45 protein-coding genes and 1 other RNA gene (2 of these 46 only partly in view) are annotated in these 56,502 nt (G+C 73.8%); 21 read left to right on the top strand and 25 right to left on the bottom strand.

The window, feature by feature from the left end:
- Nucleotides 1-427 carry the 5' portion of a helix-turn-helix domain-containing protein gene (locus WMF24_RS39550; RefSeq protein WP_437732634.1) on the bottom strand. 353 nt of this gene lie to the left of the window's left edge, so the window shows 427 of its 780 coding nt (coding positions 1-427); the start codon lies at nt 425-427; the stop codon falls past the left edge of the window.
- A 430-nt stretch (nt 428-857) separates the two neighbouring features.
- Between WMF24_RS39550 and WMF24_RS39545 the strand changes: the two genes are divergently transcribed.
- The 4 genes from WMF24_RS39545 (at nt 858) to WMF24_RS39530 (ending at nt 5,482) form a co-directional block, all read left to right on the top strand.
- Entirely contained in the window at nt 858-1,898 is a 1,041-nt protein-coding gene (locus WMF24_RS39545) for a hypothetical protein (RefSeq protein ID WP_437732633.1), read from the top strand.
- A 75-nt stretch (nt 1,899-1,973) separates the two neighbouring features.
- Complete coding sequence (locus tag WMF24_RS39540) at nt 1,974-2,177, top strand: CopZ family metallochaperone (protein WP_437732632.1); 204 nt, start codon at nt 1,974-1,976, stop codon at nt 2,175-2,177.
- A 47-nt stretch (nt 2,178-2,224) separates the two neighbouring features.
- Nucleotides 2,225-3,604 (top strand): GH1 family beta-glucosidase, encoded by a 1,380-nt coding sequence (locus tag WMF24_RS39535; protein WP_437732631.1) that lies wholly within the window; start codon nt 2,225-2,227, stop codon nt 3,602-3,604.
- 213 nt (nt 3,605-3,817) lie between these two features.
- Nucleotides 3,818-5,482: a hypothetical protein gene (locus WMF24_RS39530; protein ID WP_437732630.1), complete on the top strand. Its 1,665-nt coding sequence runs from the start codon at nt 3,818-3,820 to the stop codon at nt 5,480-5,482.
- A gap of 52 nt (nt 5,483-5,534) precedes the next feature.
- On the opposite strand, the gene WMF24_RS39525 is transcribed toward WMF24_RS39530, so the two are convergent.
- Entirely contained in the window at nt 5,535-5,840 is a 306-nt protein-coding gene (locus WMF24_RS39525) for a hypothetical protein (RefSeq protein ID WP_437732629.1), read from the bottom strand.
- Between the two features lie 196 nt (nt 5,841-6,036).
- Nucleotides 6,037-8,250: a protein kinase domain-containing protein gene (locus tag WMF24_RS39520; protein WP_437732628.1), complete on the bottom strand. Its 2,214-nt coding sequence runs from the start codon at nt 8,248-8,250 to the stop codon at nt 6,037-6,039.
- Between the two features lie 229 nt (nt 8,251-8,479).
- Here WMF24_RS39520 and argS point away from each other — a divergent pair, with 229 nt between their 5' ends.
- Together argS and WMF24_RS39510 are read left to right on the top strand one after the other, a co-directional pair.
- Nucleotides 8,480-10,213: an arginine--tRNA ligase gene (gene argS, locus WMF24_RS39515; protein ID WP_437732627.1), complete on the top strand. Its 1,734-nt coding sequence runs from the start codon at nt 8,480-8,482 to the stop codon at nt 10,211-10,213.
- Nucleotides 10,214-10,279: 66 nt separating this feature from the next.
- Nucleotides 10,280-11,509, top strand: coding sequence for a choice-of-anchor L domain-containing protein (locus WMF24_RS39510; RefSeq protein WP_437732626.1), 1,230 nt, complete (start codon nt 10,280-10,282; stop codon nt 11,507-11,509).
- A gap of 159 nt (nt 11,510-11,668) precedes the next feature.
- Here WMF24_RS39510 and WMF24_RS39505 read toward each other — a convergent pair whose 3' ends face one another.
- A complete protein-coding gene (locus WMF24_RS39505) occupies nt 11,669-12,106 on the bottom strand; it encodes a hypothetical protein (RefSeq protein ID WP_437732625.1) in 438 nt (145 codons plus the stop codon).
- 536 nt (nt 12,107-12,642) lie between these two features.
- The gene (locus WMF24_RS39500; protein WP_437732624.1) at nt 12,643-13,020 is read right to left on the bottom strand and encodes a hypothetical protein; all 378 of its coding nucleotides are present in this window, start codon (nt 13,018-13,020) and stop codon (nt 12,643-12,645) included.
- Nucleotides 13,021-13,226: 206 nt separating this feature from the next.
- On the opposite strand from WMF24_RS39500, the gene WMF24_RS39495 reads away from it, so the two are divergent.
- From WMF24_RS39495 to WMF24_RS39485, 3 genes are all read left to right on the top strand, one after another.
- Complete coding sequence (locus WMF24_RS39495; protein ID WP_437732623.1) at nt 13,227-15,134, top strand: ABC transporter ATP-binding protein; 1,908 nt, start codon at nt 13,227-13,229, stop codon at nt 15,132-15,134.
- 34 nt (nt 15,135-15,168) lie between these two features.
- Entirely contained in the window at nt 15,169-15,624 is a 456-nt protein-coding gene (locus tag WMF24_RS39490; protein WP_437732622.1) for a helix-turn-helix domain-containing protein, read from the top strand.
- 351 nt (nt 15,625-15,975) lie between these two features.
- Nucleotides 15,976-17,247: a serine/threonine protein kinase gene (locus WMF24_RS39485; protein WP_437732621.1), complete on the top strand. Its 1,272-nt coding sequence runs from the start codon at nt 15,976-15,978 to the stop codon at nt 17,245-17,247.
- 263 nt (nt 17,248-17,510) lie between these two features.
- On the opposite strand, the gene orn is transcribed toward WMF24_RS39485, so the two are convergent.
- Nucleotides 17,511-18,077, bottom strand: a complete 567-nt coding sequence (gene orn / locus WMF24_RS39480) for an oligoribonuclease (protein WP_437732620.1) — start codon at nt 18,075-18,077, stop codon at nt 17,511-17,513.
- 123 nt (nt 18,078-18,200) lie between these two features.
- Between orn and WMF24_RS39475 the strand changes: the two genes are divergently transcribed.
- Both WMF24_RS39475 and WMF24_RS39470 read left to right on the top strand, forming a co-directional pair.
- Nucleotides 18,201-19,433, top strand: coding sequence for an acetyl-CoA C-acetyltransferase (locus WMF24_RS39475; RefSeq protein WP_437732619.1), 1,233 nt, complete (start codon nt 18,201-18,203; stop codon nt 19,431-19,433).
- On the top strand, nt 19,430-20,557 hold the full coding sequence (locus tag WMF24_RS39470; protein ID WP_437732618.1) for a cation diffusion facilitator family transporter: 1,128 nt from the start codon (nt 19,430-19,432) through the stop codon (nt 20,555-20,557). The genes WMF24_RS39475 and WMF24_RS39470 overlap by 4 nt, the downstream gene beginning before the upstream one ends.
- Nucleotides 20,558-20,575: 18 nt before the next feature.
- Here WMF24_RS39470 and WMF24_RS39465 read toward each other — a convergent pair whose 3' ends face one another.
- The 4 genes from WMF24_RS39465 to WMF24_RS39450 all read right to left on the bottom strand — a co-directional run bounded on the left by WMF24_RS39465 (nt 20,576) and on the right by WMF24_RS39450 (nt 26,386).
- Nucleotides 20,576-22,141, bottom strand: a complete 1,566-nt coding sequence (locus WMF24_RS39465; protein WP_437732617.1) for a hypothetical protein — start codon at nt 22,139-22,141, stop codon at nt 20,576-20,578.
- Nucleotides 22,138-22,521 (bottom strand): hypothetical protein, encoded by a 384-nt coding sequence (locus WMF24_RS39460; protein ID WP_437732616.1) that lies wholly within the window; start codon nt 22,519-22,521, stop codon nt 22,138-22,140. The genes WMF24_RS39465 and WMF24_RS39460 overlap by 4 nt, the downstream gene beginning before the upstream one ends.
- On the bottom strand, nt 22,521-24,986 hold the full coding sequence (locus WMF24_RS39455; protein WP_437732615.1) for an Hsp70 family protein: 2,466 nt from the start codon (nt 24,984-24,986) through the stop codon (nt 22,521-22,523). Before WMF24_RS39455 ends, WMF24_RS39460 begins: the two co-directional genes overlap by 1 nt.
- 242 nt (nt 24,987-25,228) lie before the next feature.
- Nucleotides 25,229-26,386, bottom strand: coding sequence for a CAP domain-containing protein (locus WMF24_RS39450; RefSeq protein ID WP_437732614.1), 1,158 nt, complete (start codon nt 26,384-26,386; stop codon nt 25,229-25,231).
- 162 nt (nt 26,387-26,548) lie between these two features.
- Here WMF24_RS39450 and WMF24_RS39445 point away from each other — a divergent pair, with 162 nt between their 5' ends.
- The 6 genes from WMF24_RS39445 to WMF24_RS39420 all read left to right on the top strand — a co-directional run bounded on the left by WMF24_RS39445 (nt 26,549) and on the right by WMF24_RS39420 (nt 33,399).
- Nucleotides 26,549-28,021: an MlaD family protein gene (locus WMF24_RS39445; RefSeq protein WP_437732613.1), complete on the top strand. Its 1,473-nt coding sequence runs from the start codon at nt 26,549-26,551 to the stop codon at nt 28,019-28,021.
- A gap of 55 nt (nt 28,022-28,076) precedes the next feature.
- On the top strand, nt 28,077-29,747 hold the full coding sequence (locus WMF24_RS39440) for a multiheme c-type cytochrome (RefSeq protein ID WP_437732612.1): 1,671 nt from the start codon (nt 28,077-28,079) through the stop codon (nt 29,745-29,747).
- A gap of 106 nt (nt 29,748-29,853) precedes the next feature.
- Nucleotides 29,854-30,765 carry an alpha/beta fold hydrolase gene (locus WMF24_RS39435; protein ID WP_437732611.1) on the top strand — a complete coding sequence of 304 codons (912 nt, stop codon included), beginning with the start codon at nt 29,854-29,856 and terminating at the stop codon, nt 30,763-30,765.
- Between the two features lie 100 nt (nt 30,766-30,865).
- Nucleotides 30,866-31,456, top strand: coding sequence for an RNA polymerase sigma factor (locus WMF24_RS39430; RefSeq protein WP_437732610.1), 591 nt, complete (start codon nt 30,866-30,868; stop codon nt 31,454-31,456).
- A 3-nt stretch (nt 31,457-31,459) separates the two neighbouring features.
- Nucleotides 31,460-31,990 (top strand): hypothetical protein, encoded by a 531-nt coding sequence (locus WMF24_RS39425; RefSeq protein WP_437732609.1) that lies wholly within the window; start codon nt 31,460-31,462, stop codon nt 31,988-31,990.
- The gene (locus WMF24_RS39420; protein ID WP_437732608.1) at nt 31,990-33,399 is read left to right on the top strand and encodes a hypothetical protein; all 1,410 of its coding nucleotides are present in this window, start codon (nt 31,990-31,992) and stop codon (nt 33,397-33,399) included. The genes WMF24_RS39425 and WMF24_RS39420 overlap by 1 nt, the downstream gene beginning before the upstream one ends.
- 91 nt (nt 33,400-33,490) lie before the next feature.
- On the opposite strand, the gene WMF24_RS39415 is transcribed toward WMF24_RS39420, so the two are convergent.
- The 3 genes from WMF24_RS39415 to WMF24_RS39405 form a co-directional block, all read right to left on the bottom strand.
- The gene (locus WMF24_RS39415) at nt 33,491-35,416 is read right to left on the bottom strand and encodes a hypothetical protein (protein WP_437732607.1); all 1,926 of its coding nucleotides are present in this window, start codon (nt 35,414-35,416) and stop codon (nt 33,491-33,493) included.
- A gap of 105 nt (nt 35,417-35,521) precedes the next feature.
- Complete coding sequence (locus WMF24_RS39410; RefSeq protein WP_437732606.1) at nt 35,522-36,139, bottom strand: hypothetical protein; 618 nt, start codon at nt 36,137-36,139, stop codon at nt 35,522-35,524.
- Nucleotides 36,140-36,183: 44 nt separating this feature from the next.
- Nucleotides 36,184-37,797, bottom strand: coding sequence for an AMP-binding protein (locus tag WMF24_RS39405; RefSeq protein WP_437732605.1), 1,614 nt, complete (start codon nt 37,795-37,797; stop codon nt 36,184-36,186).
- A 62-nt stretch (nt 37,798-37,859) separates the two neighbouring features.
- Between WMF24_RS39405 and WMF24_RS39400 the strand changes: the two genes are divergently transcribed.
- Nucleotides 37,860-38,636 (top strand): biopolymer transporter ExbD, encoded by a 777-nt coding sequence (locus tag WMF24_RS39400; RefSeq protein ID WP_437732604.1) that lies wholly within the window; start codon nt 37,860-37,862, stop codon nt 38,634-38,636.
- Nucleotides 38,637-38,951: 315 nt separating this feature from the next.
- Nucleotides 38,952-40,424: a hypothetical protein gene (locus WMF24_RS39395; RefSeq protein ID WP_437732603.1), complete on the top strand. Its 1,473-nt coding sequence runs from the start codon at nt 38,952-38,954 to the stop codon at nt 40,422-40,424.
- A 3-nt stretch (nt 40,425-40,427) separates the two neighbouring features.
- Here the strand turns inward: WMF24_RS39395 and WMF24_RS39390 are convergent, their stop codons facing one another.
- From WMF24_RS39390 to WMF24_RS39345, 10 genes are all read right to left on the bottom strand, one after another.
- Nucleotides 40,428-40,922, bottom strand: a complete 495-nt coding sequence (locus tag WMF24_RS39390; protein ID WP_437732602.1) for a DUF2085 domain-containing protein — start codon at nt 40,920-40,922, stop codon at nt 40,428-40,430.
- Between the two features lie 55 nt (nt 40,923-40,977).
- Nucleotides 40,978-42,084: a uracil-DNA glycosylase gene (locus WMF24_RS39385; RefSeq protein WP_437732601.1), complete on the bottom strand. Its 1,107-nt coding sequence runs from the start codon at nt 42,082-42,084 to the stop codon at nt 40,978-40,980.
- A gap of 10 nt (nt 42,085-42,094) precedes the next feature.
- Nucleotides 42,095-43,054: a thioredoxin-disulfide reductase gene (gene trxB, locus WMF24_RS39380; protein WP_437732600.1), complete on the bottom strand. Its 960-nt coding sequence runs from the start codon at nt 43,052-43,054 to the stop codon at nt 42,095-42,097.
- Between the two features lie 337 nt (nt 43,055-43,391).
- Nucleotides 43,392-44,945: an OmpP1/FadL family transporter gene (locus WMF24_RS39375; RefSeq protein ID WP_437732599.1), complete on the bottom strand. Its 1,554-nt coding sequence runs from the start codon at nt 44,943-44,945 to the stop codon at nt 43,392-43,394.
- Nucleotides 44,946-44,979: 34 nt separating this feature from the next.
- A complete protein-coding gene (locus tag WMF24_RS39370) occupies nt 44,980-46,761 on the bottom strand; it encodes an MXAN_5187 family protein (protein WP_437732598.1) in 1,782 nt (593 codons plus the stop codon).
- Between the two features lie 3 nt (nt 46,762-46,764).
- Nucleotides 46,765-47,601: a hypothetical protein gene (locus WMF24_RS39365; protein ID WP_437732597.1), complete on the bottom strand. Its 837-nt coding sequence runs from the start codon at nt 47,599-47,601 to the stop codon at nt 46,765-46,767.
- A 209-nt stretch (nt 47,602-47,810) separates the two neighbouring features.
- A non-coding RNA gene (gene ssrS, locus WMF24_RS39360) (6S RNA) lies at nt 47,811-48,003 on the bottom strand.
- A 241-nt stretch (nt 48,004-48,244) separates the two neighbouring features.
- Nucleotides 48,245-49,126, bottom strand: coding sequence for an inositol monophosphatase family protein (locus tag WMF24_RS39355; RefSeq protein ID WP_437732596.1), 882 nt, complete (start codon nt 49,124-49,126; stop codon nt 48,245-48,247).
- Nucleotides 49,123-50,610 (bottom strand): UDP-N-acetylmuramate--L-alanine ligase, encoded by a 1,488-nt coding sequence (locus WMF24_RS39350; protein WP_437732595.1) that lies wholly within the window; start codon nt 50,608-50,610, stop codon nt 49,123-49,125. The genes WMF24_RS39355 and WMF24_RS39350 overlap by 4 nt, the downstream gene beginning before the upstream one ends.
- 360 nt (nt 50,611-50,970) lie before the next feature.
- Nucleotides 50,971-51,483 carry a helix-hairpin-helix domain-containing protein gene (locus tag WMF24_RS39345; RefSeq protein WP_437732594.1) on the bottom strand — a complete coding sequence of 171 codons (513 nt, stop codon included), beginning with the start codon at nt 51,481-51,483 and terminating at the stop codon, nt 50,971-50,973.
- Nucleotides 51,484-51,892: 409 nt separating this feature from the next.
- Here WMF24_RS39345 and WMF24_RS39340 point away from each other — a divergent pair, with 409 nt between their 5' ends.
- Together WMF24_RS39340 and WMF24_RS39335 are read left to right on the top strand one after the other, a co-directional pair.
- Nucleotides 51,893-52,993, top strand: coding sequence for a DUF362 domain-containing protein (locus WMF24_RS39340; RefSeq protein WP_437732593.1), 1,101 nt, complete (start codon nt 51,893-51,895; stop codon nt 52,991-52,993).
- Between the two features lie 50 nt (nt 52,994-53,043).
- On the top strand, nt 53,044-53,796 hold the full coding sequence (locus WMF24_RS39335) for a hypothetical protein (RefSeq protein ID WP_437732592.1): 753 nt from the start codon (nt 53,044-53,046) through the stop codon (nt 53,794-53,796).
- 88 nt (nt 53,797-53,884) lie between these two features.
- On the opposite strand, the gene WMF24_RS39330 is transcribed toward WMF24_RS39335, so the two are convergent.
- Both WMF24_RS39330 and WMF24_RS39325 read right to left on the bottom strand, forming a co-directional pair.
- Nucleotides 53,885-55,075 carry a serine/threonine protein kinase gene (locus tag WMF24_RS39330; RefSeq protein WP_437732591.1) on the bottom strand — a complete coding sequence of 397 codons (1,191 nt, stop codon included), beginning with the start codon at nt 55,073-55,075 and terminating at the stop codon, nt 53,885-53,887.
- 326 nt (nt 55,076-55,401) lie between these two features.
- Nucleotides 55,402-56,502: the 3' portion of an acyl-CoA dehydrogenase family protein gene (locus WMF24_RS39325; protein WP_437732590.1), read on the bottom strand. It continues 627 nt past the right edge of the window; 1,101 of the gene's 1,728 nt are visible here — the last part of the coding sequence; its start codon lies beyond the right edge, outside the window; its stop codon occupies nt 55,402-55,404.

Genomic DNA, 56,502 nt, shown 5'->3' with positions numbered 1-56,502 from the left:
CGATCGGCGGCCGGGCCGGCGCGAACGCGCGGGCGCACGCGGTCATGAAATCGCGCGCGGCCGCGTGGTCGAGCCGGCCGCGGAGCACCTCGCGCGCCGCGGCGCGCGCCCGCTCGGCCTGCGCCCCCTCGAGCGCGAGCACCCGCCCCCGCGCGACCGCCTGCGCGCCCGCGCCGAGCCCGTCGGGCGGCAGAAAGGCCGTGACCGTCGCGCCGGGCGCGCTGACCGCGCCGGCGACGCCGGCCCCGGTGAGCACGGGCGCGCGCACCTCGATCGGCGGCGCGCCCTCGCGCTCGACCGCGAGGGGGCCGTCGACCGGCACGACGAGCTTGACCAGGTGGAGCGCATGGCGGCGCGCCCCCCCGGCGTCCTCGACGACGTGGACGCCGCCCTCGCCGACAAGCGCCGTGTGCTCGCGAGCCGTCACCCCGGAGAGCCAACCACCCCGGCGAGGACGGCGCAAGCGCGCAGCAGCGGTGATCCGCCCGCGAGGACCTGAATCCGAAATGGAACGAGGCGCACGCTGGTAACCCTACGTTGAGCACATGGACCACGTGGACCACATGGAGCCCCATAGAGCCCATAGAACACGTCGAGCTTGTCGAGCTCGTCGGACGCGCCAGGCCGTGAAACGCACGTCCCCCGGAGCCTCGATGTTCTGTTGACGAAAAGTGACGGAAACTGTCGTCAAGGCTGGCAGAGCTGCGCCGGGTCCGGGTAGGATCAGCGCCAGTCGGGAGCGACATCACGGCGGATTGGGGCCGCCGGGGTGTTGGCGCCAAGGCCTCGTGCCGGAGACTGGACGCATGTACAGTTATCTTAAGCATTGCATTATCGGCTCCATAATTCTCACTGCCGTGGCGATTTCTTCGTGCGAACGGCCGAGCCACCTCGGTGGGAGCTGCGAGTCGACGGCCGACTGCGAGTCGGACACCCAGTACGCTCCCGGCACGGAGTGCGCGGATGGGGTGTGCACCTGCGTCCAGGAGGGGCACACCCTCTGCTGCGAGCCCGGGGACACGGCGCCTGACTGCTTCCTCGCCTGCCGGCCGTGCAGCGAGTGCCAGGAAGGCTGGTTCAGCTGCGCGCCGGGGACGGCGGGCACGGCGTGCGACAACGACGCGAAGTGCGCCGGCCCGCCGGACCCTCGCTGCGGCGCCGGGCGGTGCGTCGACAGGGTGTGCCAGGTGGACATCTACCCGGGCCCGCTGCCCTCGCAGGTGCGCGGCGACTGCGCGAGGCTGGAGTGCACGCACGAGGGGGAGGTCGTGTCGAGGCCCGACCCGTCCGACCTCTACAACGATGGCAACCTGTGCACCTCGGATATCTGCTCGGAGGAGAGCAGGCCTGTCAACGTGCCTCTCGACAATGGGGTCAGCCTCTGGGAGCTCTACAAGGTCGATCAGATATGCTACCAGTCCGAGACATTCGACTGCATCGTCGAGGACAACCAGTGCGGGGCTGACCGCATCTGTATCCCGATCGTGGGCGCGCAGCGCGGCGGGGGCTACTGCGCGCCGCGCCACTGCATCAACGCGCGACGCGACCCGGACGAGGCCGACGTCGACTGCGGCGGCATCTGCAGGCGACCTTGCGAGAGCGGAAAGATGTGCACCGTCGCGCTGGACTGCATCTCCGGCGTGTGCCTCGGCAGCCCGGGCACCTGCCAGGGCGCGAGCGAGGTCGACGGCGTGCGGAACGGCTCCGAGACCGGCGTGGACTGCGGCGGCCCGTGGGAGCCCTGCCCGCCCGGCGAGGGGTGCGCGACGGCGGCGGACTGCGAGGCCGGCGTCTGCTGGGCCGGCGTGTGCTCCAAGCCGACGTGCACCGACGGCGTGAAGAACGGCGACGAGCTCGGCGCGGACTGCGGGGGGCGGTGCCCCGCGTGCCCGGGATGAGCCCGCCATCGCTGCAGCGAGCGCGGCAGGGGGAGGCGCGTTGACGCTCCTGCCTGGAAGGGGCATAGGGGGCTCATGCGCAGACTCGTTATCGAAGGAATGACCTGCGGCCACTGCGTCCAGGCGGTCTCGAAGGCGCTCGCGAAGGTGCCCGGCGTCACGCGCGTGGGCGAGGTGAGCCTCGAGCGCGGCGAGGCGGTCGTCGAGGGGAGCGCGACGGCGGAGGCCCTGCTCGCGGCCGTGCGCGACGCCGGCTACGAGGCGCGCGACGCGGGCTGACGTCGCGGTGCCGGAGATCGGCCGCCTTTGCTATGGTGGCGGCCACCATGACGCGAGAACAGATCGAGACGGGTTTTCCGGAGGGGTTCCGCTGGGGCGCCGCGGCGGCATCGTATCAGATCGAGGGCGCCGCGCACGAGGACGGCAAGGGGCCGTCCGTGTGGGACATGTTCTGCCGGAAGCCGGACGCTGTGTGGAACGGCCAGACGGGCGACGTCGCGTGTGACCACTACCACCGGTACGAGGAGGACGTCGCCCTCATGCGCGACATCGGCCTCCGCGCCTACCGACTCAGCACCTCGTGGCCGCGCGTCCTGCCCGAGGGCACGGGCGCCGTCAACGAGCGCGGGCTCGCGTTCTACGATCGTCTCGTGGACGCGCTGCTCGAGGCGGGGGTCGAGCCCCACATCACGCTGTTCCACTGGGACTTCCCGCTCGCGCTCTACCACAAGGGCGGCTGGCTGAACCGCGACAGCGCGGACTGGTTCGCCGAGTACACGAGCGTCATGGTGCGCAAGCTCGGCGATCGCGTGAAGGACTGGATGACGCTCAACGAGCCTCAGGTGTTCGCCGGGGCAGGCCACTACGAGGGGCGCCACGCGCCCGGCGACCGGCTGCGCTTCGCCGAGGTCCTGCGCCTGTGCCACCATGTCCTGCTCGCGCACGGCAAGTCGGTGCAGGCGATCCGCGCGGCGAGCCCCGGCAAGTGCAACGTCTATTATGCGCCGGTCGCGCAGGTGAAGTACCCCGCGAGCTCGTCGCCCGCAGATCTGGAGGCCGCGCGCGCGGCCACGTGGGCGGTGAACGCGCGCACGACGTGGACCAACACGTGGTGGATGGATCCCGTGTTCCTCGGCAGGTACCCCGAGGACGGGCTCCGCCTGTTCGCGAACGAGCTGCCCGAGGTGCGCAGCGGCGACATGGAGATCATCGCGCAGCCCGTCGACTACTGCGGCGTGAACGTCTACTGGGGAGTCCCGGTGCGCGCCGGGGCGAACGGCGCCGCCGAGGTCGTGCCGCACCCGGTCGGACACCCGATCACCGCCTTCGAGTGGTCCGTCACCCCCGAGTGCCTCTACTGGGGGCCCAGGTTCTTCTACGAGCGGTACAAGCGCCCCATCGTGATCACCGAGAACGGCCTGTCCACCCGGGACTGGATCTCGCTCGACGGCAAGGTGCACGACCCCCAGCGCATCGACTTCATGGCGCGCCACCTGATCGAGCTCCGCAGGGCGATCGCCGAGGGCGCGGTCGTGAACGGCTATTTCCACTGGTCGATCATGGACAACTTCGAGTGGGCCCACGGCTACAAGCACCGCTTCGGCCTCGTGTTCGTCGACTACCCGACCGGCAGGCGCGTCCTCAAGGATTCGGCGCACTGGTATCGCGAGGTCATCGCCTCGAACGGCGCGACCCTCGGCAAGTGAGCGGGCGCCTGCGCCGAGCGGCGCGGCAGCGTGGACGCACGGCGCGCGATCGACGGGTTTCTGCTCGTCGTCCTCTGCCGTTCACCACGCCCGCCCGCCTGGGATAGCCTGGCGCCCGTGAAGCACCGCGCGCCATTCAAGGCTGCTCTCGGACCTCTCCTCGCCATCGCCCTCTCCGCCTGTGCGAGCGCGCCTGTCGCGTCGAAGCCAGTCGTGGAGTTCCCGAGCCAGGCCGCGCTGCGGTCGATCGAGGCGAAGCCGGCGGCGCTCCCCGCCCACGCGCTGCCGCAGGAGCGGGAGCTCGACGGGAGCTGGGCGCCGGCGGGGCCGGTGCCCGAGCTGGCCGGCGAGGAGCCGTGGCAGGCGGCGAGCGCGTGGGACCTGGCGTTCAGCGCGGCCATCGGCGAGGCCGAGCGGCCGCCGCGCGTCACGCGGGCGCTGAGCTGCGCCGCGCGCGAGGTGGGGCGCTTCCTCCTCGAGCACGAGGCGCCGCCTCCCCTCGGGCTGCGCCGCTTCATGGCCGCCGCGTGCGGGAGCGCGGCCGGCCTGACGAGGGTCGCCTACTTCGCCGGCGAGGTCCCGGCGACGGCGACGGACGAGGAGGTGCTCGCGCGCTGGGAGAGCCAGTTTCGCGCGCGCGTCGCGGAGGGCCTCAGGGCCGGGGTCGGCGTCGCGGGGTTCTCGTTCGTGCGGATCGCGGACCGCGCGGTGGCGATCGCCGCGTTCGCCTCCCCGGAGGCGGAGATCAGGCCGTTCTCCTCGGTCCCCGACGCGCGGGGCGAGGTGGTCATCGAGGGGCGGTTGACGAGGCCGGCGCACGCGGTGATGGCGTACGTGAACCGCGGGCGCGCCGGCGTGGCGCCATGCGAGACGGATCTCGCCGTCCCGCTCCCGGGATTCCGGGTGATCTGCCGCCCTGATCCGCGCGATCGCAGCGCGTGGATCCAGCTCTCCTACAGGCCGCCCAGGCGCGTGCTCGCGACGCCGTTCGCCCACGTGCTCGCCCGGCGCCCCGGCCTCGCTCCGGTCTACAAGGAAGAGGCGGACGCCGCCTCCCGGCCGAGCTCCCGGCCCGCGGAGAGCGCCGCGGAGTTCACGCGCCTTGTGCTCGAGCAGCTCAACGTCGCGCGCGCCGAGGCGGGGCTCCGCCCTGTCACGCTCGCCGCGCGGGAGTCCGCGACGGCGACGCGGCTCGCGCCGCGCTTCTTCGCGTCGGCGGCCGAGGACACCGAGCGGCCGGACGCGGATCTCATCGCCCTCGGGCTGCTCGCGGGCTGGGAGGTCGAGGGGACGATCCGGGACGGCAACTTCCTCGCGACCTACGCGCCGCGCGAGCTGGACGCGGGCCGCTGGCTCGCCGCCGCGCTGGAGATGCCGACGGGGCGCGCGACGCTCCTCGCGCCCGACATCGAGCAGGTCGCGATCGGACCGCTCGTGACGCGCGAGCCCGACGGGCTCGGCGCGGTGGTCACGAGCTACCGCTTCCACCACGGCAGCGATCACACAACCGACGTGAACCGCCTGCTCACCCGCGTCATCGAGGCGCGCCGGCGGATGGGCCTCGCCCCGCCGAAGCGCCTCGGCGGCATGCCCGAGGTGATGAAGCAGGAGCTCGGCCTCGTGCGCACGGGGGAGTCCGACGCGCGATCGGCGCTCGACGCGGTGCTCGAGCAAGCGTCGCACCGGTTCGGGCGCAACATGCGCGGCTACGTCGTGGAGACGACGTCGCTCGACGCGCTCGAGATCCCGCCCGAGATCCTGCGCCAGCGCGCGCTGCACCTCGACATCGGCGTCGCCCACCACCGCCCGGAGGGCGCGGCCTGGGCGCAGTACGTCGTCGTCATCGTCTTCGCCGACTACAGCGCGAACGAGGTGTAGGGAGCGGCGCGCCGCGGCGTCGCTGGCGACGTCGACGGCGCGCCCCGCGGGCTCAGGAGGCGATCGGCTCCTCGCCGTCCTCCTCGTCGTCGAGCGCTTCTTCGTCGTCCCCGCTCGCCAGGTCGTACCCGTGCGGATCGAAGTCGTCGAACATGGCCTGCAGGCGCTCGGTCAGCGAGTCCCACGTGTCCGGCGGCTCGCCGGCCTGCCGATCGCGCTCCGCGAGGGCGAGCGCGGCGGCCACCGCCGAGGTCAGCGGGCGCGCGTCCTGGAGCACCGCGACCTTCGAGGTGTCGCCGCTGCACGCGTAAGCCAGCAGATAAGCCCGGTAGATATCCTCGTTCGTCTTGTCGCTCATTCCTCTTCCTTCGTCCTTGTCGTCCGGCGCGCCCTCCGGGCCGTGCTCTGGCCTTCCGGGCGCCGCGGACCGGGGGGCGAGCGTAGTCCATCTCGGCGTCCCCGGGGGCCGTGCCTCGCCCGCGATCCCGGGCGTCGGGGGCGCCGGTCGTGGCGCCCGCCGATCCGTGGCGCAGCCGGCCCGTGGCGCCGGCCGGTCAGTGGCGCAGCCGGTCGCGCAGCATGCGGACCGCGCGCTCGATCCCTGCGTGGTGGTGGAAGCAGCACTGCCCGATCCGCGGCTGGCACTGCGACGAGCGGAGCATCTCCAGGAACACGAGCGCGCGCGCGTCCCCCTCGATCGCCGCGCGCTCGAAGAGCGCGTGCTTGCGCCGGCAGGGGGCCTCGCGCAGCTCCACGGCGATGCGCAGCGGGACGCTCGCGCGCTTCAGCACCTCGGGGCGGCGCAGCAGCTCGGCCGCGCGCTTTCCGCCCCGCGTGCCGCCGTAGCCGCTCACCATCTCGTAGGCGATGTCGAGGCCGTCGGGGCCGAGGCGGCTCTCCAGGGCATCGAAGATCGCGTCCGCGCGGCCGTCGGTCCGGTACGCGCTCTTCACCGCGACGGCGGCCGCGGCCGTCATCACGTCGCGCACCGCGAAGGCCGGGCGATCCCCGTCGAGCAGCGCGAGCAGCGCGTCCTCTGCCGCTTCCCACCGCTTCGCCTGGACCGCCTCCACGAGGCGCGCCCTCTCGGCCGGCAGCCCCGCGCCATCGAGCGGCCCAGGACCTGCCGGCGCCGCGGCGGCGTCGGGCGTCGCGCCCGCGTCGAGCGCCTCGGTTGCCGCGAGCGCCGCGACGGCGTCGGCGGCCGCGGCGGCCTCGGGCGCCGCGCTTGCACCGGGCGCCGCGCTTGCATCGGGCGCCTCGCCTGCGGCGACCTCGCTCCCTGCGGCAGGCGCCGTCGCCGCCGCGGTCAGCCCGAGGCTCGCGGCGCCCGAGGCCGGCGCCGCGGAGGGGGCTCGTCGCGGCGTGGCGCTCGACGCGGGCGCGGCGCCCGGCGCCTCCATCGCGGCGGGCGCCTCCCCGCGCTCCGCCCCGGCGACCGCCAGCGCCGACGCGCCCCCCGGCAGGCGCCGGAGGACCAGCGCGCCCGCCGCCGCGCCGACTGCGACCACCGCGCCCACGCCGAGGAGCCACCCCAGCGCGCTCCTTCGCGGCCGCGGGCCCCGCCTCGCCGCCCCGCGCGCCGCCTCCTTGGCCGCCCCGCCGCCCGCGAGCGGCGCGCCTGCCCCGGCGCCCCAGGCGCCTGCCCCGGCGCCCCCGGCGCCCCCCGCGGCTGCCCCGGCGCCCCAGGCGCCTGCCCCGTCGTCCCGCGCCGCCGGCGCCGCGGGCTCGAACCCGCGCAGCGCTCCGCCGAGCGGCGCCCCGACGCCCGAGAGCGGCTCCTTCCACGGCAGCAGGCCGAGCGCCTCGGATCGCGGCACGGCCGCGTCGAGCGCGGCGAGCAGCGCCCGCGCGCTCGCCGGGCGCGCCGCCGGGTCCTTGCGCAAGAGGCGCATCACGAGCGCCTCCAGCTCGCGCGGCGCCTCCACGCCCGGGGCGCGCAGCCGGAGCGGCGGCGGCGCCGTCTCGCACTGATCGCGGAAGAGCTCGACGGGCACGATCGAGTCGAACGGGTGCTTGCCCGCGAGCATCTCGTAGAGGATGAGCCCGAGCGCATACAGATCGGAGCGCTCGTCGACGTGTTCCATGCCCTGCGCCGCCTCCGGCGCCATGTACGCGAGCGTGCCGAAGACCATGCCGCTCAGCGTGATGCGCACGGGCTCGGGCGGCTCCTCGCCGCTGTGCTCCGTCGTCGTGGTCAGGCGCTCCAGCGGGACCTTCGCGAACCCGAAGTCGATGAGCTTCACGGCGTCCGTGCCGTGCTCGACCATGACGTTGCGCGGCTTCAGATCGCGGTGGATGACGCCGCGCTCGTGCGCCGCGGCGAGCGCCGCCGCGATCTGCCGCGCGATCTCGGCGGCGCGCGCGGCGGGCACCGGGCCCTTCTTGACGATGCGGTCGAGCGTCGTGCCGCGGACGTACTCCAGCACGAGGAACCGGGAGCCGTCGGGGAGGGTCCCGAAGTCGGTCGCCGACGCGATGTTCGGGTGCTGGATGTGCGCGCCCGCGATCGCCTCGCGCTCGAAGCGCGCGGTGAGCTCCGGCGAGCCCTGCGCCGCGGGCAGGAGGATCTTCACCGCCAGCCACTTGCGCAGCAGCAGGTGCTCGGCCTTGTAGACCGCGCCCATCCCGCCCGTCGCGACGAGCTCGACGATCCGGTACCGGTCCGAGACGACCTTCCCCACCATCTGGGCCGCAGCGCTCTCCGCGGGCGCGTCGCTCGCGGCGGGCTGCGGATCGCCTGGGGCAGGGGGCGGGGAGACGCTCACGGGCAGGCGTGAACTGTCCGGCCTGGTTCGTTTTTTGTCAAAGGCGTAAGAGGCCGTAGGACGGCGTACGAAGGCGAAGGCGACGGGAGAGCAGGGCGGAGGCGAGCCGGAGGACGAGGCGCTGACGAGGCGGCAAGGACGCGGTGATCGACGGCGCGCCGGTGCGGCGGCGGGCGGCGGCGCCGGCTTGCCTATTGAATTGGCCGCGAGCCCGGGCCAAGGATGCGCCATGGCCGATCCCGTCCACGCCCTCGCCCGCGCTCTCCAGGCGGCGATCACCGCCGCGTTCGGCGTCGAGCACGCCGCCACCGATCCCTCCCTGCGCCGGTCGAGCCACGCCGATTACCAGGCGAACGCCGCGATGGCGCTCGGCAAGCGCCTCGGCAGGCCCCCGCGCGAGGTCGCGGCGGCGATCGTGGCGAAGCTCGAGGTCGGCGGCATCTGCCGCAAGGTCGAGATCGCCGGCCCCGGGTTCGTGAACCTGACGCTCGACGACGCCTACCTCACGGGCGAGCTCGCCGAGACGGCGGGCAGCGGGCGGCTCGGCGTCGCGCCCGCGGCGCAGCCCGAGACGGTGGTCGTCGACTACTCGGGCCCGAACGCCGCGAAGGAGATGCACGTCGGCCACCTGCGCAGCACGATCATCGGCGACGCCCTCGCGCGCGTCCTCGAGGCGCTCGGCCACCGCGTCATCCGCCAGAACCACCTCGGCGACTGGGGAACGCCGTTCGGCATGCTGATCGAGCACATGCTCGACCTCGGCGAGGCCGCCGCCGCCGAGGAGCTCTCGGTCGGCGATCTCGACGCGTTCTACAGGCAGGCGCGCGCCAAGTTCGACGGCGACCCCGCGTTCGTCGAGCGCTCTCGCCAGCGGGTCGTGCGGCTCCAGGGCGGCGACGAGCCGACGCTCGCGCTCTGGCGCAAGCTCGTGCGCGAGTCGACGCGCTACTTCGACTCGGTCTACCGCCGGCTCGGCGTGACCCTGACCGAGGCCGATTTCGCCGGGGAGAGCTTCTACAACCCGATGCTGGCCGACGTCATCGCCGAGCTCACAGGCAAGGGGCTCGCGCGCGAGAGTGAGGGCGCCCTGTGCGTCTTCCCGGCCGGCTTCACGGGCAAGGGCGGCGAGCCGCTGCCGCTCATCGTGCGCAAGCAGGACGGCGGCTACGGCTACGCGACGACCGACCTCGCGGCGATCCGGCACCGCCTCACGACCGTCGGCGCGCAGCGGCTCGTCTACGTCGTCGGCGCGCCGCAGAGCCAGCACTTCGCGATGGTCTTCGCGACCGCGCGCGAGGCGGGCTGGCTCAGGCCGCCCGCGCGCGCCGAGCACGTGGCCTTCGGCTCGGTGCTCGGCGCCGACAAGAAGATGTTCAAGACGAGGAGCGGCGACACGGTGAAGCTCTCGAGCCTGCTCGACGAGGCCGTGGAGCGCGCGACGAAGGTGGTGCGCGAGAAGAACCCGGAGCTCGACGCCGAGGCGGCCGGCGCCGTCGCGCGCGCGGTCGGCGTGGGCGCGGTGAAGTACGCCGATCTCTCGAGCGACCGGATCAAGGACTACGTGTTCGACTGGGACCGGATGCTGGCGTTCGAGGGCAACACGGCGCCGTACCTGATGTACGCGCACGCGCGCATCCGGTCGATCTTCCGCAAGGGCGGCGTCACCTCGGCGCGCGGCGCCGAGTTTTTGCTGGGCGAGCCGTCCGAGCGGGCGCTCGCGCTGGAGCTGCTCCGGTTCGGCGCGGTGCTCGAGGACGTGGCCGCCACGCTCCAGCCGCACCACCTGTGCGGCTATCTCTACGAGCTCGCCAGGTCGTTCACGACGTTCTTCGAGTGCTGTCCGGTGCTCAAGGCCGACAGCGAGGCGCTGCGCCGCTCGCGCCTCGCGCTGTGCGACATCACGGCCGGGGTGCTGGCGAAGGGCCTCGGCCTGCTCGGCATCGAGGCGCCCGAGCGGATGTAGCGCGCCGCCTGTCGTGCCCGGGGTCTGCGCGCGGGCTCGGCGCGGGACCCGTGGCAAAGTACAGGCATGATGGAACGACTGTCTTCTCTCCCCGGGGTCGCGGCGCTGGGGGCGCTCGTCGCCGCGCTCGGCTGCTCGGCGGTGGCAGGCTCGCCCGCGCAGCGCGGCGCGGACGACGAGCGCGGCCCGGGGTCCTCGGAGGCGGGTGACGAGGACGGCCCCGGCGGGCTCGACGCGCCGGGCGGGCCGGGCATGGGCGGCGGCGCCCCTGGCCCTGTCGCCGACCCCCACGCGGACGGCGACGGCGACGGGTTCACGCCAGCCGGCGGCGACTGCAACGATGCGGATGGAAATGTGAACCCCGGCGCGATCGAGGTCGAGGTGACGGAGCCCGACGCGAGCGGCCAGGTGCCCGCGCCGGCGGACGAGGACTGCGACGGCGTTGTGGACAACGTGGCGCCGCCCTGCGACGAGGGGCTCGCGCTGGAGGACTTCGATCCGATGAACGGCGCGCGGGCGATCGACCTCTGCGCCGTCGCGTCCCCCGAGGGCGGGCGTTGGGGTGTGCTGTCAGCGCGGTACGTCCGCGGGGACGGCTCGCCTGCGGAGCGGTCGCCGTCGGTCGGGCTCTTCGACGGGTTCGGCCCGAACGTGAACGTGCAGGGCGGCGCGCGCCTTCTCGCGCTCTCGACGGGGCGCGCTCGCCTGCCGGACCACCCGGACGCCTGCTGGTCCGAGAGCTGCTCGAGCTACGGCCCTGGCCACGCGCCGCCCGGGTTTCCTCAGGACAACCCGGACTGTCCACCTTCCGATTTCATCAACGACGACATCGGCCTCGAGGTCGTCCTTCGCGCGCCGAGGAACGCGACGGGTTACGAGTTCCTCTTCAAGTTCTATACGTACGAATATCCGGAGTGGGTCTGCGAGGACTTCAACGATCAGTTCGTCGCGCTGGCCACGCCGGCGCCTCCGGGGTCGTACAACGGCAATCTCTCGTTCGACGAGGAGGGCAGGCCGGTCAGCGTCAATATCGCGTTCTTCGATGTCTGCGACGGATGTCCGCGCGGCTCTGGCGAGCTCGCGGGCACGGGGTTCAGCCCGCGCCACGACGGCGGTACCCGATGGTTGAAGACCCGGGCGCCGGTGCGCGGCGGCGACGAGATCACGCTCCGGTTCATCCTGTTCGACACGGGCGATGAACGCTTCGACTCCACCGCGCTCATCGACGGGTTCCGCTGGATCGCGACCGGTGGGACGGTGAGCCTGGAAACCAGGCCAGCCGAGGAGCCACGTTGAGCTCGACGCAGGGTGAGCTCCTCACGCCGGATCGGCCGCGCTCGTTCAGCCGGCCGCGCTGAGCCGGCCGCGCCGGGCCTCTGGATGCTCCCCCCGTCGCGGGGGTCTCGTGCGGAGTCGCGGGCGCGAGATCCGGTGACCTCCTCGGCGCTCTCCGCGCTACCTGCAGGTCCGGCACGCGCCCCCGCAATCCACGTCGATCTCGCTCCCGTTCAGGATCCCGTCATCGCAGGAAGGCTCCTGGCAGACACGCTCCCTGCACACGCCGGACGCGCAGTTCTCCCCGGCGAGGCACCCTTCTCCCGCGGGGCAGAGCGGGCACGAGCGGGTGCCGCAGTCGACGCCGGTCTCGAAGCCGTTCGCCACGCCGTCCACGCACGTCGGGGCCTGGCAAGCGCCGAGGCGACATACGCCCTCTTTGCAGTCGAGCCCCGTCGCGCACGCGGCGCCGAGTCGGCAGGGCGCGCATGAACCACCGCAGTCGGTGTCGGTCTCCCCCTCGTGATCATCGGTGATGCCATTGCTGCAGTGCGGGGGGACACATGCGTCTTCCGTGCAGGTCCAGCCCTCGGGGCACTCGTTGCAACTCCAGATCATGATGGCCCCATCCTCCCCGCACGAGAGGAAAAGAGGCGCGGTCAGCCCCAATGCAATGACGCGTCGAAGCATGGTGCTCGCTCTTCTTTGTAGTTGATGGTCTGGTGACGTCGACAGTACATCAAGCACGGCCACCAAGGGCGCCGATCTGGCCGTTTGCGCGCGGATTTGTAGCATTCCGGATTGTCGTTCCAGATTGCCAAATAATCGACATGGGGAGATCTGCCCGGGGATCCGACGCCAGGAGACGCCTGGATCGGACGCGGGGAGAGCGCGGATCCGGAGCTCCGACGCGCGGAGATCGGACGTGCCTAGTGAGGACAGGGTAGGGGATCTCGTGGACGCGAGACGCGCCGCCGCACCGGCCGTTCTCTACGGATTCGACGTGAGCGCGACGCGCGCGCGGCCGACTTGGCCGCTCGGCGCGCGCCCGGCGTGGCGGGGTGGAGGCGTGGTGGAGATGGTGAAGAGGGGTGCTGTGAGGGCGCCTCGGCGCCGCCCCCAGCTGAGCGCGGCGCGCGCCTCGCGCGACGCGCTCAGCTGCGGGCGGCGTCGCGGCGGGCCGCGACGAAGGAGCGCACGCAGAGGGCGACGTAGCCCGCGGAGAGCACGGCCATCAGGGACTGGGCGATGACCGCCGCCGGGCGGTCCACGTCGCCGCCGGAGAGCAACGCCGGCAGCCTGGACAGGCCGCGGGCCGAGCCGAGGGCGCCGAGGACACCGACCAGCGCCGACGCGTGCATGGCGTGCATGCGGTACTTCTCCTGCCTCGCGAGCAGGCCGAGCCCGATCGAGACAGCCCCGAAGCCGGCCGGGATGAGCGCCGTCGGCGCGCGCGTCGCCGCGAAGCCGCCGACGCCGAGCGCCGTGAGCAGCGCTCCGAAGCTTATGGTCACATTCGACATGCTCGCCATGCAGAGCCTCCTTGTCAGGAGCCCCCGGGATACCGCGCCCGGCGCGCGCCCGCCACCGCTGCCGCACGCGCCCCCGTGCCGCGGCGGGCGGCGCGAGCGCGAGGACCACCCCGGCGAGCGCGCGGAGGCCGCGCCGCCCAGCCCGCCGCGCCGCGCTGCCGGAACGCTGCGGGCGGCGCGCGGCGGCGTGGTTAGAATCCGCCCCCATGCTCGGCCTCTCTCGCCTGCGGGAAAGCTTCGCCTACACCCCGCGGACGCTCCGGCTCGTCTGGCGCTCGTCGCGCGCGGCCAGCGTCGCGCTCGGCGCGCTCACGCTGACGGCGGCGGTCCTGCCGCTCGGGGTGGCCTACGTGGGCAAGGCGATCACGGACGCGGTGGTCGCCCGCGACGAGCGCGCCGCGCTCGTGTGGGTCTCCGTGGAGCTCGGGCTCGTGGCCGCGCTCGCGCTCGCGCAGCGCGGGCTCGCGCTGACCCGACAGCTGCTCGGCGCGCGGCTCTCGATCGACATCCACGCGATGATCCTCGAGAAGGCGCTCTCGCTCGACCTGACCCATTTCGAGGACTCCGAGTTCTACGACCAGCTCACCCGCGCCCGCCGCGAGGCGTCGTCGCGCCCCGCGTCGGTCGTGACCGAGAGCTTCTCGCTCGTGCAGAACCTCATCACGCTCGCAGGGTACGCCGTGATGCTCGTGGGGTTCAGCGCCCTCGCGGTGCTCGCGCTCCTGCTCGCGGCCATCCCCGCCACGGTCGCCGAGGCGCGGTTCTCGGGCGCGGCGTTCCGTCTCCGCAACTGGCGATCTCCCGAGGCCCGCCGGCTGAATTACCTCGAGTACGTGCTCGCCAATGACGGCCACGCCAAGGAGGTGAAGCTCTTCGGGCTCGGGCCGATGTTCCTCGAGCGATACAGGGCGCTCGCCGCGTCGTTTTACCGGGAGGACAGCGCCCTCGCGGTCCGCCGCGCCGGGTGGGCTTACGGCCTGTCGCTCCTCGGGACGGCCGCGTTCTACGGCTGTTATGGTGCCATGGCGCTCGGCGCCGCGTCAGGGCGCCTCTCGCTCGGCGAGATGGTGCTTTACGTCGCCGCCTTCCGGCAAGGCCAGCAGGCGTTCCAGGCCGTCCTCGCCGGCGTCGGCGGCATGTACGAGCACAACCTGTACATGTCGAATCTCTTTCAGTACCTGAGCATCCCGACGAGCGCGCCACCCGCGCTTCCGGACGTCGCGCCAGCGCCCTCGAACGGCGCGCCTGCGTTCGCGGGCGGCGGCGGGCCAGCGCCCGCGGACGGCGGGCCTGCGCCCGCGGACGGCGCGCCGGCGCCCTCGAGCGTCGCGCCTGCGCTCGCGCGCGCAGGCGCCGGTGAGCGGGGTGTGCGGTTCGAGGGCGTCGGTTACCGGTATCCTGGCCAGCCGCGCTGGGCGCTCCGGGGGGTCGACCTCTTCATCCCGAGCGGGCAGAGCCTGGCGCTCGTCGGGCACAACGGCGCGGGAAAGACCACCTTCATCAAGCTGCTCACGAGGCTCTACGAGCCCACCGAGGGGCGCATCCTGCTCGACGGCGAGGATCTCCGCGCCTGGGACATCGACGCGCTCCGCCGGAGGATCGGAGTTGTGTTTCAGGACTTCAACCAATACCAGCTCACGCTGCGCGAGAACGTGGGGCTCGGCAGCCTCGATCACCTCGCGGACGAGCCGCGCATCGCGCGCGCGGTCTCCGAGGGGGGCGCGGACGAGGTGGTGGCCGCGGTGCCGAGGGGCCTCGACGCGCAGCTCGGGCGCTGGTTCAAGGACGGCGTCGAGCTGAGCGGCGGGCAGTGGCAGAAGATCGCGCTCGCGCGCGCCTTCATGCGCGAGCAGGCCGACATCCTCGTGCTCGACGAGCCGACCGCGGCGCTCGACGCCGAGGCCGAGCACGCGGTCTTCCAGCGGTTCCGGTCGCTCTCGCGGGGGCGGACGACGATCGTCATCTCGCACCGCTTCCCCACGGTGCGCATGGCCGACCGCATCCTCGTCCTCGACGGCGGGCGCATCGTCGAGGAGGGCACCCACGACGAGCTCGTCGCCCGCGGCCAGCGCTACGCCCGCATGTTCGCGCTCCAGGCCGAAGGATACCTGTAGAGCTCGAGCGGGCTCTGCCTGCTAGGCTCCGCGCATGCGCGACACGCTCCCCAAGGAGGTCGGCCAGGCGATCCACATCCTCCGGAAGCTTCGCGGGCTCAGCATGCAGGAGTTCGCCGAGCGCGCCCAGCTCTCGGCCACCTACCTGCGGCAGGTGGAGCGCGGCGAGCGGGATCTCGGGCTCGGCGCGCTCGGCCTCATCGCCCAGGGCCTCCAGTGCGATCCGCGCCTCCTCTTGCCCGGCGACGGGCGCAGCCCGGTCGCGTCCGTCGTGGCAGAGCTCTTCGACAAGGCGCAGGAGACGCTCCAGAACGCGATCCTCTTTCTGCTCATGGAGCCTGACGATTCGCCCAGGAAGCAAGCAATGCTCGCCCTGGCCAGCGAAGATCCCGAGCGCTCTCGCTCGGCGGCAGCGCCCAGGTCGCGCCCGCCGGAGCGCGCCGTTCCAGGGCGCGCGTCACCGCCCTCGAGCCGTCGTTCCGGGAAGTGAGCAGCCGTCGTTCCGGAGAGTGAGCAGCCGTCGTTCCGAAGAGTGAGCAGCCGTCGTTCCGGAAAGGGAGCGTGCCGTCTCGCGGGCCCAGGGATCCCGGTCTGCCCTGGCGACGGCTTCCGCGGGCCTGAGACGTCTGTTACGCTCGCGGTCAAGCGGTGAACCGATATTCCCCGAGCCGTGTCCGGGGGTGTCATGGACTCGAACCTCGTGCCGGAGGTCCGACGCAGTGAGCAGAATCTTCTGGGCTGATCCAACATCGCGGCGCGCGCCCGCTCCTCGAACGTGTCTCTCCTTGCGCGCAGCAATCGAAGCGGCCGTGTCCGGCGGCCAGTCCGCGGCGAGGGTCTCATGGTGATCCTGGGCCAGGAGTTCGCTGGCTACACCATCGTCGCCAGCCTCGATTCGCCCGCTCCCGCCGAGGCCTATCGCGCGCTCGACGCGGACGGTCGCGAGGTGATCCTGTATGTCCAGGAGGACATCGCGCTCGACGCCGCCGCGTTCCGCGATGAGCTCGAGAGGCTCCTCTCGCTGTCTGCGGCCCTGCACGGCATCGTGCCTGTGCTCCGGGGCGGCATGGAGGGCGACGCGGGCTGGGTGGCCGCCCGGCCGAGCGACGACCCCACCGTGGAGGAGCTCTTGCCCGGGCTCCGCAACGTCGCCTACGAGCTCGCCGTCGACGTGGCGCGGACGCTCGGCGCGGCGCACGCGCTGGGCCTCGTGCACGGGGATCTCGGCCCTCACACGGTGGTGATCTCCGGCCAAGGGGCCGCCGTCGTCAGGGCCTTCGGGCTGCACCGCCTGTTCGGGGCGCCGGCAGACGCCATGGAGGACGCCGCGCGCTACCGGGCGCCGGAGCTCTTCGACGCGCGCGCGATCGATCGGCGAACAGACATCTACGGGCTCGGGATGCTGCTGTATTGCGCCCTGGCGGGCCGGCGGCCGTTCGAGGGGCGCGACGATCTCGACGTGTGCGCGCTCGACGAGGTGCCCCCGCCGATCGAGGGGTTGCCGTCCCAGGTCAACGAGGCGCTCGCGCGGGCGCTCGCGAAGGATCCCGACGCGCGTTTCCAGACGGTCCAGGAGCTCATGACCGCCGTGCGGCCGCTGCTCCTCGCCGACTCGGCGCCGCGCGCGGGGGGCGCCCCGCTGCCGCTCGAGCCGCCGCCGGACACCGAACGGAGCGCGCCTGCCCCCGCGTCACGAAACACCCTGCCCACCGGGACGCTCCCCCCCGAGGCCATGCGGCACCCCGTGGTCCAGATCGCCGCCCCGCGCTGGCGCCGCGGCGCCCTGCGGATCGGCGGCGCGCTGCTGATCGTCGCGCTGACGAGCGCCGCGGTCGCCGTACCCCTGAGCTCTTACATCGCCCGACGCGGGGCGCCGCCCCCGGGCCCCGCCGAGCCCTCGACGTACATCAGAGATTCAAAAAATAACCCGGAGCTGATCCCGCCGGCGCAGTGCGACCCCGGCGTCCCCGAGGCGGTGCGACCCGCCGTCGAGAGGCCCGTGCTGGGGTCCCGGGCGACGCGCCGTCCCGCGCCCGGTTCCATGGCGACGACGCCGGCCGCGGACGCCGGAGGACGCCCTCGGCAGCGGTGGTACGGCGACCAGCTCTTCTGAAGCCTCCCGCAGGCGAAGCCCCCAGCGGGCTCCCCCAGCCCGGCTGGCAAACGACACCCCGGCGGATTGGGGCCGCCGGGGCGTCTGCATCACAGGCCTCGTGCCGGAGGCCTGGACGCATGGCCAGCCTACCAAAAGCATTCCGTCGATCGATCGAATTTTCTCACATCGTCGACAATTTTTCGCCGGCCGGCAGCGTCGTCTCGTCCGTCGGTGCGAGCGAGCCGGGCGTGGCGCGGGCCCTTTCGGGCCGGCGCGCCGGCTCAGCGGGGCTGGCTCTCCGTCGGAAGCGGCTGGAACACGTTCGCGCGGTACCACCGGAGCTCCTCGATCGACTCCCGGATGTCGTCGAGCGCGCGGTGGATCTCGCGCTTCTTCGGCGCGGAGCGCGCCGGGTACCAGCGGCGCACGAGCTCCTTCAGCGTGGAGACGTCCACGATGCGGTAGTGGAGGAAGGAGAGGAGGCGCGGCATGTAGCGCTGCAGGAAGGCGCGGTCCTTCCACACGGAGTTGCCGCACAGCACGGCCGTCCCCTCGTCGCAGTGCGCCTCGAGGAACGCGCGCGTCTCGGACTCGGCGTCGCCGACGGAGAGCGTGGAGGCGCGGATGCGCGCGAGCAGCCCCGACCGGGCGTGGAGATCGCGGACGAAGTCGCTCATCCCCGCGAGCACCTCCTCGGGCTGGTGGATGACGAGGCACGGCCCCTCGGCGACCACGGTGAGGTCGGGCTCGGTGACGATCGTCGCGATCTCCACGATCGCGCACGAGCTCTCATCGAGTCCCGTCATCTCCAGATCGACCCACACCATGCGCTGCGACCGGTCCGTCATCGGCCGCGAGCATAGCCGATCCGCGGCGGTGGAGGTCCACCGCGACCCGCTGCGAGCGGGCTGCCCGGGGAACGGGTCGTGTGCTAAGCACGGGCCGGACGCCTGGGGGCTCGGAGGCCTGTCATGCGAGACGTTTTCATCGTGGATGCCGTTCGCACGCCGCGCGGGCGCGGCAAGGCAGGCAAGGGAGCGCTCTCCGGCGTGCACCCCCAGGAGCTCCTCGCGCAGGCGCTCAACCGCCTCGCCGAGAAGACCGGGATCCGCAAGGACGACGTGGAGGACGTCGTCGTCGGGTGCGTGACCCAGGCGGGCGAGCAGGGGGCGTGCATCGCGCGCACCGCCATCCTCGCGGCCGGCTGGCCGGACGTCGTGACCGGCGCGACGGTCAACCGCTTCTGCGGCTCGGGCGCGCAAGCGGTCAATTTCGCGGCGATGGGGGTGATGTCGGGCCAGCAGGAGCTCGCCGTCGGCGGCGGCGTCGAGAGCATGTCGCGCGTGCCGATGGGCTCGGACGGCGCGCCGCTCGACGGCAACAACCTCGCGCTCCGCGAGAAGCTGGCGATGGTGCCGCAGGGCATCTCGGCGGACCTCATCGCGACGATCGAGGGCTTCTCGCGCGAGGACGTCGACCGCTTCGCGCTCGCGAGCCAGCACAAGGCCGAGCGGGCCGCGCGCGAGGGGCGGTTCGCGAAGAGCCTCTTCACGGTCGTCGATCGCGACGGCAAGCCGCTGCTCGACAGGGACGAGCACCCGCGGGCCGGGGCGACGATGGAGGCGCTCGCGAAGCTGGAGCCGGCGTTCAGCGGCCTCGGGGCGACGCCGATGGGCCCCCGCGGCGAGACCGTCGACGAGCTCGCGCTCGTGCGGTACCCGCAGGTGAAGGCGATCCAGCACGTCCACACGGCGGGCAACTCGAGCGGCATCGTGGACGGGGCGGCCGTGGTGCTGCTCGCGTCGGGCGACTACGTGAAGGCGCACGGGCTCAAGCCGCGGGCGAAGCTCCGCGCCGCGGCGACGGCCGGGGCGGAGCCGGTGATCATGCTGACGGCCCCGGCGCCCGCGTCGGAGCGCGCCCTCAGGAAGGCGGGGATGCAGGCGCGCGACATCGATCTCTGGGAGATCAACGAGGCGTTCGCGGCGGTGCCGCTGCAGACGGCGCGCAAGCTCGGCATCGATCTCGACCGCGTCAACGTGAACGGCGGCGCGATCGCGCTCGGTCACCCGCTCGGCGCGACCGGGGCGTGCCTCATCGGCACGGCGCTCGACGAGCTCGAGCGCGAAGGCAAGGCGACCGCGCTGATCACGCTGTGCATCGGCGGAGGGATGGGCGTGGCGACCATCATCGAGCGGGTGTGAGCCGCGCCGGCGCCGCGATGGGGGTGCCCGACGATCCTGGGAGCTCCGCCCCCGAGCGCCCGCGCGGGCGCGGCGCGGGGCACGACCACCCTCACGATCACGGGCACGACCATGATCACGGCGACGCGCGACATCACGGCGACGCCCGGCGTGACGGCCACCGCGATCGGCACCACGACCACGACCACGACCACGACCACCGGCGCGCGCCGCTCCGCCGGCTCGTCGCGGCCTTCGCGCTCACGACGTCGTTCCTGCTCATCGAGGCGGCGGTCGGGTGGTGGTCGAAGAGCCTCGCCCTCCTGGCCGACGCGGGCCACATGCTCGCGGACGCCGCGGCGCTCGGGCTCGCCATCATCGCCCAGCGCATCGCGGCGCAGGCGCGGACGCGCGCGCGGACGTATGGCTTCCGGCGCGCCGAGGTGCTCGCGGCGTTCGCCAACGGCATCGCGCTCGGGCTGACGGCGATCTGGATCTTCATCGAGGCGGCCCGCAGGTGGCGCGAGCCGCAGGCGGTGCACGCCGAGGCGCTGACGATCACCGCGGCCATCGGGCTGATCGTGAACGTGGTCTCGGCGCTGCTGCTCTCGACCGGCGAGCACGGCCACAACATCAACACGCGGGCCGCGCTGGCCCACGTGCTGTCGGACGCGCTCGGCTCGGTGGGCGCGATCGCCGCCGGGGTGCTCATCCTGGCCTTCGGCTGGACGCGGGCCGATTCGGTGATCAGCGCGGCCATCGGCGCGCTGGTGCTCTGGGGCGGCTGGCGGCTCGTGCGCGACACGTCGCGCGTGCTCATGGAGGGCAGCCCGATCGAGATCGACCTCGCCGACGTCGAGCACACGATCCGGAGCGTGCCCGGCGTCGTCGACTTCCACGACCTGCACGTCTGGTCGATCTCCGACGGGTTCAACGTGCTCACGGTCCACGTGGTGCTCGCCAGGGGCCACCACGGCACGGACGTGGCCGCGGCCGTGGCCCGGCGGCTCCGCGAGCAGCACGCGCTGGAGCACTGCACGATCCAGCCCGAACCCCTCCAGGAAGAGCGCCTCGTGACGCTCCGGCGCCCGGGCGCCCGGGCGCAGCGCGACGACGCGCCGGCGGGCGACCGCCGCGACCCGTAGCGGGGCGGGCGCCCGGCGTCACACGCCGCACGCGACGTTGCCGCGCTGGAGCCCCGCGAGGCGCGCGTCCTCGAGCGCCTCGGCCTCGGCGAGGAGCCACCGGAACATCGCGTTGCCGATCGCCCGCTCCTTGCGCGTGTTGAACAGCCAGACGGCGGCGTGGCACACGTCGGCGTGGAGCTTGGGGAACGCGAGGCGGCGGAACTCCGTGCCCGCGAGCTCGGCCGCGGCCTCGTACTGCGCGCGCAGCGCCGTCCACTCGCGCCACTCCGCGAGCGCGGGCAGCTCGCGCTTCTCGTCGACGCGGCGGCGCAGGGCGTCGCACGCGATCTCCACCTCCGACAGGAGCTCGTCCCGGAGGCGCCGGCGCGTGCGGCCGATGGTCGCGCCGAGGTCGTCCCACTCCGCGAGCGGCACGCGCGCCGCGCGCAGCGCCGCCGCGAGGTCCTCCTCGACGGCGCGCGCGAGCGGCCCGAGCGCCGCCTGCGCGCCCGAGGCGCCGAGCGACAGCGCCCGCTCGCGGAGCTCGGCCTGGGCGCGCTCGTCCTCGAGCGCCGCGTCCCACGCGCCGCCGAGCCGCCGGAGATCGTCGCCCGAGACCTTGCCGCGCGGCCGGAGCAGCAGCGTCGCGTGGAGCAGCACCGCCCGGCTCCACAGGTCGCCCTCGGCGACCTTGCCGGCGCGCGGCTCGGGCTCCTCCGGCTCCGGGCGGGGCGCGCCGTCGCCCGCGGCGAGGGCGCGGCGCAGGAGCGGGAGCGTCGCGCGGCGCCGGGGCGCGGCGAGCCAGCGCAGCCAGAGCGCGACAGCGCCCGGCGCGCTCACGTCGCCGAGCAGCCGCGCGGCGGCCGCGCCGAGCAGGGCCGTCGCCCGGCCGCCCCCGTCGGCCGCGCGCTCGACGACGGCCGCCCAGTCGCCGCGGGCGGCCGCCTCGGCGGCGAGCCAGCCCGCGGCGATGCGCCGGGCCTCGCGGGGGCAGGCGCGCTCGTCGAGGCAGGCGACGCTCTCGAAGAGCGCCCGCGCGCCCTCGATGTCGCCGCGGTAGGCCGCGAGCATCGCGCCGGCGGCGATGCCAGCGCCGCGCAGCGGCTCCGTGCCCGCCGCGGCCGGCCCGCCGTCGCCACCCCGCCCCGCGCCGCGGCGCTGGCCGGTACCCTCCAGCAGGTCGCCGAGCCACGCCTCCGCCGCCGGATCCGGGCGCCGCGCGCGGCAGAGCGCCCACGCCGCCGCGAGCGCCGCGCCGCCGCGCGGGTCGGCGGGCCACGCGAAGAGCGAGCGCCTCGCGGCGGCGTACGCCGCGCGCGGCAGGCCGAGCGGGATGAACACGTGCCGCGCGGCGAGCCAGGGCCCGAAGAGCGCGAGGGGCGGCGCGAGCACGAGGAGGCCAGCGAGCGACCCGCGCGGGACGGTGGACACGAAGAGCACCGCGAGCACGCCCAGGAGGATGCGCGCGAAGGTGCCGCCGAGCGCGTGGTCGTCGGTCGCCCTCTGGGCGGCCGTCCGCCGCTCGACGAGCAGGGGCACGACGATGACCCCGGTCGCGACGATGAGGACGGCCATGAACGCGAGGGCGAGGTGGAGCATCACCGCGCCCTCCAGCCAAGGGCCGACAGCGCCTCCGGCCACGGGGCGCGCGGGTCCTCCCCGGGCGGCTCCGGCGGCGGCAGCTCGCCGAGATCGTCGTCGAGGTCGTCCTCGGGCGGGGGCCTCGGATCGAGCCGCGCCCAGACCTCGTGCGCGAGGCGCCGCTCCGGGTCCCGCAGGGCCGCCATCGCCTGGCGCACCTTGTCGGCCGTGCGGACGCCGGGGCCGACCGGCGTCGCGTACGTCGCGGCGCTCGCGAGCTTCAGCTCGAGCATGCCGAGGAGCTTCTGCCCCTCGCGCTCGACCTCCGCGCGGCTCGCGCTCGGGCGCAAGCCGAGCACGTAGAACGGGTTGTCGCGGAGGCGGCCGAGCGCGTCGTCCATCACCGCACCCCGGACTCGTGCCCCAGCCTGCGCTTCTGCGCGTCGACCGGCAAGAGGCGCCAGATCTCCTCGGTGATCGCCCGGAGCGCCGTCGTGTCGCCGCGCTCCGATGCGCTGCGACCGTCGCGCACGAGCTTCTGCGCGCGCACGAGGTCCGAGGCCTGGTGCGCCTCGGAGGCGGCCTCCTCGAACATCCACACCCACGCCTTCGGGTGCCGCTGGAACGCCGCGCTGCTCAGGTTGCGGACGAGGCGGAGCTGCCGCTGGAGCTCGACCTGGCTCTTCTCCGCGCGCGCCCGCGCCACCCCCTGCGCGGCCTCCTCGAGGAGCGCCTTCTCGGTGCCCGACCCGAGCTGCGAGATCCACACCGACGCGTTCGCGACGGCGGCCTGGGCCTCGGCCTCGAGCTCCGGCCAGCGCCTGTCGGCCTCGGCCTGCTCGAGGAGGACGTCGAGATCGAGCAGCGCGCGCCGCGCCTTCTGCCCGGCGTCGGCGTCGCCGCCGCGCGCGGCGGCCACGTCGCGCTCGACCTCGGCGAGCGCGCACTCGACGTAGGTGACCTTGCCGAGCGCGTGCGGCTCGTTCCTGCGCAGGGCGCCCTCGCGCACCGACGCGAGCCGCGCGCGCATGGCGGCGAGCGAGGCGTCGAGCACCTCGGGCGCCGCCTCGGGGACGAGCAGGTGCGCGACGCGCTCGAACACGAGCCCCTGCGACGGGATCAGCGCGCGGGCCGAGAGGTGCCCGCCGCGGTCGAGCTCCAGCGTGAGCTCGATCGCCGAGCCCGCGGGCAGCGTCGCGGTGAGCCCGCTCCCGTCGATCTCCAGCGCGCCGACGACGCGGCAGAGGTGGGCGACGTCGAGCTCGCCCTGGACGATCGGGATCTTCAGCACGCACGCGCTGGAGCCCTTCGGGACGCTCTCCACGCTGTGGTGAACGAACGTCCGCCGGGCCGGAAGCGGCGCGCCGCGCTCGAAGTAGACCCGAACGGTGTTGTCCGCGAGCGCGACCCCGATGGTGCGCGACAGCGGCGGGTCGCTGATCGTGAGCCCCTGGACGATGGTGATCGACTGCGGGTGCACGGGCACCCGCGCGCCGCCGGCCGCGAGCCCCTCGACGCGGAAGACGTTCGGCCGGCGCGGGAGCAGGTCGACGGTGACGACGAACGCCCCCTCGGCGTCGAGCGGGGCCTCGGCGCTCGTCCAGCCGTCGCCCTCGCGCGCGAGGCGGATCCGCTCGGGCGCGGGCCCCGTCCCCTCGACGACGCGGCCCACGACGTGCGGCGTCAGGTCGGACGACATGGCCGGGTACTGGAGCCAGAGCCGGCGGCCCTCCTCGCTGGCGCGCGCGCCGGAGGAAGAGGCCCGCGCGTCGAGGCCCGCCGTCGCCGCGTAGATCGCGGCCCCCTGCGCGACGAGGGTCATCGGGTCGAGCCCCTCGCCGAAGGGCGCGCCGAGCGCGTCCCGCACGCGCGCCCGGAGCGCCGGCATCACCGTCGGCCCGCCCACGAGCACGACGCGCGCGAGCTGCGACGCGTCGAGGCCGTGCGCCGCGAGGAGCCGCCGGCAGACCTCGATCGAGCGGTCGATGATCGGCGCGCAGAGCGCCTCGAGCGTCGACCGCTGCAGCACCAGGTCGACGTCGACGGGCGCGCCGTCCACCTCGAACGCACCGGGGAGCGCGAGCGACGCCTCCTCGGCGCGGGTGAGCTCGATCTTCACCTCCTCGACGGCGAGCTTCAGCTTGCGGAGCGCGGCGGCGTGGCGCGGGTCGGCGCGGCTCACGGTGACGCCCTGGGTGCGCGCGATCTCGGCGAGCGCCCAGTCGACGATGGCCCAGTCGAAGTCGCGCCCGCCGAGGAAGTTGTCGCCGTCGTGCCCGACGACGCGGAGCAGCCCGTCGCGCGTCTCGAGCAGCGACACGTCGAAGGTCCCGCCGCCGAGGTCGTACACGAGCCAGCTCCCCGTCGACTCCTCGGCCGTCCAGCCGGCGGCGAGCGCCGAGGCCACCGGCTCCTGGATCAGCTCGACGCGCTCGAACCCGGCGCGCCGCGCCGCCTCCGAGGTCGCCGAGCTCTGGGGCAGCTCGAAGAGCGCGGGCACGGAGATCACGGCCGCGGCCGGCAGGGCGCCGAGGTGCTCGGCGACGTCGGCGCGCAGCGATCGGAGCACCTCGGCGGCGAGCTCCTCGGGCTTCTTCGTCACCCTGGCCGCCGCGAACTCGATCGGCTGGGCCGTGCCCATGAGCCGCTTGAACTCCGCGCGGGTGTTCTGCGGGTCGCTCTCGAGGAACCGCCGGGCGCGCGCGCCGACCGTGACCGTCCCGCGCGCGTCGATCCGCACGACGCTCGGCGTGAGCGTCGCGCCCTGGGAGTTCCTGACGAGGGTGACCTTCTCGCCGTCGAAGGCGGCCGCGGTCGAGTTCGTGGTGCCGAGGTCGATGCCGACGTAAAGCGGGCGTGCAGCCATCGCGTGCAAGGATACACGCGCGGAACGTCGGCCGCCCGGATGAGCCGCAGGCGCCGGTGCGGCGGAGAACAACGGGCGATCGGCGAGCGCCTGCTCGCCGGGAACCGTGAACGTGAACCGCGCGCGGACATACCCTGGAGCCCAGGAGCTGACGGACCAGCGCGGCGCGAGCCGGCTCACGGAGGCCCTGGCGGAGCTCGATCGGCTCCGGCGAGCGTATCGGCGGCGCTCGACGCCCGCGGTCACCCCGCGAGCAGCTGCGTCACCCAGACCCGCCCGCTCGCGTCGCGCACGACCGCCACCCCGGTCCGCCCGTAGCGCCGGTCGAGCAGGTTGCCCCGGTGCGACGGGCTCGCCCAGATCGCGCGGTGCGCGCCCTCGGTCGTGCTCGAGCTGGCCACGTTCTCTCCCGCGATCGTCGCCTTGTACCCGACCGCCTTGAGGCGCACCGCCGGGTCGCCCGAGCCGACGTCGTGGCCCACCATCTTCGCCTTGATCATCGCCTCCGAGTGCGCCCGCGCCAGCGCGGCGAGCGCCGGGTCGCGCGCGAGCGCCGGCAGGCCCTCCGAGGCGCGCGCCGCGTTCATCATCCGCAGCATCGCGTCCTCGTCGTCCTTCGCCCCCTTCGCGGCCTCCTCGCCCGGCGCCGTCGCGCGGACGAAGCGGCCGGGCGGCGCGCTCCCCGCGAAGATCATCGCCTCGAGCACCGGCCTCGGCCCGGTCGACACCGTGGCCAGCACCTGCACGAGCCAGCTCCCGGGCTGGTCGACAGCGAAGCTCGAGCGGAGCCGCGCGCCTGACAGCGAGCTCAGCACCGTCTTCGGCGCGCCCCGCGGCCCGAGGAGCACCACCTTCACCGCGGTCGCGGGGACCCGCATCGTCCCCTCGAGCGTCACCCACTGCCCCACCCGCGCCTTCGTCGGCAGCGGCGACAGGTCCGCGAGCGCGTCCACCCCGACGGCGGCGACGATCACCGTCCCGTCCGGCTTCTTCGCCTGGGCCACCCCACATCGCCGCACCCCGAGGGTCGTCCACCCCGACAGCCACCCGTCGAGCCGCGTCCCGATCTCCGCCGGATCGAGCCCCCGGCCGGAGATCGACCAGCCCCTCGGCCAGGCCTGCGGCGCGCCCGCGGCGCGCAGGGTGAAGGCGAGCTCGTCCGGGGGCATGAAGTCGCCTCCCTGGAGCTGCCGCTCGACGTTGCGCCGGGCGACGGCGGCGAGCGCCGCGTCCGCGCTCCCGCAGCGCGCCGCGAGCGCCGCCATCTCCGGCGCGCTCGCGGCGAGCGGCTGCGGCGAGCGCGTCGTCGCCTCCCAGGTGAGCGCCGGCGGATCCGCTGCCGCCGCCCAGGCGAAGGTGAGCGCCGCGCCGAACATCCCCGTGGCCCACCACGACCGCATGCGCCTCGGCTAGCAGGTTTCCCGCCCCGGCGCCCGTCGCCGGCCCGCCGTCGCCCGGCGCCCGTCGCCGCGCGCGCGATGTGCGCCTCCCCGCATCTCCGCGCCCCGGAGAAAGCCGCGCGGTCCTCCGGTCCGCCCGTGCTACCGTGGCTGTCGCGCAGGATGGCTGAGGTCTCCAGGGCCGCGAAGGTCGGCGTGATGACGATCGTGCTCGCAGGCGCGGCCTACGGCGGCTACCGCTTCGTCTCGCGCGACGTGGGCGGCGGTAACGGCTACCGCGTCTGGGCCACGCTGCCGGACGCCATCGGCGTGTCCCCGCAGTCGCGGGTGATGATCTCGGGCATCCAGGTCGGCGTCGTCGACAAGATCTCGCTCTACAACGGCCAGGCGCGCATCGACATCAAGATGAGCCCCGACGTCCCGCTCTACGAGGACGCGGCCATCGGCAAGCGCGCCACGAGCCTCATCGGCGAGTCGTTCGTCGTTCTCTCGCCCGGCACCGAGGGCAAGCCGCGCATCCCCGACGAGGGGAGGATCCTGTTCTACATCGACGAGCCGACGATCCAGTCGATGCAGGCGCAGGTCTCCGAGATCCTGAAGGACGTCAAGACGGTCACCGAGACCCTGAAGAACACCGTCGGCTCCGAGAGCGGCCAGGAGCGGCTCGCGCAGATCCTCGACAACCTCGCGGACGTCACCGAGCAGATGAACGCCACCGTCCGCGAGAACCGCGCCGGCGTCACGCAGACGATCAACAACATCAACCAGATCACGGGCGAGTCGGGCCCGCGCCTGCGCGAGATCCTGCGCAACGTCGAGCAGGTGAGCCGCGACATCCGCACGATGACGGCCGCGGCCGAGGTGCCCGGCCGGGACGGCCAGCCCGGCGAGCTGCGCGCCGCCGCGGAGCGCGTGGGGCGCGCGACCGAGAGCCTCGAGTCGGCGCTGAAGCACGTGGACAGCGTCGCCGCGCGCATCGACCGCGGGGAGGGGACGCTCGGCCGCATCACCAAGGACGAGACGCTGATCAACGAGGTCGAGACGGTCGTCGAGGACGTCGGAGAGCTCGTCGGCGGGATCAGCCGGTTCCAGACCGTCGTCGGGCTGCGGACCGACTACAACTTCCTGGCGAACACCATCAAGAGCTACGTCGAGCTCAGGCTCCAGCCGACGGAGGACAAGTACTACGTCGTCGAGCTGGTGAACGACCCGCGCGGCAAGACGGACTTCCAGCAGATCGACGTCGACACGACGAACCCGAACGACCCGGCGCACTACCGGGAGGTCCGCACGATCACGACGAACGCCTTCCGCTTCTCGTTCCAGTTCGCGAAGCGGCTCGGCCCGTTCACGGGCCGCTTTGGCATCAAGGAGTCGACGGGCGGCCTCGGCCTCGACCTTCACCTGCTCGACGACCGCTTCGAGCTCCGGCAGGACCTCTTCGGCTTCGGCGAGGAGCTGTCGCCGCGCTGGCGCGTCGCGCTCGCGTACGAGTTCATCCGCAAGCTGTGGCTGCTCGGCGGCATGGACGACATCCTGAACACCGATCGGCGGGATTACTTCATCGGGCTGCAGCTCCGGTTCAACGACGCCGACCTGAAGACGGTCCTGCCCTTCGCCCCGTCGAGCTTCTGACCGCGCTCCGCGCCGCGCCGGCGGTTCACCCGGGCGCTTGTGCTATAGCGCGGTCATGAAGCGCTCGCTTCTTGGCGGGGTGCGTCGGGGGTACGCGCTCTTGATTCCTTTCCTCGCGATCGCCGCGGCGGCGGGGGTCGCTGCCTGCCAGGGGTGCAAGGTCCCCGAGACGGGCGCCGTGAGCGCGGACGCGGACACGGAGGTGGCCGTGAGCGCGCCGACGGTGCGGCTCTACGTGCTCAGCACCGTGGCCGGCGCGCTGGAGCCGTGCGGGTGCACGAAGGATCAGCTCGGGGGCATCGATCACCTCGCCGCCCTCATCGAGGGCCAGCGCGACGAGGCGCCGAACCGGCTCGTCGTCGGCGCGGGGCCGCTGCTCTTCACGGACCCCGAGGTGAAGCCGGAGCGCTCGTCGCAGGACGCCTGGAAGGCCGAGGCGATGGCGCTCGCGGCGAAGGAGATCGGGCTGGCCGCGTGGGCGCCCGGCGAGAACGACTGGGCGCTCGGCGCGGACAAGCTGGCGGGATACCAGGAGCAGGCCGGGGCGGCGGCGCTCGCCAGGAACCTCGAGGGCGCGAAGGGCGTGAAGGGCGTCGTGGTGCGCGACGTCGGCGGCGTGAAGGTGGGCCTCGTCGGCGTGAGCGACCCGAAGGGCCGCACCGGCGCCTACCCCGAGGGCGTGAAGGCCGGCCCGGCGATCGAGGCGGTGAAGGCGGGCATCGAGGAGGCGAAGAAGCAGGGCGCGCGGGTGTTCGTCGGGCTCGCGGCCTTGCCGAGGGGCGAGGCGCTGCGGATCGCGGACGGCGTGCCCGAGCTGCACGTGCTGGTGCTGGGCAAGCCCAGCGAGCGCGGGGACGGCAACGACGGCCAGAAGCCGCCCGTGATGATCGGAGCGACGCTCGTGGTGGAGGCGCCGAACCACCTGCAGTCCGTGGCGGTCGTGGATCTCTTCGTCCGCGGCGGCGGCGACGGCCCGCTCGTGTTCGCCGACGCGGGCGGCGTCGCGAAGGCCGAGGAGCTCATCAGCCTGTCGGCGCGGATCCGGGAGCTCGAGATCCGCCTCAACGGCTGGGAGGGCGACAAGCGCGTCTCGGCGAAGGACGTCGCCGATCGCAAGGCCGATCTGGAGAAGCTCCGGGCCGAGAAGGCGAAGCTGGAGGCGGCGGAGACGAAGGTGACCGGCAGCTTCTTCCGCTACAACCTCGTGGAGGTGCGCGAGAAGCTCGGCGCCGACAAGGACGTCGCCGGGCAGCTCCTCGCCTATTACAAGCGGGTCAACGCCCACAACAAGGAGGCCTTCGCGGACCGCGTCCCCGAGCCTCCGGCGAAGGGCCAGGCGAGCTACATCGGCATCGACGCCTGCACGAACTGCCACGACGAGGAGCGCAAGGTCTTCGACGGCACCGCGCACGCGCGGGCTTACGCGACGCTGCAGCAGGACTTCAAGGAGTACAACCTGGACTGCGTGAGCTGCCACGTGACCGGCTACGGCAAGCCGGGCGGCTCCACGGTGACGCACAACGCGTCGCTGCAGAACGTGCAGTGCGAGGAGTGTCACGGCCCGGGCTCGCTGCACGCGCAGGATCCGGAGAAGAAGGGGCTCATCGTGCTCTCGCCCCCGCCCGACAGCTGCGTCTCCCAGTGTCACCACCCGCCGCACGTGGAGGGGTTCGAGCCGATGGCCAAGATGCAGCTCATCCTCGGGCCCGGGCACGGCAGGGACTGACGCACGACGGGCCGCGCCGCGGCCGCCCCGCGGGCCAAGGCGCCGCGGGGCGCCGGGCGGGCTGCACCATTTCCGCGGCGTATCGATCGCGCTACGGAAGGCGCCCGTGACGAACGTCCACGCCGTCGTCTCCCGCCTGGGCCCGGCCGAGAGCGCGATCCTCGCGGAGCTCGCCGCGGGCGCGCCGCCGTTCGCGGTGCACCGCCGCGCCGCGCTGAGCGCGACGCTTCGCTACCTGGAGGGCGGCAGCGGCCCGCCGGTGGTCCTGCTGCACGGCCGCGGGAACGCCGCGACGACGTGGTTCCCGCTGCTCCCGGAGCTCGCGCGCCGCCACCGCGTCATCGCCGTGGATCTGCCGGGGTTCGGCCACGCATCGTCGCCCCCGTTCGAGGGCGGCGGGTTCGAGGAGGGCCTCCGCTTCTTCACCGATCCGGTCGAGGAGCTCCTCCTCGAGCTGGAGCTCGGCGATGCCGCGCTCGTCGGCCACTCCCTCGGCGCGCTCGTCGCGGCGGAGATCGCGCTCCGCAGGCGCGCGCGCCCGCGGAAGCTCGCCCTCATCGGCGCGATGGGCGTCGGCGCCGTCATGACCGCGCGCAGCCGCGCCTACTTCCGCGCCCCGCCGGAGCGCCTTGTGCGGCTGCTCGGCGCCGCGCGCTTCCACCGCATCCACCCGCCGCCGCCCACCCCGATCGGCGCGCGCCTCGCCGCCCTGCACGGCGAGCTCTACGCCGTGCCCGACGGCCGGATCGCGCCCGTGGCCGCGTTCAACGCGCTGTTCCCCGCCTTCGGTCCCGTCCCGAACCGCCTCTCGCGGCTCGGCGAGATCGACGCCGAGACGCTCGTGCTCTGGGGCGAGCGCGACGACGTCTTCCCGGCGCCGATCGGCATCGCCGCGGCCGCCGCGATCCCCCGCGCCACGCTGCGGGTCCTGCCGCTCGGGCACGCGCCCCACCTGGAGGACCCGGCGCTCGTCCTCCCGGAGCTCACGGCCTTCCTCTCGCCGCCCACAGCCCCCTAGGTCCACGCACCCGGAGTCCGGCCAGGGATCCGGTGCGGGAGCGTTCTCGACCGGCGCGTGAAATTTCGGGTGGGGCTCGCGCGAACTGTCAGGGTTCCCCATGATTCCAGCCACCACGCCGCGGTCTCCCCTGGCGCCCGACGGGCTGCCGGCGGCGTCGCTCGTGACGGCGGCGCTCGACGAGACCGCCGCCCTGCGGCCGGTGGTCCGGGCGGCGATCGCCTGCGTGCTCGGTGAGCGGGCCGATCACCCCGACGTCGAGGACTGCACGCACGAGGCGCTCGCCCGGGCGCTCGAGGGGCGGAGCCGCCTCCGCGACGGCGAGCCGCTGCGCCCGTGGGTGCTCGGGATCGCGCGCCACGTGGCGCTGGACGTGCTGCGCCGGCGCCGGCGCACCCGGCGCGCCGAGGCGCCGCCGGCGGAGGACGCGGAGGAGCCGGGCGCGCTCCTCGAGTCGGTGGAGGACCCAGCGCCCGGTCCGGAGGAGCGCGCCGCCCAGACCGAGCACGCCCGCCGGATCGACCTCGCCCTGCAGCAGCTGCCGGAGCCGCAGCGCCGCGCGCTCCTGGCCTTCCATGTCGAAGGGCTCAACTACCAGCAGATATCGCGCCGGCTCGGCATCCCCCTCGGGACGGTGGCGACCTGGATCGCGCGGGGCAGGCGCTGCCTGGCCGAGGCGCTCGGAGAGTGATCGATGCAGGAAGACGACAAGCTATCGCCGGAGCTCGTCTGGCAAGCAGACGGCCACCTCACCGAGATCGCGCTGACGGCCCTCGGCGACGGGGAGGACGCCATCCTGCCGGACGGCGCGGCCGCGCACGTCGCGCGCTGCCCCAGCTGCTCCACGGCGCTCGGCCGGACGGCGCTCCTGTCGCTCCGCGCGGGCGAGGTGATGCGCGCGCAGCCGGCCTCGAGCTGCGCGGGCGAGCCCGCCCCGGCGCGCGTCCCGCTGCCGATCTCCGCGATCGCCTTTGCCCTGGCGCTCTCGGCGCTCGGCGCGGCGCCGTCGCTCGTGTCCGGCGCGGGCGGCCTGCGGGAGCGCTGGGCGGCGCTCTGGCACGCCTGCTCGGTCGTGGTGCGGACCGGCTGGGCGGTCGCCGGGAGCGGGGCGCTGTCCGGATGGCTCACCGCGCTGCCGTGGATCTCGGCGGCGCTCCTCGTCGTCGTGGGGGTCGGTGTCGCGTGGACGAGGGGAAAGCAGCTCTCGTTGAACGGAGGGATGTGATGCGGATCATCTCGACTCGTCTCTTCTGCGCCTCGCGGCTCGGCGCCGCTGCGCTGGGCGCCGCGATCGGGATCTCGGTCAGCGGCGCGGCCACGGCGGAGATCACCCGCAAGGGATCCTGGCCAGAGGTCGCGCCGAAGGTGAGCCTCGAGGTGCGCGGAGAGCCGCGCAACGAGGCGCTCAGGCGCGTCGCGCGCGAGGCCGGGTGGAGCCTTGTGCTCAACGTCCCGCCCGGCGATGTCGTCGAGCTCCACGTCAAGAACCAGCCGGCGGACAAGGTGCTCGAGCTCCTGCTCGCCGACGGCAGCTACGTGGCGACCCGGGACGGCGACCTGATCGCGATCGCCCCGGCCGCGGCCGCGCCCCGGCCTGCCGACGCGTCGCCGGCTCCGCCCGAGCCGCCGGCGTTGCCTGCGCTACCCGAGCCGCCGGCGTTGCCTGCGCTACCCGAGCCGCCGGCGCCGCCCGAGCCGCCCGGGGCGCGCGCGCCCGCCGAGTCCTCCGACGACGCGGAGGACGAGGACCATGACGCCGACGACGCGCGGCCCTCGTCGCGCGGCCGAGATCGGTTCGTGACCGGCGGGAGCCTCCGCGTCGAGCGGGGCGAGGTCGTCCACGACGTGTCGGTGATCGGCGGCTCGCTGGACGTGTGGGGCACGGTCACGGGGGACATCGACGTGATGGGCGGCTCCACGCACATCCACGACGGCGCGCGCGTGCGCGGCGACGTGTCGACGGTGGGCGGCCCCCTGACGGTGGCCGACGGGGCGCGCATCGACGGCGACGTCGACGTCGTCGGCGGCCCGCTCCGCCGGGGCGCGCGCGCGCGTATCAAGGGCGACGTGAACAACGAGGTCAGCCCGATCGGCGGCGACGGGGCGAGCGCGAAGGGCGCGTCGACGCTCGCGCGCCAGGCCGGCAACGCGGTGACGCGCACGGCGCTCCTGTTCGCCTTCGGCGCGGTGATGCTGGCGCTCTGGCCGCGGCGCATGGAGGCGCTCAAGGTGGAGATCGCCGCGAGGCCCATGCGGTCGTTCGCGCTCGGCGTGGTGGGCGTCCTCGGCGCCCTCGCGCTCTCCGTCGCCCTCTGCGTGACGCTGATCGGCATCCCGTTCGCGGTGATCGGCCTGCTGCTCGCCGTCATCGCCGTGGTCGCGGGCGGCTGCGCGGTCCTGGAGACGGCCGGGGCGGGGCTCTTCGGTCACCGGACGAGGAACCCCTACGTCCACCTCGCGATCGGCTGCCTCGGCCTGCTGGTCGTCGGCGCGATCCCCTATGTCGGCGGCGCGATCTGCGCGGCCGTCGCGCTGATCGGCGCCGGCGCGCTCGTCGCCACCCGGCTCGCGGGCCTCATCCGCCCGAAGCCGCGGGGCGACGCGGCGGCGGGGCCGTACCGCACGGCGCCCTGACCGCGCTGCACGGCGCGTTGCGCGGGCTCATCGCGCTGACGCCGCCTCGTTCGACGGCGCCGCCCCGCTGGACAAGCGGCCGCAGGGCGGCTCAGTGAACGCCGCCGACGAGCCACGCCTGCGCCGGGACGAGCACCTCTTCCGGTGATCCTCCTCCCTGCGACGCGGGGCCTGTCGAGTTGCCGTCGCCCGTCATGCGGAACCCGTGGTCGCCGAACACGAGCAGCAGGGTCCGCGGCGGCAGGCTCTCCATGAACCGCGCCACGACGTCGGCGACCTCCTCCGCGATGGTCTCGAGCCGCTCGGCGAACGGCGGCCCCGCGGCGCGCAGCCGCGCCTCGACGAGGTCGAGCTTCATCAGCTCGCGCGACCCGACCCGCTCGCGCCGAAGCGTCGCCACGGCGCGCCCGCGGGCGATCGCGGGCTCCGGCTCGCTCGGGGGCATCGCCTCGCGGAGCCCGTCCGGGCCGCGGGCGAGCAGCGAGATCTGCGCCGTCGTCGTGGGCGGCAGCGCCGCCCACAGGATCGAGCGCTCCACCAGGATGGCCCGATCCATCATGATCTCCTTGAGGTGCGCGGCCACCCGCTCGCCGAGGTCGAAGCGCATCGCGTCCACGAGCAGGAGCTTCACCCCGCGCGCCCCGTTGAGGCGGGCGAGGCGCGCGGCGATGTCCGGTGCGTCGAACACCATGGGCGGCCGCTTGCCGGTCACGCGCAGCGCCGAGAACGCCTCCCGGTAGCTGTGCTCGAAGCTGGTCCTCCAGCCGTCGACGACGCCGCGCACGGCGGCGTCCGTCTCGCCCGCGAGCGTCGCGCCGAGCAGCGGCGTGTAGTGGGTCGCGAAGAGCTGCTCGATCACCCGGACCGGCTTCGGGCCGCGGGCGTTGTCGAGCTCGACGGCGAGCGCGCGCCACTCGGCCGCGCTGAGGATCCGGTTGCGCGGCGCCTTCCGCTCCCTCCGCGTCGGCGGGAGCGCCTCGTTGTCCGCGGGGGCGGCCTCTGCGGGCGGCGCGACGGGCGCGGCCTCGTGCGCGGCGCGCGGCGGTCGGAGCGTCGCTCCCGCGCTGCGATCCTCGTGGGGCGCGGCGGCGTCCGCGCTGGCTGCGGCCGTCGCGCGCGCCTCGTGTGCGGTGGGCGGCGTGCCGGCGCCCGGCGCCGCGCCAGCGCCCGGCCCCGCGCCGGGGGCTCTCCCGGCGGCGGAGATGCCCGCTGGCGCATCCGGGCGGCGGATCTTCGAGGAGCGGGGAGGCAGCACGCCGCGCGGCCTCCCATCGGTGCGCCCTTCCGCGGCGGCGGGCGCCGACGGCGCCTCGGGCGCGCTCGCTTCCACCGGGGGGGCCTCTTCCGGCGCCGCGGCGCCCGACGGCACCATCCTGACGGGGCGCTCCGGCTCCCGCGTGGCGACGGGCTCCCGCGCGGCCGCGGGCTCTCGTGCGGCCGCGGGCTCTCGCGCGGCGAGGCTGAGCACCTGCCCGCGCGGCGAGCCGGCGCCGTGCCCCTCGGGGGTGTGCCGCTCGACGAGCTCCGCGAGGGGCACCGGCGCGAGCACCCTGGCGGACCGGTCGGCCTCGTCGAACACGAGGGCGACCGGCGCCTCGCGCGCCGCGCCGAGCCAGGCGAGCAGCGTCGCGCTGTCCTCCGGGTGGAGCGTGCCCGTCGCCCCGCCCGCGAGCCGCGGCAGGGCCACGGCGAGCCCCGCGGCGCCGAGCGCCCTGGCGCGGAAGACCTGGTCCGCGATCACCGCCTCGAGCGCGGCGCCGGCCTCGACCCGCGGCGGCAGCGCGCCGCGCAGGGCCAGCGCGAGCTCCACGGCCTCGTCGAGGGTCGCGCGGAGCTGCCCGTCCGGCGCCGCCGGGGCGCTCGCCCACAGGAAGCGGCGCCCGCGGAGCTCGCGCTCCGAGTCGGCGCCCTGCCCGCTCGGTGCGAAGCGGGCCAGGCCGGAGGGGGGCACAGCGGGGGGCGGCGGTCGGCCCTCCTCGGAGGCGGCGTCGAGGCGGGAGACAGGATCGAGGCGCATCGCGCGGCAACCTCGCAGAACTCGCGAAAACGGGCGAATTTTCGGCGAGCGAGCGCGCCTCCACCACGCCCACCCCGCGCGCCCGCCCGCGGGCCGCCGCCGGGCTCAGCCGGACTCGCGCGCGGTCTCGGCCATGAGCGCGAGCAGCGCGCAGGCGATGGCGAACCGGGCGTCGATGCGCCCCTGGCTCATCGACAGGTCGAGCGTGAACTCCTTCACGAAGAACCGGAACACCTGGGTGATCCTCGCGACCTCCTGCCCGTGGAGCTCGATGTGCCACTTGCCGATCAGGAGCGGGAACACGCGCCGGAGCATCGCCGCGCCGTCCTCTTGCATCAGCCCGACCGGCTGATCGGACGGATCGAGGATGTCCCAGGTGTCGCGGACGATCGACTTGAGCCCGCGCGAGCGGATGGTCCCGACCCGCTCGCCTGTGCGCGCGTCGAAGACGTCCAGACACCGGTTCAGGGCCACGACCTGCCGTGAGCGGATCGTGAACAGCGGCTGTGACTCCGACTCATCGGCGAAGAGCGTGAACTCCGGACGGAGCTTGAGCAGCGGGTGCTTGACGAAGCACACGAGGCTACCGTCGGGCGCGAAGACGTGGAATCTGCGGCCGAGGAACGACCAGAAAGGCCGCTTGATGGTGTAGGTGGTGTGCGCGAACGGTTGAACCGCGAGGCCGCCGTACGCCGCCCGGGCCATGGGGGTGCCAGTCTGCATCGGCGCCGAGTAGGCCGGAGCTGCGCGCACCGGTCAAGCCGGGTCTACCGCGCGCGCGGGGGCTCGTCGCCGGCGCTGCTCGCCGCCATCGCCTTCACGAGCTCTGGCTTGACGACCTTGCCCATCGCGTTGCGCGGCAGGCTCCCCACGACGACGGACTCACGCGGGACCTTGTAAGGCGCGAGCCGCTCCTTGGCCCAGGCGCGGAGCGGCCCTGTCGCGCACTCCGCCGCTCGCCCCGGCGCGGGGACGACGACCGCGACGACGCGCTCGCCCCAGGCCTCGTCCGGGACGCCGATCACCGCGACCTCCGCGATCGCGCCGTGCTCCCGCAGCGCCTCCTCGATCTCGAGGGCGGACAGCTTGTACCCGCCGCTCTTGAGGATATCGACCGACGTCCGCCCGAGGAGCCGGAAGCACCCGTCGCTGGAGCGCTCCGCGACGTCGCCGCTCCGGAACCAGCCGTCCTGGAACGCCGCGGCGGTGGCGTCCTCGCGTCCCAGGTACCCTTTGAACACGCTCGGCCCGCGGATCCAGAGCTCGCCCCGCGCGACGACGGCGCCGCCGCCGTCGGGCTGCGCCGGCGGCCCGCCCGGCGCGTCGCCCGGCGCCCACGCCGACGCGTTGCCCGCGTCGTCCGTGATGCGGGCCTCGACGGTCGGCAGCGGGAAGCCGACCCAGCCCGCCCGCCGCCCGCCCGGATCGAGCGGGTTGCTCATGCCCACGCCGATCTCGGTCATCCCGAATCGCTCGAGCGGGATCGTGCCGGTGAGGTCGCGCCACCGCTCGGCGAGCGTCACCGGCAGCGCCGCCGAGCCGCTCGTGGCGAGCCGCAGCGCCCGCGCCCCCGCGGCGAAGCCCGGCGCTCCGCCGCGGTCCACGTGCTCGAAGAGCCGCTGGTACATGGTCGGCACGGCCATGATCGCCGTGGCCGAGCGGCGCGCGATCTCGGCGGCGACGCGCTGGGCGTCGAAGCGCGGCAGCATCCGCGTCGCGCTGCCCGCGAGCAGCGACGTCATGAGCGCGATGACGACGCCGTGGAGGTGGTGCAGCGGCAGCGCGTGCAGCAGCACATCTTGCTCGGAGAACCCCCAGGCCGCGCCGAGGAGCTCCGCCTGCACGGCGAGGTTCCGGTGCGTGAGCAGCGCCCCCTTCGGCTTGCCGGTCGTGCCGCTCGTGTAGAGCAGCAGCGCCGCGTCGTCCGCGGCGATGTCGGCGATCGACGACGCCGGCCCCGGCGCGGCGCGCTCGACGTCCTCCACGCGGAGCACGGCGCGGCCCTCGGCGATCGGGGCGACCAGGGCGGCGAGCTCGTCCCCGACGAGGATCCGCCGGACGCCGGCGTCGTCCGCGAGCCACGCGAGCTCTGCCGGCGGGTACAGCGGCGAGAGCGGCAGCGCGATCCCGCCGGCGAGGACGACGCCGAGGAAGGCCGAGACCCACGCCGCGCCGGGCGGCGCGAGGAGCAGGATCCGCTCCCCACCGAGGGAGCGCGGGCTCGCGTCCACGTCGCGCGGCGCGGACGCGAGCAGCGCGCCGCGCACGCGGAGCGCGCGGTCCATGAGCTCCGCGAAGGTGGTCCGCCCCCCGTCGTCCTCGACGGCGGTCCGGGCGGACGATCCGAGCTGAGCGAGCCGTTCTGTGAGCGGGGAGGCCATCGCGCCAACTCTCGCACGGCAAAGGTGCGCGCAGCCAGGCCGGTTGGTTACACTGCCCCGCCATGCGAGCTTCCTCTTTCCGATCCAGCGTCTTGCCCTGCTTCGCGGCCGTCGCCGGCTCGATCCTGGCGGCGGCGTGCGAGAGCGCGCCGAAGCCGCCCGAGCCCGGCGCCGCCGCCACGGCGGCCCCGGTCGTGGAGGCTCCCGCCGAGCCGCCGAAGCCGAAGGGCATGCCGGAGCTGCTCGTCGACTCCATGGGCCCGTACCTCGGCGGCCAGCGCGTGGATCTGGCGCAGAAGGACGGGGCGGAGAAGCTCGCGAAGGTGATCCGCGCGCTGCCGATCGAGGGCAAGCCGGTCACGCTGCTGGCCGAGAAGAAGGCGAAGCCGAGCGCTGTCGCGGCCGTCGTGACGGAGCTCGGCGCGGCCGGCGCGCCGAAGGTCATCATCAAGACCGACGGGCGCGACGATCTCCCGAAGGAGATCACGGTGGTCCCCGAGGGGCGCGTGTCGAAGCCCCCCGCGTGCGCCGTCAGCACGATGGTGATGAAGGACCTCGCGACGGCGATCTGGCCGTTCGGCGGCGGCATGGGCAAGCGCCAGCGCAAGGGGCTCGCCGGCCCGGATCTGTCGCACACCGGCGAGCAGCTCACGAAGGACATCGCCGCGTGCAGCGCGACGATGGCGTTCTTCTCGGCGGACGACGAGGTGCCCTGGGAGATGGCGCACAACCTCGCGGGCACGGTCATCGCTTCGGATGCAAAGAAGAAGCTCGACACCCTTGTCCTACTCCGCGCTGCCCCGGTCGCGGGGCGGCCGATCCAGCTCGGTGGAGGCTGACGTGCGCGGCGCCTGGAGGCTCGATTCCCTGGATCGATGCCCCCTCAGGGGCGCGTCCGCCGAGAGGGCGTCCGGCGCGGTTTTTGTGCATACGGTGTCAATTTTCAGCAGCGCGAGACATCATGCTCTCCCGTCGCGTGAGGGCATGGCCGGTCAGGGCGACACGGCACGATCCGGCACACGGGAGGGCGCGGCGACGGGCGGAAATGCGCGGTCGAGCGCTCGCCGTTGGGGCCGGCCTGGATCATGAATAGGGCGAGTCGCCGGTCCCCTGCGCCATCGGGGGCGTGACAATCACGGGAGGATGGTTCGGACATGTCGAAGCGACTTCTTGCATCGGCCCGCGCGAACAGGGGCCGCAGCCTCCGTCCCCGGGCCTCCCAGCCCCGGGCGTCGGGGGCGCCCGGGGCTCCGGCCTCTGCGGCCCGGGATTCCGCGCGCCCCGTCGCGAGCGGCCCGGACGTCGTCGCGGGGGAGGCCGCGGATCTCTCCGCGGCGCCCGCGCGGGCAGCGGACGCCGAGATGTCCGCCGCGCCGCACGGTGCCGAGGTGTCCGCCGCGCCGCACGGCGCCGAGATGTCCGCTGCGGCGCACGGTGCCGAGGTGTCCGCCGCGCCGCACGGTGCCGAGGTGTCCGCCGCGCCGCACGGCGCCGAGATGTCCGCTGCGGCGCACAGTGCCGAGGTGTCCGCCGCGCCGCGCGGCGCCGAGATGTCCGCCGCGCCGCACAGCGCCGACGCGCCTGCTGCGCCGTCGATCGCTCTGGCCTCGAGCGGTGCGAGCGACGTGGCGCCGGTCAAGACGCTGGACGCCGACGTGCCGGTCGCGACGCAGCGAGCCGGCGCCGAGGACCGGCCGGCTGCGCTCGCGCCACAGGCCGACGAGCCGGCGCCTGACTCGGATGCGCTCGATCTGATCGACCCTTCCTCGCCGACGGCGGCGTTCTTCCGGCGTGAAGAGGAGTCGTTTCCGCCGCTCACCGATGCAGCGAGCGACCCGGACGATCACACGGACGAGCGCCTCGTGGTCGTCCATCAGCTCTCGCCCGAGACCCTCGCCCGCCGGGCGCGCCTCCGCCGGATCGTCGCGGCGGTCGCGGGGCTCGCCGGGGTGATCTCGGTGGCGGTGGTCGCCAAGTCGGTGCTCTCGAGCAAGCCGTCTTCTGCTGTTTCCGCCTCCGCGCCGCTCGCGATGGCGGCGCCTGCTGCGAAGCCGGCGCCCCTGGGGGCGAAGCTCTCGGCCGTGGCGGCGAGCCCTTCGCCTGCGCGCGAGAAGGCGCCCGCGCAGGCCGACCCGGCGTCGGCGCAGCCCGCCGCGAAGGCGGCGGAAGCCGCTCCCGACGCGGAGAAGGCGGAAGCCGAGAAGGCCGCAGCGGAGAAGGCGGAAGCCGAGAAGGCCGCAGCGGAGAAGGCGGAAGCCGAGAAGGCCGCAGCGGAGAAGGCGGAGGCCGAGAGGGCCGCAGCGGAGAAGGCGGAAGCCGAGAAGGCGGCGGCGGAGAAGGCGGAAGCCGAGAAGACCGCGGCGGCCGCGGGCAACGTCGAGGACGCGGCCAGGCTGAAGAAGGAGGCGCTCAGCTTCCTGAACCGCGGCAGGTACAAGGACGCGATCGAGGTGTCTCGCGCGGCCATCGCGGCCGATCCGACCGACGCGCTGCCCTACCTCTACCTGGGCTCGGCGCTCCAGGACACGGGCAAGTGGAAGGACGGCGTCGCCGCGTACAGCGACTGCGTGCGCAACGCCACGAAGGGCCCCGTGCACGAGTGCAGGGCCCTGGGCGGACGCAAGTAGCGCTCACCCCGGGCGGCGCGCGACCTGCGTGAGAAAGGCCGCGGCCGCGGCGTAGCCGAAGGCCAGGCCCGAGGCGAGGCGTGTCGCGTGCCAGACCGGGCGCAGCCCGAGGTCCTGCGTCGCCACGTCGACGACCATCAGCGCGCTGAGGGCGATGAGGATCGGGCGCCACGCCGTCATCGCCAGGCGGGGCCGCGCGATCGCGGCGCCCGCCGCGACGCCGGCGAAGATGCCGGCGCACCGGCTGCAGAGCGGCATCAGCACGCCCTCGAGCGCGAGGGACCGCTCGGGCATGCGGTGGCACATCGCAACGAAGAGCCGATCGAGCGCCGCGCCGAGCTCTCCGAGCGGCAGGCGGCTCCGCGCCGGCGGGATGCACCAGGGCAGGGCGCCGACGATCGCGAGCGCGCAGCGCACGACCCGGAGCCGCGACCCCGCTGGCTCCGAGGCGCCGGACGGCGTCTGCGCCAGGGCGCCTGCGCTTTCGGGAACGGGCACCTGTGCGGCGACGCTCGCCTGTGCGGCGGCGCGTCCGCCCCCGGGCGCGGTCACCTCAAACCCTGTCGGGCGCGCTCTTGCCGAGGTGGCGCATCACCTCTTTCAGGTCGCTCCAGACCTCTCGCTTCGCGCTCGGCTGGCGCAAGAGGTAGGCCGGATGGAACGTGGGCATGATCGGGATCGAGCCCTTGTAGAGCTTCCACGTCCCGCGGAGCTTCGTGATCCCCTCGCTCGTGCCGATCAGCCCCTGCACGGCGGTGGCGCCGAGCGCGACGATCACCTTCGGCTTGATCAGCGCGAGCTGAGACGCGAGGTAGGGGCTGCAGGCCGCCATCTCGGCCGGCTCGGGCTTCCGGTTCTTCGGCGGCCGGCACTTCACGATGTTGCAGATGTAGACGTCGTCGCGGTGGTACCCCATCGCCGCGATCATCCTGTCGAGGAGCTGCCCCGCCGGGCCGACGAACGGCTCGCCCTGCTGGTCCTCTTCCGCACCGGGCCCCTCGCCGACGAAGACGACCTCGGAGAGCGGGTTGCCGCGCGAGAACACCGTGTGGGTGCGCCCCTCGTGGAGCGGGCACTTCTGGCAGGTGCGCACCTCTTCCGCGAGGAGCGCGAGCCGCGCCACGCGCTCGTCCGGCGACGCCGGCTGCGACGCGGTCGCGCGCGCCGCCAGCTCGGCGCGTGGCGCCGAGGCCGCGCTCGCAGCAGGCCGGGCGTGCGGCTCGGGGGCCCGCGGCGCCTGCGCCGGAGGCCGCGCCGCCGGCGCCTCGGCGATGCGCTGCTCCGGTTGCGGCGCGAAGGTGCCCGCGGCGGCGGGCCGCTGCTCCGGTTGCGGCGCGAAGGCAGCGCGCTGCTCCGGTTGCGGCGCGAAGGCAGCGCGCTGCTCCGGTTGCGGCGCGGCGGCGCCACGATGCTCGGCCTGCGGCGCGGCACCGCCGCCCCCGCGTGCCGCCGCTGCCGGCGGCGCGTCCATCCCAGGAAAGCCTCGGTCCGCCCGCCGGGCGGCCTGCGGCGCGCCTTCGGAGGAGGACGCGCCCAGCGCCTCGTGGAGCGCCGACGGGTGCCCCGGCATCCCGTCGGCGCCGGTCGCTGCGTGCCACTCCAGGAACGCTCGGACCGAGGCGGTCAGATCGGCGAGCTCTTCGCGCAGCGCCTCGATCATCGTCGTCCCCTCAGTGGCCGCCCTGCTGCGCGAGCCAGCGCTCCGCGTCGAGCGCGGCCATGCAACCCGTGCCGGCGGCCGTCACGGCCTGACGGTAGTTCCAGTCCTGCACGTCGCCCGCGGCGAAGACGCCGGGGATGTTCGTCCGCGTCGAGCCCGGCACCGTCTTGAGGTAGCCGTTCGGGTGCGTATCGAGCTGCCCGACGAAGAGATCGGTCATCGGCGTGTGCCCGATCGCGACGAACATCGCGGCCGCCGGCACGAGGTGGCTGTCGCCCGTCTTCACGTTCTTCACGCGGATGCCCGTCACCATGTCGGCCTTCACGTCGAGCACCTCCTCCACGACGTGGCTGTAGAGGATCTTGATCTTCGGGTTCTCGACGACGCGCTGGACCATCGCCTTCGACGCCCGGAAGTCATCGCGGCGGTGGACCAGCGTGACGCTGCTGCAGAGCCCGGAGAGGTACGAGGCCTCCTCCATCGCCGTGTCGCCGCCGCCGACGACAACGACGTCCTGGCCGCGGTAGAGCGCGCCGTCGCAGACTGCACAGGCGCTGACGCCCTTGTTCTTGAGCTTCTCCTCGCTCTCCAGGCCGAGGTAGTTGGCGCGCGCGCCCGTCGCGATCACGACCGACTTCGCGAGGTAGAGCGTGTCCTCGACCCACACCTTGAACGGGTGGCCCGTGAGCTCGACCTTTGTCACGTCCGCCGTCACGATCTCCGTTCCCTGGTGGGCGGCCTGGTCGCGAAAGCGCTGCATCAGCTCCTGGCCGGTGATCTTCTCGGGGAACCCGGGGTAGTTCTCGACGTCGGTCGTGAACATGAGCTGGCCCCCCGGGATCAGGCCGCCGGCGCTGAAGCCCTCGATGAGGAGCGGCTTCAGGTTGGCGCGCGCCGCGTAGATGGCGGCGGTGAGCCCGGCGGGACCGGAGCCGATGATGACCAGGTTGCGGACGTTCGATTCGCTCATGGTGGAGGCATCTTATAGGCGCGACAGCCTCCCGCGTCGACCGCCCCGGCGCTCCGCCGCGGACGCTCCGCCGCGCGCGCCACGCCCCGCGCTGCGCGGGCCCCATCGCGCGGCGTGTGTCCCGCCGCGCTGCATTGCATTCCCGCCCGCTGCGCGGCGTTCCCGCCCGCTCCGCGGCGTTCCTGCCCGCTGCGCGGCGTTCCCGCCCGCTGCGCGGCGTTCCCGCCCGCTCCGCGGCGTTCCTGCCCGCTGCGCGGCGTTCCCGCCCGCTCCGCGGCAGCCCTGCGCCCTGTTCTCACCCGGCGTCGCGCCGTCCCCCGCGTGAGCAGCCGCTCGCTCAGAAGCGCATCGTTCCGCTCATACCGAACTCGTCCAGGCTGCTCTCGAAGCGGCCGCCGTTCACGCTCTGGAGGCTGCGGTAGCCGCTCGTCGCCGAGCCGGAGACGGCCTTGAGGCGCCCCTTCCCGCCGTTGTCCAGCGAACCGAAGAACGTGTGCTGAAACGCGGCCGAGATGTCGACAGGGCCCACGCGCGCGGTCACCCCGGCCCCGATCCCGATGCGGTGGCCGAGGTGGAAATCGAGGTTCAGGTCGGCGTCGTCCTGCCCCTTCGTCTCGAAGAAGCCGCCTGCCCTCAGGGCCAGGAGATCCTGGAGCACGATGAAATCTCCGCCGACGCGGACTCCCAGGACGTCGCGCCAGCGGTGCGGGACGTCGGCGTTGGGCGGCACCGTGCCGATCACCGTGCCGCGCACCGGAATGCCCTCGCGGAACCGGACCTCGATCGCGTCGACAGCGCTGTTGTGGGCCCAGGTGAAATCGAGCTCCACGTCGAAGAGATCGTCGACCATCGGGTCGCGCACGAGGGGCACGGCCGCGGAGGACCGCGCCGCGCCGGCCCGCGGATGGTGGTACCGGAGGCCGAGCTTCGCCTCCATCGGGATCTGCATCTCGAGATCGCCCGCGCCCCTCTCGTCGGTCACGTTGCAGCCCGGCGACTCGCCCTTGCAGGGGTCCTCGTTCTTGACCCCGGCCGCCGTCCAGTAGCGCGACTCGATCACGAGATCGGTCTTCGCGCGCACGGCGTCCTGCCACTTGAACCACGCGCCAAGGTCGAGGCGATCGGTCGCCGCCCAGCGCGCGCCGAGGACGAAGCCCGGGATGAACAGATCGTCCGCCCGCGCGCGGGTGCGCAGGTCGTTGTGCGTGTTGAAGTCGTCGCCCCCCTCGGCGGAGAGCGCCTCGCTGAAGTTGACGAAATCGATGCTCGCCATGCCCCAGATGAAGCCGGCGCCGACCGAGATCCCCTCCGCGGGCGTGAAGCCGACCGAGAGCGTCGGCGTCACGATCAGGGCGTCGAGCGACGTGAGCAGGTAGCGCTGCGGCGACGGCTGCGTCAGCGCGCCGAACGTCGGGTGCGTGTACGGCAGCGACTCGGGCCACACCCGCTCGCCGACGCCGTGGGGGCCGAGCACCGCGACGCCCACGGCGAGCGCGTCGGTCAGGCGGAGCGTCCCGGCGACCTGCGGGTTCGGGAACAGGCCGCTCTCCGCGCACACCTCCGGATCGGGGCCGCCCTCGCTGCCGGGCGCCGGGATCGCCGTCGTGTAGCTCGGCGGGACGGGCCGGCCGTCGGGGCCGAGGCGCGTGAAGCACTGCCCGAGGTGCATGAGGTGGACGCCGCCGTGCGCGCTGCTCCGCTGCGCGGCGAGCCCCGCAGGGTTGAAGTAGGCGGCGAGCGGATCGTCCGCCCGCGCGACCCACGCGCCGCCGCGGCCGAGCTGGAGCACCCCGATCTCCGGCGAGTCGATCCCCGACGACGCGCGCGCCGCGCCGGCGGCCACCACCGCGGCGAGCGCCGCGGCCGCGGCGCCGGCAGATCCTCGTCTCATGGGGTCTCTCTCCCCGCGCGGCCGCCCCGGCGGCTCACTTCACCGGCGACGCCTTGAGCGCCGCCTTGCCGTCCTTCACGTAGACCGTGAACCGCACCCGCGAGCAGTTGTGGCGCGCCACGAGCGCGTCCTTGTTGCGCTGCAGCGTCCCCTTGAACTTGTCGAAGGTGAGGGCGTTCGTGGGCTCCCCGCACTGCTGCTTGACCGACAGGAACTCCTCGTAGACGGCGTTCCACTCGGCGAGCTCGTCCGGATCGCCCGCGCCGTCCTGGGGCGCGGCGGGCGCGCTCGCCGCGTCGGGGGCCGCGCTCGTCGCGTCGGGGAGCGCGGTCGGCGGGGCGGGCGCGCCCGGCGCCCGGGGCGGCGGAGGCGGCGGCGGGCGCCGCGGCGGCGGGCGGCCAGGAGCCGCGGGGCCGGGGGCGGAGAGCGCGATCGCCGCGTCCGAGACCTCCTCGATCGCCTCGACCGGCTCCTCGGACTCGCGGGCCGGCGGCGGGCCGCTGAGCGGGTGCGAGCCGGGCCGCCGCGTCGGGCCGCGCGGGCTCACCATCGGCTTCGGGTACGACGGGCGCGAATCGGCGCGCGGCTCGCCGGGGCCGAGCGGCACCGAGAACGCGCTCATCGCGGGCTGCGCCGGGATGGGGCCGAGCACCTGCTCGAGGTCGGCGGCCTTGCGCGGCGCGCCGCCCTTCGCGGCCACCTTCTCGACGCCGTCGTTGATGTCGGCCGCGATCTTCCGGTAGGCGCCGCGGAACCGGCTCGGCGCCAGCACGTCGACGTCGCCCTTGGCGAAGCGCGCCGCCTCGTTGCGGAAGACCTGGAGCGGCCGCGTGTGCTCGAGGAACGAGAACACGAGCCCGAGCGCGGCCAGGCCGAGGACGCCGACGAGGATCAGCGCCGTGGGCACCTTGCCCTTGTCGTCGTTCGTCGCCTGGTCGAGGAAGCTGAACGGCGAGTCGACCGACGCCGCGAGGCGGCCGACCGCGTAGCCGGCGCCGAGCTCCCACGCCTCGCCGGGCAGCCGCGCGTAGACGACGCCGAGGTGCTTGCCGATGACGCGGACCTCGGAGCGCCCCTTCTCGATGTAATCCTTGTTGTCGTCGAGCAGCTTCAGGTCCTGCGTGATCTGATCGAGGTTCGCCTTGTCGAACCCCTCGGGCGCGCCGGACGCGACGCGCGACCCCTCGGCGTAGAAGCCGACGGCGGCGCCGGTGCGCTTCGTGACCGCGCGGGCGAAGGTGTCGTCGATGATCTTGGCGCCGACCACGGCCCCGACCGGCTCGCCGTTGCCGTCCTGCTCGACGGGGCGCGCCACGACGCGCAGGATGCGGCCCTTCCAGACCCACGCGTCGTCGCGGATCCAGCCGTGGAGGGCGTCGGCGACGACCGGGTAGCCGCCGAGCTCCCAGTCCTCGGGGGGCGCGAACCCCACGGACCCCACGGACGCGATCACCCGGCCGGCCGCGTCGACGGCCCACACCTCGTCGAACTTGAGCTCGGCGGGCACCTCCTCGGTCGCGGTGCGCAGCGCGCCGCGGGCCTTCTCGCGCAGGTCGGCGCCGGGCTTGGCCTCGGTCGACGACTTGGCGAGCGCGCTCCGCAGGGCGGGGTTCAGCGCCACGCGGATGAGGGCGCTGGAGCGCTTCCGGGCGTCGTCGTTGAGGAACCACTCGACCGCGCTGGAGTCGGCGCTGAGCGCCTCGCTCATCGCGCGGTGGCCCGAGCGGTTGTAGAGCTGCGCGGCGACGAAGAGGATGAAGACCGCGGCGCCGAGCGCGAGCGCGAGCACCCCGTACCAGAAACGCGACAGCAGCATGGCCTACTTTTGAGCCTCCGCGCTCGGTCCACCGCTCGCGCCCACGACGAGCGCCTCCTTGATGAACTGCTCGTCCGGGTTCGGCTTCGCGACCACCTCGAGGGGCTTTCCGACCGGCTCGCCGTTGAAGTAGCCCTGCAGCGTGTACTTGCCGGCCTCGAGCTCGATCGCGAAGTTGCCCTGGCGATCCGGGTAGGCGACGGCGACGGTCCTCGGCTCGACGACGATCCACGACCGGATGCTCGGGGCGAGCTGATCGCGGATCTCGTACTTGCCCGGCCCCGGCGGCGTCCAGGCGCGGGTCTTGGTGGCGCCGATCTCGACCGGCTGGAGCCCCTTGTTGCCGACGTCGTAGAGCTTGTGCGGGAACGGATCGCGGTTCTCGAACTGGAGCTGCTGGCCCTCGGCGACGACGAGGGTCACCGGCGTGGTCCGGCCGCCGGCGATGACGATCGAGCGCGGCGTCTTGAGCGGCGCGCCCTTCTCGCCGAGCGCGGCGACGCACAGCTCCTTCGGGGCGTAGCCGACGAGCGTGCGGACATCGGCGCGGACGGTCGGGGACGGCTCGCGGAACGTGTACCGGTTCGCCTTCGGGTCCTTGGCCTCGTTCCAGACCGGGTTCAGGAGCTTGGGCATGCCCGTGGCCCTGCCCTTGATCGTCACCGCCGCGAGGGCCGCCCCGGGCACCGTGAGGATCGCGAGCGTCAGGGCCAGGCGCCGGACGAAGCGGCCTGAGGCGCGACGCGTGATGGGGTTGGACGGCCCGGGCCGCGCTGCGCCGGCGAGCGGGCGATGCTCACCGTGCTGCGCTCCTGAAGATCGAGGGGATCTCGTATCCATCGCAGGCCCGAAGCTACCGGAAGGGGAATGAGAACGGAAACAAAAGCCGGGCCGCCGTCCGCGGCGCAGACGCCGCGCGCCCGGTCGAGCGCTGACCTGCGAGGGGAGGCGACCGGGGCCAGGCGCGCCGCGGTGCGGCAGCCGCCCGGGGGAGCTTCCGGAAGACAAAAAAACTGCGGGCCGCATGAACGGCCCGCAGGGGAGAGATGTTCCGTACCGCCGAGGACGTGGGCAGAAGGACTTGAACCCCTAGCATAGCTGCTAGGTGGGAGCCTAAGTACCGCTTCAGGCTTCCCGGTGAAGGATTCCGGGCCTAGCTCACCACGGTATCGTTGTTGGCTCCCTGGTTCTCGCTTACTCGGGATTCAATCGTCCAGCGCCTCACGAAGTCGGCAGAGGGAACGACCATAGGATAGTTCTCTCGCCGGTTCAGTCAACCGCTCTTCGTCGCCGGACTCGCTCTTCCTTCATGTGCTTCATGTGTGATTCGCGTGTGGCTCACGCGTTTTGCGCTTGATCTCGCTCGCCGTCTCACTCTTGGGCTTGCTTGCGTCTCGCGTTCATGCAGGCCGGTCCGTTCCCGTCCTGTTGGTTCCTGTCGGGATGATCCGGAGCCGGCCTGGCGCGTCGGCTTGGCGCAGGGTTAGCGGGCAGGCGAGCCGGGGTGGGAGAAGAACGCAACGATGGGGGCGTGGACGAGCCCGTTCGACGCCACGATGTTGCCTGTGTGGTAGTCCGGCGCTCGGCCGTCGAGCGAGGTGATGACGCCGCCGGCGCCGCGCACGATCGCGCTCCCCGCGGCGACGTCCCAGGCGTGCAGCCGGCGCTCCCAGTAGGCGTCGTAAGTCCCGTCGGCGACCATGCAGAGATCGATGGCCGCGCTGCCGCACCGCCGCACGGCCTGGGCGTTTCGCTTGACGGTGATGAAGGCGTCGAAGTTGTTGTCCGGAGCCCGATCGCGCACGGGCGGGAAGCCGGTCGCCACCATCGCGTGCTCCAGCGACGCCGTGGCGCTGACCGCGCAGCGCTCGCCGTTGCGGCGCGCCTCGCCGGCGGCGCCGGCGGTCCCTGCCAGCCCCGGCCCGGGCGGCTGTGGATCGCGGGGCATGAAGCCTGTCCAGCGCAGCCCGAGCATCGGCGCCACGACGGCCCCGGCGACGGGCATGTCGTCGTCCATCAGGCCGACGGAGACGCACCAGAACGGATGCCCGTGCACGAAGTTCGTGGTGCCGTCGATCGGATCGACGTACCAGACGAGCCCGCCGCGGGCCGACGTCGCGCGCGAGGCGCTCTGCTCCTCGCCGACGACGGCGATGCCCGGCGTGAGCGCGCCGAGCCGCGCGATGAGCAGCTCCTCGCTCGCCCGGTCGAACTCGGTCACGAGGTCGTGCGGCGCCTTCTCCTCCACGCGCGGGCCGCGCGGGCTCGCGCGGAACCCGGCCTGGGCGAGCGCCGCGGCCTCCTCGGCGACGCGCAGCGCGATCCCGGTGAGCTCGGCCAGATCGGCCGGTCCGCGCCCGCTCATCGCGGCCTCGCCGACAGCGCGCCGCGGAGCTTCTCGTAGATCCCGCCGAACGCCCCGTTCGACAGCAGCGCCACGGTGTCGCCCTCCTGCGCCTCGCGCGCGATCGCGTCGACGATCGCGTCCACCGAGGTCGCCGCCTCCGCGCGCTTGCCCGCCTGCTCGAGGTCGCGCACGAGCCGGTCGAGGTCGAGCCGCTCGCCCGCGGCGATGTCCGGCCGGCCGAGCGGCGCGAGCACGACGCGATCGGCCGCGCCGAAGGCGCGCGCGTAGGGCTCCTGGTGCAGGGCGCGGCACGCGGTCGCGCTGCGCGGCTCGAACACCGCCCACAGCGCGCCCTCCGGGTGCCGGGACCGGAGCGCGCGCAGCGTCTCGTCCACGGCCGTCGGGTGGTGCGCGAAGTCGTCGTAGACGCGCACCCCGCGCGCCTCGAACAGCAGATCCTGCCGGCGCCGCACGCCCTCGAAGGTCGCGAGCGCCGCGGTCGCCGTCGAGAGCGGCACGCCGAAGCCGTGCGCCGCGGCCGCGATCGCGGCGACCGCGTTGCGCACGTTGTGGTGCCCCGGCATCTGCAGGGCGACCCGCCCGGCCATGACGCCGCCGGCGTACAGGTCGAACGACTGGCCGCTCGGGCCGGCCTCCGCGGGGGCGGCGAGCCAGTGCGGCGGCTTTCCGTGCATGTCGTCGCCCTCGAGGGCGAACCAGGCGACCTCCGCGCGCGCCGACCGCGTCACCGCGTCGACGACCCGCGGATCGTGCGCCGCCGCGACGAGGAGCCCCGTCTCCGGGATCCGCTCGACGAACCCGCGGAACGCCGCCTCGTAGGACGCGGCGTCGGGGTAGATGTCGACGTGGTCGTGCTCCATCGAGGTCACGACGCCGACCTCGGGCCGGTAGTGCCAGAACTTCGGCGTCTTCTCGAAGAACGCGGTGTCGTACTCGTCGCCCTCGACGACGAACGGCGTCCTGCGGCGGCCCGTGCCCGCCTCGCCGAGGAGGGGGAGGCCGCGGCGGTCGCCCGCGGGGGCGGCGCTCCGCGGCAGCCGGAAGCTCGCCTCGAAGTTCTTCGGCAGGCCGCCGATGAGGAAGCCGGGGTCCCTGCCTGCCTCGTGCAGGAGCCACGCGCACATCGAGCTCGTCGTCGTCTTGCCGTGCGTGCCGGCCACGACGAGCGGCGAGCGGCCCGCGAGCATGTGGTCCGCCAGCGCGTGCGCCATCGTGGTCACCCGCATGCCGCCCTCGATGGCGGCGCGGGCCTCGGGGTTCGTCGGGCGGCAGACGTTGCCGATCACGACCAGATCGGGGCGCGGCTCGAGGTGCGCGGGATCGAACCCGGTCATGAGGCGGATGCCCCAGCGCTCCAGGGCCGGTCCCATGGGCGGGTAGAAGGAGACGTCGGAGCCCGAGACCTCGTGCCCCGCGGCCTTGAAGAGCCCCGCCAGCGCACCCATGCCGGTGCCCGCGACGGCGACGAAGTGGACGTGCATCGCGGCGCAGTGTGCCCGAGCGCCCCCGGAGGGCAAGAGGGCTCCGCGCGGCCGGCCGACGGGCCGACGGACGAAGCGCGCGGCTCCTGGCGCCGCAGCGGGGGCGCGGCGCGAGCAGACAGCCGCTGCGGACGCGCGGGCGTGACGAAGGGCGCGGCTCCTGGCGCCGCAGCGGGGGCGCGGCGCGAGCAGACAGCCGCTGCGAACGCGCGGGCGTGCGGACGTCTCGTGATGGTGGCCTATCCGATCTTCGCGGCGGTGCCGCGAGGAGCCCTCGTCCTCCGACGCCCGCAAACAACGTATCTGCGCGGCCTCACGAGCTTGCGAGTCGCGGGGCCGAGGCGGACCCCGCGGCTCGGATCACGGCGGATCGACGAGCACGAGCGGCCTCAGCCGCTTCAGCGATCGCCGGCCGAGCCCCTTGACCCGGAGCAGGTCGTCGACCTTCCGGAAGCGCTTCATCTTCGCGCGGAGCGCCAGGATCGCCGCCGCCTTGGCGGGGCCGACGCCCGGCAGGCGCATGAGGTCCGCCTCCGTCGCGAGGTTCAGCACGACCTTGCCGTCGGCGGTCACGCCGCCGCCCGCCGGCGCGCCCGGCCCCCCATCGCTCGACGGCGGCGGCTCCGCGGGCGCTCCTGCATCCGCCGCGGGCTCGGCCGAGCTCTGCGGCGGCGCGCTCCCGGCGGCCTCCGCGGTGTCGAGCGGCGCCGGCCCGCCGGCGACCATCGCCAGCCCGGCCGCCGGATCGGCGCGACGCGCCGGCAGCAGGCTCAGCGCGTGCCCGGAGCCCACGAGCGCGAGCGCGAAGAACCCCGCGCCGTAGGCCACCACCTTGCCGCCCAGCGCGGTCCAGGCCGACTCCCTCAACGCCACCAGCGCACGTTTCCACAAGGAACGCCGCTCTTCCCCTACCTGCCCAGCCTCCGCCCGCCCGGCGAGCGAGCCCTTCCGTTTCGATGTCGCTTCCATCGTGCCGCGCCTCCTCGAGTGCGAAGGACGACGCCCTCCGCGCACCGGCGCGCGGCGTCCGTCTCTCCTCGGCGCCGCCGCCAAGCGAGCCGCATGCCGGCGCGCGATGGCCTGAAAACCCGCGCGAATCGCGTGGGCCCTGCGCGCCCGGGCGCGGCGCCGCCATGGCGGACACGGGGGCGCCGGCGAGCTCGCCGACCCCGGGCGTCCTGTCGCCGTGTCTCGAGCGAGAAGCTCGGCTACCATCAGCGCCCCGGGCGCCCGGCGACCCGGCGGCATTCACCCCGCCCCACGGCGCTCACCACGAGGTCTTATGCCCCACGATCCCCGTCGCTTCGTTGATCCCGGCCCTGCGGGGCGCTCGCGCCGAGCCTTCCTGGGCGGGCTCGCCGCCGGCGCCGCGGGCGCCGCGCTCCTCGGCCCGAGCGCGGCGTTCGCCGAGGCGGTCCCGAGCCTCGCGGCCAAGCCGCCCCCCGGCTTCACGCCGCTCTCCATCCCGGGGAAGATCGTGAAGGTCACGAAGGCGAACACGATGCAGCCGAACGGCCTCTGGCCGGACGCGTCCGCCGCGAAGGCGATGCTCGAGCGGGCCATGGCCGAGCTCACCGGCAAGGCCGACCTCGGCGCCGCCTTCGGGCGGTTCGTCCACAAGGACGATCGCGTGGCGATCAAGGCCAACGGCATCGCCGGCCAGAAGGGCGCGACCATGGCCACCAACAAGGAGCTCGTGCTCGAGATCGTGCGCGGCGTGATCGCGGCGGGCGTCCCCGCGGAGAACGTCATGATCTTCGAGCAGTACCCGTCGTTCCTCGCCGGCACCCGCTGCGCCGACCGCGCGGCCAAGCCGGCCGCCGAGTTCCCGGCCGGGATCCGCGCCGCGGTGCACGAGAACAAGGACGCGGTGATGCCGAGCATCTCGGTCTGCGGCATCCCCACCAAGTTCGTGCGCCCCTTCACCGAGGCGACCGCGGTGATCAACGTCTCGCTGATCAAGGATCACTCGATCTGCGGCTACACCGGCTGTCTCAAGAACATCACGCACGGCGCGACGATCAACCCGCACTCGTTCCACGCGCACACGGCGAGCCCGCAGATCGCCGAGCTCTACGCGCAGGACGTCGTGAAGAGCCGCGTCCGCCTCCACATCACGGACGGCTTCAAGCTCATCTACGACCAGGGCCCGCTCGACAAGAACCCGAAGCGACGCGTGCTCCACGAATCGGTCTACGCCACGACCGATCCTGTCGCCATGGACGTGATCGGCTGGGGCGTCGTCGAGACGTGGCGCAAGGAAAACGGGCTTCCCACGCTGAAGGAGGCGAGCCGCGAGCCATCGTACATCCGCATCGCGGGTGAGCTCGGGCTGGGCGTCTTCGACAAGAATAAAATCGCGATGCGCGAGGTCCGACTGTAGCGGCGCCGCGGGAACGCTCGCGGGGCTGCCAGCCGAGGCTCGTGTTGCCCATGTCCCGCTCCAGCTCGTTTGCGCGCCCCGTCCTGCGCGGGGGGATCGCGTCCGCGGTCCCTCTGCTCGCCTCCCTCGCGATCACCGCTTGCAGCAACAGCCCCCCACCGAGGCCGCCGGGGTTGCCGCCGACGCCGGGCTCGGTGACGCGCGAGAACCCCGGGGGCGACGCGGCCGACCCGGAGCGGGCCGCGCTCGAGCGGCTGCTCACCGAGCCGTGGGGGCGGCGCCAGGACCCGTTCGAGACGCTCGACGTGCCCCTGGCCGACTGGCGAAGCTGGCGCCGGATACGGATCTGGAGCCACCCGACGCGCGCGACCTTCCGGTACGGCGACGAGCACCACGCCGCCCTGACGGTCCTCTACACGCGCACCTCCGGGCCGAGCGATCCCGACAGCTGCCTCGACGAGTTCTGGGCGAAGCACGCGCCGCTCGCCGACGGCTACGGCGTGCGGCTCGGGGAGGCGCAGCTCATCCGCACGACGCAGGAGATCGACGGCGAGGTGCGGCCGCTCGTGTTCAAGGTCCTCCAGGGCAGCATCGCGTCGGTGTTCGCGAGCGACGAGTACGCCGGCGCGATCGCGGCCTACGAGTCGTGGCCGGGGACATGCCTCGTGTCCGCGCTGGCCGTGAAGGCGAGCCGGCACCCGGAGCTCGCGCGCCGGGTGCGCGACCGCTGGATCGACGAGGGCGCCCCGAAGCTGCGGTGGATCCCGAGCCTGCACGAGGCGCCCAGGCCCGACGCGCGGTAGCGTCCGCCCGGCGGGGCGCCGCGACATCGCAGCGCGCGACGGGACGCCCGCCGCGGGGCGGCGCGGCGCCGTCACGGGCTCATCGACGCTACGTCGGGCTCTCCGCGGCTTCCGGCGACCAGGGCGCGCCCTGGGCCATGCTGTGGCACACCACGGAGGCGGCCGCGAGGAGCAGCGCGATCGCGACGAGCCACGGCACCCGGAGCGGCGGGAGGACGCGGCTGTCCAGCACGAGCTGGCTCGGCCGGTCGTCCGCAGGCGGCTCGGAGGGCGCGGTCGCCTGCGCGTCGCCGAGATCGTTCGCCGGCGCCGCCTGCAGGGCGGCCATCGTCGTCTCATCCATCCCGTAGCGCGGCGAGCCCGCGGGCTCGCCCAGCGCGCCCCGCTTCAGGATGGCGCTCCGCTCGAACGGCGACGTGCCCGGGGCTGAGCGCGGCGGCTCCGGCGATCGCGAGGCCGCCGTCAGCGGCTGAACGATCGCGGCGAACGCCTCCATCATCTCCTTGCCCGACTGGAACCGCGCGTCGGGTTCGAACTGGAACGCCCGGGTGAAGAACGCGTCGATGTCGGGCGGGAGCTCCGGCGCGAGCTCGGACGCCCTGGGGAACGAGGTCTGACAGATGTGCCGGACCAGCTCGTTGATGGTGGCGCCGGCGAACGGGCACTGGCCGGTGATCGCGCGGTACAGGATCACCGCCATGGACCAGAGATCGCTCCGGTAATCGACCTGCTTGGGCGCCATGGTCTGCTCGGGGCTCATGTACCTCGGAGTCCCCAGGACCATGCCCGTCTTCGTGATCCTGTCGCGCGAGCAGGACGACTTGGCGACGCCGAAATCGAGCACCTTCACGAGCTCATCGCCGCCCGAGGACGTGATGAAGATGTTCCCCGGCTTCAGATCCCGGTGGATCACCCCTGCGGCGTGCACCGCGTCGAGGGCCTTGCCGAGCTGCGTGAACAGGGCCGTGACCTGCGCGAGCGGGAGCTTCTGCTCGCGCTCGAGGCGGCGATTCAGGTCCTCCCCCTCGAGGTACTCCATCACGATGAACGCGCAGCCGCGATCGACGCCGTAATCGTAGGTCTCGATGACGAAGGGGCTGCGGACCCGCGCGGACGCGCGCGCCTCGCGCTCGAAGCGGGCGATCAGCTCCGGCTCGGTCGCCGCGAAGCTCCGGATGAACTTGATGACCACCCGCCGCCTGAGCTTGATGTCGAAGCCCAGCCACAGGTCGCCCATGCCGCCGCCCCCGAGCCTGCGCTCGAGGCGGTACTTATCCATGACGGCCCGACCTTCAGTCTCCTTCATGGCCCCGCACCTGCCACCCGATGACCAAGCCTGGGACACGTGATCACCCGATTTCTGCCGAAGGACCTACGGCAATGCCACTCGCCATCTCAGGATATCGCAATCCGTCCCGGCCGTGCTCTGAAAACGTCCTGAAACAGAGCGCAAGGCGCAACCCAGACGATGGCCGAGACGATGGCCGAGACGATGACCGAGACGATGCGCGTGATGCGATGGAGCACCACGGGGCGCTGTATCGTTTGATTCCCTCGGTGTCTCGTGGTGTCCCTCGATGTCCGCCGAGGTGAGGCGGGCTGCGATTACAGGATATCGAACGGGTAGGCGCGATCCGCATAGGCGCGCACCGCGATCGCCTTGCGCAGCTCGTCGTCGTTCTTCTCGAAGTCCGATGCGTGCTGCCTGAGCCGCTTCTGCGCCATCCCGACGAACACGGTCGTGAGGTCGATCTCCCGCCGCGCGCCGTCCTCGCCGCGCCGCTCGATGGCCCGGGTCGCGCGCGCGATGCACGCGGCCATACAGTAGAGGTCGATGGCCATCTCCGCGATGCGGCGTTGCGCATACTGCATCTCGGCGATCTCCCGCCCGTGCTTGCGGAGCATGTCCTGGGTGCGGTTGGCGAGCTCGGCCGTGTAGTCCTCGAACGCCACCGCCTCCCGGCTGAGCAGCGGGTGCGCCTTCGACATCCGCTCGCGCCCGAGCACCGACCTCGCCTTGCGCAGCGCGAAATCGCTGAGCAGCCCGAAGCCCTTGATCGGCTCCCGCATCGCCTTCGCCACGTCCGCGAGCGCCTTGCCCGGGCCGCTCATCCCGGAGAGCGCGATGAAGCAGCGCAGGATCTCGTTCGTCCCCTCGAAGATCATGTTGATCCGCGCGTCGCGCAGGTGCCGCTCGAAGGGATAGTCCTGCATGTAGCCGATGCCGGCCGCGATCTGGAGCGTCTCGTTGACGACGAACCACAGGGTCTCGCTCCCCATGACCTTGCAGATCGCGCTCTCGATCGAGAAATCCGGGACCTTGGCGTCGACGAGGCTCGCCGTCAGGTACGTGATGGACTCGAGCGCATACGTGTGCGCCAGCATCGTCGCGATCTTGTCCTTGATGAGCCCGAAATCTCCGATGCTCCGGCCGAACGCGCGCCGCTCCTGCACCCGGTCGAGCGCCATCCGGATCAGCGTGTTGCACGCGCCGACGCACCCCGCCGAGAGCCCGAGCCGCCCGTTGTTGAGCACCTCGACGGCGACCTTGAACCCCTTGCCGACCTCGCCGAGCACGTTCTCGCGCGGCACCTTCACGTCGTCGAAGAAGAGCTCCGTCGTCGACGAGCCCCGGATGCCGAGCTTGTGCTCGTTCGGTCCGCTCCTCACGCCCATGCCCCGCTCCACGATGAACGCCGTGAGCTT

This window comes from Sorangium sp. So ce1335, from assembly GCF_051521615.1.
Taxonomy (GTDB): Bacteria; Myxococcota_A; Polyangia; order Polyangiales; family Polyangiaceae; genus Sorangium.
The sequence above is the reverse complement of the archived record's forward strand: the minus strand, read 5'-3'. Positions and strand labels throughout refer to the sequence as shown.

What these genes read in the sequence shown, in the direction of transcription:
- WMF24_RS39540 (WP_437732632.1), top strand. Translation starts at nt 1,974, where the DNA reads ATGCGCAGACTCGTTATCGAAGGAATGACCTGCGGCCACTGCGTCCAG.
- WMF24_RS39535 (WP_437732631.1), top strand. Translation starts at nt 2,225, where the DNA reads ATGACGCGAGAACAGATCGAGACGGGTTTTCCGGAGGGGTTCCGCTGG.
- WMF24_RS39525 (WP_437732629.1), bottom strand. Translation starts at nt 5,840, where the DNA reads ATGAGCGACAAGACGAACGAGGATATCTACCGGGCTTATCTGCTGGCT.
- argS (WP_437732627.1), top strand. Translation starts at nt 8,480, where the DNA reads ATGGCCGATCCCGTCCACGCCCTCGCCCGCGCTCTCCAGGCGGCGATC.
- WMF24_RS39510 (WP_437732626.1), top strand. Translation starts at nt 10,280, where the DNA reads ATGATGGAACGACTGTCTTCTCTCCCCGGGGTCGCGGCGCTGGGGGCG.
- WMF24_RS39505 (WP_437732625.1), bottom strand. Translation starts at nt 12,106, where the DNA reads ATGATCTGGAGTTGCAACGAGTGCCCCGAGGGCTGGACCTGCACGGAA.
- WMF24_RS39500 (WP_437732624.1), bottom strand. Translation starts at nt 13,020, where the DNA reads ATGGCGAGCATGTCGAATGTGACCATAAGCTTCGGAGCGCTGCTCACG.
- WMF24_RS39495 (WP_437732623.1), top strand. Translation starts at nt 13,227, where the DNA reads ATGCTCGGCCTCTCTCGCCTGCGGGAAAGCTTCGCCTACACCCCGCGG.
- WMF24_RS39490 (WP_437732622.1), top strand. Translation starts at nt 15,169, where the DNA reads ATGCGCGACACGCTCCCCAAGGAGGTCGGCCAGGCGATCCACATCCTC.
- WMF24_RS39485 (WP_437732621.1), top strand. Translation starts at nt 15,976, where the DNA reads ATGGTGATCCTGGGCCAGGAGTTCGCTGGCTACACCATCGTCGCCAGC.
- orn (WP_437732620.1), bottom strand. Translation starts at nt 18,077, where the DNA reads ATGACGGACCGGTCGCAGCGCATGGTGTGGGTCGATCTGGAGATGACG.
- WMF24_RS39475 (WP_437732619.1), top strand. Translation starts at nt 18,201, where the DNA reads ATGCGAGACGTTTTCATCGTGGATGCCGTTCGCACGCCGCGCGGGCGC.
- WMF24_RS39460 (WP_437732616.1), bottom strand. Translation starts at nt 22,521, where the DNA reads ATGGACGACGCGCTCGGCCGCCTCCGCGACAACCCGTTCTACGTGCTC.
- WMF24_RS39455 (WP_437732615.1), bottom strand. Translation starts at nt 24,986, where the DNA reads ATGGCTGCACGCCCGCTTTACGTCGGCATCGACCTCGGCACCACGAAC.
- WMF24_RS39450 (WP_437732614.1), bottom strand. Translation starts at nt 26,386, where the DNA reads ATGCGGTCGTGGTGGGCCACGGGGATGTTCGGCGCGGCGCTCACCTTC.
- WMF24_RS39445 (WP_437732613.1), top strand. Translation starts at nt 26,549, where the DNA reads ATGGCTGAGGTCTCCAGGGCCGCGAAGGTCGGCGTGATGACGATCGTG.
- WMF24_RS39440 (WP_437732612.1), top strand. Translation starts at nt 28,077, where the DNA reads ATGAAGCGCTCGCTTCTTGGCGGGGTGCGTCGGGGGTACGCGCTCTTG.
- WMF24_RS39430 (WP_437732610.1), top strand. Translation starts at nt 30,866, where the DNA reads ATGATTCCAGCCACCACGCCGCGGTCTCCCCTGGCGCCCGACGGGCTG.
- WMF24_RS39425 (WP_437732609.1), top strand. Translation starts at nt 31,460, where the DNA reads ATGCAGGAAGACGACAAGCTATCGCCGGAGCTCGTCTGGCAAGCAGAC.
- WMF24_RS39420 (WP_437732608.1), top strand. Translation starts at nt 31,990, where the DNA reads ATGCGGATCATCTCGACTCGTCTCTTCTGCGCCTCGCGGCTCGGCGCC.
- WMF24_RS39415 (WP_437732607.1), bottom strand. Translation starts at nt 35,416, where the DNA reads ATGCGCCTCGATCCTGTCTCCCGCCTCGACGCCGCCTCCGAGGAGGGC.
- WMF24_RS39410 (WP_437732606.1), bottom strand. Translation starts at nt 36,139, where the DNA reads ATGCAGACTGGCACCCCCATGGCCCGGGCGGCGTACGGCGGCCTCGCG.
- WMF24_RS39405 (WP_437732605.1), bottom strand. Translation starts at nt 37,797, where the DNA reads ATGGCCTCCCCGCTCACAGAACGGCTCGCTCAGCTCGGATCGTCCGCC.
- WMF24_RS39400 (WP_437732604.1), top strand. Translation starts at nt 37,860, where the DNA reads ATGCGAGCTTCCTCTTTCCGATCCAGCGTCTTGCCCTGCTTCGCGGCC.
- WMF24_RS39395 (WP_437732603.1), top strand. Translation starts at nt 38,952, where the DNA reads ATGTCGAAGCGACTTCTTGCATCGGCCCGCGCGAACAGGGGCCGCAGC.
- WMF24_RS39385 (WP_437732601.1), bottom strand. Translation starts at nt 42,084, where the DNA reads ATGATCGAGGCGCTGCGCGAAGAGCTCGCCGATCTGACCGCCTCGGTC.
- trxB (WP_437732600.1), bottom strand. Translation starts at nt 43,054, where the DNA reads ATGAGCGAATCGAACGTCCGCAACCTGGTCATCATCGGCTCCGGTCCC.
- WMF24_RS39375 (WP_437732599.1), bottom strand. Translation starts at nt 44,945, where the DNA reads ATGAGACGAGGATCTGCCGGCGCCGCGGCCGCGGCGCTCGCCGCGGTG.
- WMF24_RS39370 (WP_437732598.1), bottom strand. Translation starts at nt 46,761, where the DNA reads ATGCTGCTGTCGCGTTTCTGGTACGGGGTGCTCGCGCTCGCGCTCGGC.
- WMF24_RS39365 (WP_437732597.1), bottom strand. Translation starts at nt 47,601, where the DNA reads ATGGATACGAGATCCCCTCGATCTTCAGGAGCGCAGCACGGTGAGCAT.
- WMF24_RS39355 (WP_437732596.1), bottom strand. Translation starts at nt 49,126, where the DNA reads ATGAGCGGGCGCGGACCGGCCGATCTGGCCGAGCTCACCGGGATCGCG.
- WMF24_RS39350 (WP_437732595.1), bottom strand. Translation starts at nt 50,610, where the DNA reads ATGCACGTCCACTTCGTCGCCGTCGCGGGCACCGGCATGGGTGCGCTG.
- WMF24_RS39340 (WP_437732593.1), top strand. Translation starts at nt 51,893, where the DNA reads ATGCCCCACGATCCCCGTCGCTTCGTTGATCCCGGCCCTGCGGGGCGC.
- WMF24_RS39335 (WP_437732592.1), top strand. Translation starts at nt 53,044, where the DNA reads ATGTCCCGCTCCAGCTCGTTTGCGCGCCCCGTCCTGCGCGGGGGGATC.
- WMF24_RS39330 (WP_437732591.1), bottom strand. Translation starts at nt 55,075, where the DNA reads ATGGATAAGTACCGCCTCGAGCGCAGGCTCGGGGGCGGCGGCATGGGC.